This window comes from Proteiniclasticum sp. (assembly GCF_003514505.1).
Lineage (GTDB): Bacteria > Bacillota > Clostridia > Clostridiales > Clostridiaceae > Proteiniclasticum.
Genome location: NZ_DOPX01000026.1, coordinates 173015 through 229879 on the forward strand (window position 1 = coordinate 173015; position 56865 = coordinate 229879).

Here is a 56865-nt window from a genome sequence, read left to right on the forward strand (position 1 = left end):
AAGAACAATACCCTTGGAAGAGTCAAATCCATCCATCTCTGCAAGAAGCTGGTTAAGTGTCTGTTCTCTTTCGTCATTACCGCCGTATCCGCCGGTTTCACGGGACTTACCAATGGCGTCGATCTCATCGATGAATATGATACAAGGCGCTTTCACCATGGCCTCCTTAAAGAGGTCACGAACTCTTGCGGCACCCATACCAACAAACATTTCTACAAATGCGGAACCGGAAAGGGAGAAGAAAGGCACTTTAGCCTCTCCAGCCACAGCCTTGGCAAGAAGGGTCTTACCCGTTCCTGGAGGTCCAACAAGCAGAGCTCCCTTCGGAAGCTTTGCACCGATTTCCACGTATTTTTTAGGATTATGAAGAAAGTCCACGATTTCCACCAAAGACTCCTTGGCTTCTTCCTGACCGGCCACATCACGGAAGGTGACTCCCGTATCGCTCTCATAAAGCTTGGCTGTGTTCTTGCCGAAGGACATCATCCCGCCGCCCCGTTTGTCCATACTCTTCATGATATAGTTTCCAAGGAAGAGCAGAAGTCCTAAAGGCAGCACCCAGGAGAGAAGGATGCTGAGGATTGGATTTGCCACCTGCACCGTCGCTACTTCAAATGGAATGTTCTTTTCCTTGATAAGCTGAACAATCTCTTCATCGTTGGGTATGTATCCGGTATAGAGCGTAAAGCCTGCCAGCTCATCCCCCTCCACCATGGTATACTCAAATTTTCTCTGGGACTCATCCAGCTTGATGCTCTTGACACGGTCTTCTGTAATGGCATTCTGAAATTCATTGTAATTCTGCTTCTGATTCCTGATGTCATTGGCAAAGTAATTGAATACCGTCACCATGACGAGGACGCTGAGAAAATACACGATATAGAATTTGATATTCTTATTGCCTTTCCCAGGCTTATTGTTGTTACTGTTCATGTTCTGCCCCCTATTTTGCCAACTCCACCATGGCATTGGCATAAATTCTGGCACAAGTCATCAAATCTTCGATGAGAATATATTCATCCAGCTGATGGAGGGTGTCTTCTCTTCCTGGAAGAAGCGGTCCAAACGCCACGATGTTCTTCATCATTTTCGCGTAAGTTCCACCACCAATGGCAAGAGCTTCTCTCTCATCTCCAGTCTCTTTCGTATACACGCCCATGAGTTTTTCAATGAGTGGTGTATCCTTCGGGAAATACAGGGGGCCGTCATGTGCCATGACGTCAAAGGTGAATCCTTCTTTTTCAAAAAGTTCCCTGATTCTCTCTGTGACTTCCTTTTCCTTCACGGTAACTGGATACCGGATGTTGATGTATGTGTCCAATGTGTCTTCTGTCAGTTTGATTTTACCAAGATTCAGAACTAGCTTTCCTGAAGGTTCATCTTTAAAGTCCACCCCCATAGCTTTTCCGTCCAAATCCTTTGCAAGATTATACTCGAGCACACTTAAAGTGTCCTTAAGGGATTGAAAATCCTCATTTTGCACCATATGGGAAAGCAGCATGGAAATAGCATTCTTCCCTTTGTGAGGTGTGCTGCCGTGGGCAGATACGCCTTCGAAAGCAATGGTCTTCTCTTCATCACCTTTTCTATAAGTCACTTTAGCAGCATCCGGCACCATATTCACAGCCTGTCCGCCTTCCAGTGAAAGAATAGAATGGTTCTCCAGCTTTTTGGAAAGCTTGATCACTAGAATCCCCATCTCCGCATGAATGGCTGGAAAATCAGCATCCGGTGTGAATCCTGCCACGGGCTGTTTTTCTTTTTTCAGATATTCTTCAATGTCCGGTCCACCGGTTTCCTCACTGGTGCCGAATATAAGACGGATCTTATGCTTCAGAGGGATACCAGCTTCTTTGATGGCGATGAGTCCATGAAGCGCTGAGACCATAGGTCCCTTGTCATCCATGGTGCCTCTTCCGTAAATACGATCTCCGTGGACTTCTCCCAGGGGATTCTTGGTCCAACCGTCTCCCACTGGAACCACATCCAGATGTCCAAGAACAGCCACATAGTCTTCTCCGTCTCCATACTCCACAACCCCTGCATGTCCATCCACATGGAAGGTCTTGAAGCCATAGCCTTCCGCCATCTCCAAAGCTGCTTTGAGCGCTTCATGCACCGCTTCTCCTTGAGGCATCCCTTCCTTCACTTCGCCTTTTACGGACTCAAAAGACACAAGTTTCAGCACATCTTCAATGAGTCTGTCCTTGTTTGACTCGATTATTTTCCTAAGTTCCATTGCAATCCTCCATTAATCTGCATTCCTATTTTTTCACTGCACTCTATTTTAAAAAACCAAAATCCTCTAGAGGCAGAATCCGAAGTCCACCTTTTCCAATGACCTGATCCTCATGAATATAAGGCTGCTGCCAGTATCTGGCGTCATTGGAGGTTTTTCTGTTGTCCCCAAAGAAGAGCAGATGATCTTCAGGTACTGTGAAGGTTCCGGTAAAGCTGCTTTGATTCACCACATAAGGCTCTTCCACCAGATATCCATTGACATATAGAATCCCTTCTTTCAGCTCCACCACATCTCCAGGAAGCCCGATGAGTCTCTTGATGAGAAGCATCTCCTTCCCGTCTTCTGTAAACAGTTCTTTCGATCGGAAAACCAGTATATCTCCGCGTTCGAACTGATCCTTATTGTATACTTTTCTTACAAAAATCTTATCATCCACATTGATGGTCGGAATCATGGAGCCTGTGGGCACTTCTATGCGGAACACCACAAAGGTATTGATAAGAAAAGCCAGCAGCAATGCCGTCACAATGGGAATCACCCATTCTTTCACCACGTAACTGATTCTGTTCTCTGTTTTTTCTGCCATCTAAAAGACCTACTTTCAAAAATTACTACAAACTCATTGTAAACAACATTTCTCAAAAATCTATTAAAAACATCTGGGAAGAAGAATTCTTCTCTATAGTACAGTATAGCACAGGGCACTCTCTTTTTTGGCATTTTCCGGTGGGTACCACAGTTTTTTTCGGAATTCTATCGATATAGCTTCCACTTCTTAAAAATGCATGGATGCTAGAGAAGTCAGCCCCAAAAATGATTCCTCTCCTATGTAAAAACTATGATATGATAAATTCAGGAGGTGAAAAAATGAAAAATTTTCTAAAAGAATTTAAAGCATTTGCTGTGAAAGGCAATGTGGTGGACTTAGCTGTCGCTGTAATCATTGGAGGAGCTTTTGGGGCCATTGTCACATCCTTTGTCAATGACCTGGTCATGCCCCTCATTGGCGCAATCTTCTCAGTCCCTGATTTTTCCACATTATCATTCACAGTCAACGGCACAGCCATCATGATCGGACTCTTCATCCAGGCAGTGGTGAACTTTCTTATTGTTGCTTTATCCATTTTTATAATGGTCCGGGCATTGAACCGATTCAAAAAGAAAGAGGAAGCAGCACCTCAAACTCCACCTGCACCGAGCAAAGAAGAGCTTCTACTGACAGAGATCAGAGACCTTCTGAAAGAAAGAAGATAGCACTTATGACATCCATTTAGAGCATACGGTAACTGTATGCTCTTTTTCCTGCAGTAAAATGTCTTTATTCTCTATAGAGAATATCTGATTCTTTTCTGATATATGCCCTGGTTACCTTTACTATAGCACTTCATTTTGTTATATTTTAAACATGAGCAGTGTATCACTTGATCCACTGCGTTGATCTAATTTTCACGGGGAGGAAAGCAAAAGCAGTGCTTTTGTATGAAACAGCATGATTGAAATCAAAAACGTCACAAAGGTCTATGGCGGTAAAGTGAAGGCCGTGGATAATCTCAGCCTGACACTGAAGCCTGGTGAAATCTTCGGATTTTTAGGGCCAAATGGCGCAGGAAAAACCACCACCATCAAGATGCTTACAGGCATCACCGATCCTGATGGCGGAGAGATTCTCGTAAATGGCATCGACTTGTCTAAAGATCCCATCCGTTATAAGAATCAGTTCGGATTTGTGCCGGACAGTCCGGATATTTTTCTCCGTCTGAAAGGTATTGAGTATCTCAATTTCATGGGCGATATCTATCAGGTGGACAGCACTCTACGAAAAGAACGAATCGAAAGCCTCGCAAAACGGTTTGATATGGAGAATGCTCTTAATGACTCCATCTCCAGCTATTCCCATGGTATGAGACAGAAGATCATTCTCATGGGCGCTCTCATCCATGATCCAAGTCTTTGGATTCTCGATGAGCCCATGACAGGACTTGATCCAAAATCCTCTTTCTATCTGAAAGAAATGATGAGAGAGCATGCCGACAAAGGAAATGTGGTTTTCTTCTCCACCCACGTGCTGGAAGTGGCAGAAAAGGTCTGTGACCGTGTGGGCATCATCAATAAAGGAAAGCTTATGTTCTGCGGAACCATGAATGAACTTCGGGCAATGGTCAGTGAAAATGAAGGTCTGGAGCAAATCTTCCTGGAGATGACGAATGATGAAGAATAATCTCATAACTCTCACGAAAACCATGTTCAAGAACGATGAGACCTTAAACAACCTGACCAGTAAGGGCTCCAAAAGTTCTTTCCTGAAATCCAAATGGATGATGATTCTTTTTGTTCTGGGCATTGCAGTTCTCATGGGGCTGTCCTTCGGTTTTATGCTGGCGGACCTATATGATGCTCTGGCCGCTGCAGAACTGTCGCATCTCATTCCAAGACTTCTTGTTCCTGCAGCAGGCATCATGGTCTTCATGTTTGGTATTTTTTATGTGATGAATGTGTTCTATTTTTCCAAGGATGTGGAAAATTACCTTTATCTTCCTGTACAGGCAGGTGAGATTCTAGGTGCAAAATTCCTGGTTTCCCTCATCTATGAGTATTTCATCATCCTCGTTTTCTTCCTTCCTCTGCTTACTGTGTATGGCATTAAGGATGGAAGCGGGATCCTCTACTATGTCTATATGCTGGTTTCTCTCATTCTGATTCCTGTTTTCCCCTTGGTTGTCGCCTCTATCATCTCTATGCTGATCATGAGGTACAGCAGCAAGTTTAAGAACAGAGACCGGTTCAACATGATCGCAGGAATCCTCAGTCTTGTGGTAGCTTTGGGCTTCAACTTCGGACTGCAGTTTTTCACCCAAAGATTCACCGGAGACCCTAATTTGGCCATTGGAGACATATCAGAGCTTCCGGTGTTTCAGATCACTTCCTGGGTGTTCCCCACGAGCCATTTTGCCACAGAAGGAATCCTTGCGTACAACTCTATAAGCGGACTGTTCAGCATTCTCATCCTTCTTTTGATCACTGTTTTATCCTTCTTCTTGTTCTATGTCTTGGGGAACCTTCTTTATTTTAAAGGGGTCATCGGCATCTCCGAATCCAAGGCCACACGAAAAGCGCTGTCCAAAGAAGAGATGGAAAAGGGTTCAAGAAGAAAGCCCATTCTCTTCTCCTATGCCCTGAAAGAGCTGAAGCTGATTTTAAGAACTCCAGTCTACTTTTTAAACTGTGTGCTGATCAGCCTCATCTATCCCCTGTTCATTCTCTTCCCGTTTCTCATGGGATCTGGAGAGGATAAGGCAGAGCTTGAAAGTGTCTTTACCATGCTTCAGGGATTTGACAGAGGTTCCCTTCTTCTTGGAATAGTGGGTGTGGGATTCTTAATGGGTTCCATCAACATCATTGCTTCTTCTGCCATTTCAAGGGAAGGCAAAAACCTGTACTTTCTGAAGTACATTCCCGTTCCATACATGACGCAGATCTATGCAAAGATTGTCAGCGCCTTTTATGTGGAAGCTGCCGCGCTTGTGATCTTCTACGGAATTGTTTTTTATCTGTTCCGTATCGATCTTGTATTCTTTGTGCTTTCTCTACTCATCGTCTTTTTGGCTTCTCTAGTGATCAATCAGATTGGGATTTTTCTCGATATCACCTGGCCGAAGCTGAACTGGGATACAGAGCAGAAAGCGGTGAAGCAGAACTTCAACTCCGTGATCCATATGTTCCTGGGGTTTGGTCTGGTGGCCCTTATGATATTCCTTGCAATGAAAGTGCAGGTATCTTTATATGTGGCCTTCATGGCAAGCCTTTTAGGTCTTCTTATTCTTGCACTGGTTCTCCATTTCCTTCTGACCAGGCATGTGGAAAAACGCTTCAAGGCTCTTTCCTGACATGGAGAAAAAGCTGCGTAGAGATCTGATGGTAAAAGGGCAATTCAGAAAAGGGAACAAAGACGTATTTGACATCGGCAGCCGCTCCTTCACCATCTCAAAAGAACTGAGAAGAAGCTTAAGAATACGCGATGTGCTTCTTGGTTTCTTTACGGTGATTTTTACCTTTCTATATTTCAAAGCGGGAGAAAAATATCAGGATATCCTTCTGAAAGAAGCTGGTGGAAAAGTAATCCTGGAAGGAATCAGCTTAAGCTTTATGTTTCTTTTCGCACTTCTTCTGATGTTCTTCACTGTTTCTGCATTTCTGATTCCAAAGAATCTTCAGGAGCATCTTACGGAGTACGAAGAGACCTTCTACTGAGCACATCAAAACCCAGGCCAAAAGAGACTGAAAATGTCCTTTTCGCCCGGGTTTTCCTGTTTTTCACCTTATTTTAAAGATTCCTCTTGACTGTGAAGCCCCTCGACACCCTACAATAGTGACAAAGAACACCACTGGAGGTATACATGAAGATCAAAGAAATCGAACTGCGCTCTGGGATGGACCGGGCAAACATCAGATATTACGAAAAAGAAGGACTGCTTCAGCCTGAAAGAACGGAGAACGGATATCGGGAGTACAGTGAAAAAGATCTCCAGCAGCTGCTAAAAATACGGCTCCTTCGAAGTCTTCATTTCAGCCTGGAAGACATCAAATCTCTGATGCAAAAAAAGACAACGCTCTCCTTCCTTCTGAAAAACCAGATCCGTTATCTGGAGTCTGAAACTGAGGATGTGCTCTATGCAAAATCCCTCTGCGAATCCATTGTTTCAGAAGGTGCCACCTTCGAGACCTTGGATGCTGAGAAGCACCTGGTAAGCATAGAAGACGTAACCTCAAAATCTTCTTCAGAGTACTTCAATGTTGATTTTGAGATTCCACATGTCTTTGAACCCATAAGACGTTTTGCAGCAAGAACTCTGGACATGGCACTGTACGGTACCCTTATTATTTTTCTGAACTATTTCATTCGAGGTGAATATTCTCCAACTGACAGCTTAAGCTACACCTTTCAAAATATCCTCACCATCCTTGTGATGATTATGATATTGGAGCCTATACAGCTGAAGCTGTTTAAACGAACCTTCGGAAAATGGATCATGGGTCTTTATATAGAAAACCTTAATGGTAGCGCGCTTTCTTATGAGGATTCTTTCAGAAGAACCCTTCATGTCCTTGTTAGAGGTATGGGACTGTTCATTCCTCTGGCCGATCTCATTTCTCTTGGAAGCAGCTTTGACAAGCTGAGAAAAGGTGAAATCCTAAGCTGGGACAGAGGACTTGCTTACAGAATGAAAGACAGAAAAATTTATCGGTATATCATCGCATTTGTGCTCTTTTTCTTCATCAGCATTTCAGTCATCATCATACCATTTTTGCAGAATATCCCCCCTAACACAGGTGCACTGACTGTAGAAGAATTTTCTGAGAACTTCAGATACTACCAGAAGCTTCATGACATGGATTTCGATAATTATGTGATGAACAATTTTGGAAAGTGGGAAGAGAAAGAGGCGGATGATCGTTTGGAATATCTTCCAGATGCAGTAAAATACCCTCATTTCCGTTTTCGTATGAATGATCATATCGTGAAAGAAGTGAACTTTAGTGTGACTTATGAGGACAACCCGTTCTGGGTTGAAAACTATAGAGATATGATGATTCTAGCAAGTCTCTCCTTTACGAATGCTGATGAGTCCATGAACATTGTTGAAAGAGCTCTATTATCTGGTGAGATCATCATGAGATTTTACGCTGAAAACTTCAAGTCACACACCTTCGCTACAAAAAACGTAGAGATCTCCAGCATGGTAGAGTACGATGGATATGAGAAATCCATTGAGATTCTAGAACCAATAAACCGGGAGAGAGAAAATTATTACCATCATGAATTCTTTGTCAGGAGAACAGCACCATAAACCTAATCGTCTTAACAGTGAACTTGAATAAGGATTTCTAATGAGAATCTATTTCGTATGGATGCTTTTATAATTCAACTTCAAATCGTAGTGACTCAACTGCTTAATCATTAGGGGGAACACAATTATTGATATTATTGTATATTTGCTTCTAGAAGGCCTTATTGAAGCAATCTCCTACGCTTCAAAGCCTAAAGAAACCTCTAGAATTGTAACTATTTCAATACTTGCTCTGATTATCACGACCATGATGGTATTCCTGATTCTCTCTTACTTGGCAAGAGCTGATCAGGAGAAAATGATTGTATTGCTGCTATTAAGTGGTTTAACCGCTTTCACCGCTTATGATTTTCAAAAGGAAAAGAAAAAACAGAATGCATTTTGATACCAACTGAGTACAACAAAACCCAGGCTGAAAGAGACTGAAAATGTCCATTTTAACTCCGGTTCTTACAGATCATTCACTCTTACCTTTCTTGCAAATGAGGAGATGTAGCGATGAGGCAAAAGAATAAACAAACGAAAAAGGATCTGGCTCTTGATATTCTATACATCTTTATAGTTTTTTTCTGGATATATGGAGTTTGGACAAATAAGTTTGTTCAAGATGGAACAAATATCTTTCTTGTATTGATTGGAGGCGCTTTTTTCCTTCAAGGTGTTTTCGGAATCAGAAAATACTATTTGCAGAATAAACCATAAAAATAGAGTCGTTTCAAAACTAGGTATCTAGTTTTGAAACGACTCCTTCCTTTTATCTGACAATAAAAATCTAAATTTTTATGTATTACAGAATAAATGAGTAAATTTCTATTTTGCTCTTAGTATAAGACTTAATATAGATGTTCCCGAAATCTCTTCAAAGTTAATCAAATTATCGGGTTGTCATTTCAATCATTTTCAAAAATTCATCCGTTCTAATTGGAGCATAATCTCTTAATTTGACCCCGGTTGATGCTTGCTGAAATAAATGCCCTTCTCTTTCGACAAATCTTCCTTGGTATGCACCAACAATATAATATTTCTGGTTATATTGAGTTAGAAACAACACATAGGATAGCTCATCGTTTAAATAAGGGATCCCTCCCAAAACTTCTTCATCGCCACCAACTTCTTCAATAATTTCTATCCTATCACCAGATTTAAGGTTTCCTTTGACTGCGGATTGAACTTCAACCAAGGTATGTACTTGAGGATATCCATCAAGCATTTCTATACTGTTCCCTAATACATTCACTTTTATTATATCATCAGAGTCAGATGTAATATCCTTTATGCTCCTATATATTGTTTGAAGTTCTCCAGGAGTGTCAGGATAAGTTTCTTCAAAATTTATTTTACGAATTGTTTCGTCTGATACATCATATCCTTGCTGTTTTGAACATGCCCCTAAGAAAACCATAAATAACAGTATCATCGTAATTACGAACATTTTAGATTTCATAAATGATAACCTCCATTATGTTTTGAAACATCCTTGAAAGTACATGATTGTGAAAATTAAATACTATTAATATATAGACCTAATCCAGGAAACATCATCGCTTTGCGGGGTTTTTAGAGACGTATACCGAGCTGAGTATTCATACATTAAAGGTTCACTTACAAAAACATGCTTTAGCCCGAGAATATGCCCCTTAACATTTGACCTTCAATCTAAATAATAGTGAGAAGTTTATTTTTTTGCTTTCAGTTCTAAGAGCATTGGAGCGATATTTAGTACTATAGATATGAGCGTCAATACGGATAGCAAAGTCACCATGGTAGGCACCACATCTAATAACGCAGACCAGTCTTCCTTCTCTACCCACTTGAACACTAGTCTGTACTCAGCCCAAAGTGTCGCTGCTGTAAAGGACAGTCCCATAGCCATCGCAAATTTATACTCCTTACCTTTCTTGTACAGATAAAGATTTATAAAGGTTGCTGCTGCAGCCATAAGTCCAAATATCATCCACATAATTTTCCTCCTTATCTATTTATTTCGTTCTACTTCTTATCCAAATGTGACACAACGAACCATCCTCTATCCATGTACTACTATTTTTCATTACAGGATTCGTGTTGATCCTTATTTTTTTACTTCAAACTCATTGGAAACACTATACACTGCACTCTCATTAAATGACTTTCCTGGTTCTGATAATATTTTGTACATTCTGAATGTCCCTTCTTCTGTCTTTGGCCAGTTATTTAAGTCCACAATATTAGTAAATACTTCTCCAGGTAGAATCGTAAATGATTCATCCGCATATGCGGCAATCTCAAGAATATCGTACCAAGAGCCATTGATTTTTTTCTCCAGATAGATGGAATACCCATATTCCATCTCTTTTTCACTTTCATTGGATAATACTGCTTCCACTTTTCGATCCTCTTTAAGGGTAACCGTTAATGTCATAGCTTCACTGATGACAATATTTTCTTCTTCAAGAATGCTGGGATTTAAACCTTCTGTACTTTCTGAGCATCCGGCAAATGACAGGAAAAAGAATAAGGCTATGAGAAAACCAGTTTTTTTCATAACTACCTCCCGATATTTTGATATATGAATAGATTTATTTCTTCTAGATACTATGTTATCAGAACATAAGAACAAATAGTTTACAAAAAAAACATATATGCACTGATTTATAGAAGTGACGTTCTTTTCAACAATGAAAAGACAGGCTTATCCTATACTTCCTGGGGGCAGCTGATTCAATTTTTCAACTTAAGCGCTCTTCTGTACCAGACTCCAAAAAAGTAATGGACTTCCTATCACAATCCAGTTCCACTTGAATACCATACGGCAGGATTCCGATGGGCCGTGCGTGGCCAAAATTCACATTATAGAACACTGGCAGATCATGAAGCTTCTCCTCTATCTTTACAACTTGAAGAATCGCCTCTTTGTACTCCTCGTAGTATGTTTCATCTTTAGGTTTACCCACAATGATTCCTTTCAAAGCACCGAGAATTCCCTGGGCAGCCAAATTTCTTAATGTCAACCTGACAAAATCAGGTGAAGGCTTCTCTTCACTGGTTTCCATAAAAAGAATGGCATCTTTCCATTCTTCAGGACCAGGCCAGATGGAGGTGCCGATGATCATCATGAACACATCAAGGCAGCCACCCAAAAGATGTCCCTGAACTTTACCCCTGCCACTGATCACTTCATACCCTTTCGGATCGTGTTTATACATGATCGGAATTTCCATATTTTCTTCCTTCCAGAGGGTATGATCGTCAGACCAGACCGAGCTTGGCAGCATCTGATAGGGTTCATCCCCACCGAAGAGAAGATCCTCCACAGCGTTTTTTGTGTACTCTGCCATCTTCACATACTCCCCAAACTCTACCATCACAGATGGGCCATAATAGGATATGACTCCTGCCTTATACATCATGAAATGATTCACTGTAGTATCGGAATATCCCATGAATATTTTCGGATGATTTCTCAGAACATCAAAATCAACATAAGGCAGGATCCGGATGGTATCGTCTCCTCCAATGGCCGAGAATACTGCTGAAATCTGAGGATCCTTGAAGGCATCCATGAAATCCTCTGCACGTTTTTCAGGATGCTTCGCCACATAATCTGAACCTTTCAGCGCATGAGGCATGGCAATGACCCGAAGCCCAAACTCTTCTTCCAGTCTTTTCTTTGCTATATGAAACAGATGGAGATAACCTTCATCCCCTAAACCACCCCAAGATAGACTCACCACCGCCACAGTATCCCCTCTTTGTAAGCGTTTTGGCTTAATCATTATATCCCCTCCAAAATTAATAACAGCATCTCAGTATGGAAGAACTCCTAATGAAACAGAGATGGACTTTCTTGAAACCTAGTATTCCTTCAGATCATCATAGAGCTCACGAACCAACTCTTCATCGGAAAAATCATCCATGAGCTTGTACAACCTCAGCCCCATTCCCTCTTGCCTAAAAAAAGACTGAAACTTCTCCGGCTCTTTTTTCATCATCTGATGTATCTTATTGATGAGGTGGGCAAGAGACGGATCTGGATTCTCACGAAAAAACAGGTTCTGGTTCTGAAGCACAATATAGGCATCCCGGGCAGCCAAAAGACTGGCATACTGCATCATGAGGCTTTCCGGTTCAAGACTCCCAGCCTTTCCTATAAATTGGTCGAGATTCCGCTCTACAGTTTCTGTTAACACCTTTTTCGTATGGGTTATTTGGTACTGCAAAAGTCCAAAGACGCCAAAAAGTACCATTCCTGCCAGAACCAACCCCAGAACTTTTCTTTTCTTGTTCATACTTCTCCCTTTCTCACTGCATCACTACACTTCTTCAACAGATGAAAAATCCACATCTTCACTGCTCTATTCTCGAAAAACCAAGGGTTTCCAAAATACTTTCCAGTGAATAAATGAAATCCTCCTCTGCACCCCAGGACATCTTAAAGAAAACTCCTTGTCCTCCTGCCGAACCAATGATATCCACAAGGATTTCTCCCTCCTGATCCATGAGCACTGCAGTAAGACTGGCCCGGTTGGAAGAACGCATGAAGTATTTCTCAAAAACTAAGGTGTAGACTGTCACGCCATGAAACGTCCTCTCAAAACTCTCCAGAAGCTCCACCGACATCCCTGTCTTCAGCATTTCATCTCCCAGATACTGCACAATCTCTCTGCTGTTGCCTTTTCCTTGCATGGTAATTCTAGCCATTATTTTTTCCTCCTGTCTGCTATAAGTTCTGCCACTTTACTGGACTCTGACCGGTCTTCAAAAGAAATTCATTGGCCTCACTGAAGGGTTTGGACCCAAGAAAGCCTCTTCTTGCCGATAATGGACTTGGGTGAACCGATTCTATTATTCTATGCTGAGACCCAATGAGTTTTTTCTTGCTGATTGCGGCATTCCCCCACAAAAAGAACACCACAGGCCTTTCCTGTGTTCCCACTTTCTTTATCACATGGTCTGTAAAAAGCTCCCATCCTTTTTTCTGATGACTGTTGGCTTTTCCCTTCTCCACCGTCAGCACTGCATTAAGAAGAAGGACCCCTTCTTCAGCCCAGGACAGAAGAGAGCCATGATCAGGGCTCTTTATCGCCAGATCGCTTTCAAGCTCCTTATAGATATTTCTGAGAGATGGTGGAATCTTCTCTCCTTTTCTGACGGAAAACGCAAGGCCTTCTGCCTGGTTCTCCCCATGATAAGGATCCTGTCCAAGGATAACCACCTTCACCTTCTCCACAGGCGTCGTCTGAAATGCACGAAAAATCTCCTCCTTCTTTGGGAAGACGGTCTTCTCGGCATATTCTTTCTCCAGAAACTGAAGAAGCTTCTGAAAATAAGGTTTCTGAACTTCCTCCTGTAAAAGCTCATCCCAACTGTTTCCAATTCTAATCTCCACGATGTACCCCTTTCATGTCCGAATTCTTCACCGACTTTTCTCCATTGTATCAAACTTTAACAGAATGTTTGTAGGATTTTATCTGAAAAAACTGTATATTCTATAGTATACCCATCTCATCCGAAGGGAGAATCCTATGAAAAACAGACACTTTATCATTGTATCCTTTGATGCCCTGTCCAGCAGGGACCTTATAGACCTTAAGCATCTTCCAGGCTTTCAAAGACTGAAAGAAAGCTCTTCTTACTGCCTGAACGTATCCTCTGTTTACCCGAGCCTTACCTATCCCTGCCATACCAGCATCTCCACAGGGATGTACCCAAAAAATCATGGTGTGGAGTCCAATACGCTGCTTCAGCTGAACAGAACCTCTCCGGACTGGAACTGGACCCGGGATTCCATCAAAGCTGACACCTTCTATGATGCAGCATTACGAAAAGGACTTTCTGTATGTTCTCTCTTGTGGCCAGTGGCTGCCAAATCAAACATTACCTGGAACCTTCCAGAAATCTTTGCCAACAGACCCTGGCAGCATCAGATCCCCGTCACCCTGGCCCACGGGACGCCTTCTTTTCTTCTGGACATCAACAGACGCTTTGGCCACTTAAGAAACGGCATCAGGCAGCCTCAGCTGGACCTCTTTGTGGAAGCCTCTGCCCACTATGCGCTGAAGACCAAAAGACCACAGGTCATGATGATGCACTTTGTGGAGCTGGATGCCATGCGCCACATCTATGGCTATGACTCAGAAGAAGCAAAAACTGCGCTGAAGAGCTATGATATGAAACTCCAGAACCTTTATACACTGCTTGAAGAAGAGAATCTACTTGAAAACACAACGCTCTTTGTCCTGGGAGACCATGATCAGATTCCAGTACATACAGCCATCCATATGAACAGCATTTTTAAAGACAAAGGATTTCTCAGCGTGAAAAAAGGAAAGATCACAGATTATGAGATGTACTGCCAGAGCCTTGATGGTTCTGCCTACCTTCATTTCGGAAAAAATGTTTCTGAAGAGAGAAAAGAAGAGATCCGCCTCCTTCTTTACAGACTGCGGGACAGAGATGATTTTGGCATAGAAGCCGTCTATGATAAAGAAGAGATGCTCTCTCTGGGCGCCGGCAGAAAAGCGGACCTGATGCTGGAAGCAAAGAACGGATTTTATTTCCAGGATGCCCATGACCGGCCTGCTCTTTTAAAGCGTGATGAGAAAGCTTTGGGAACAGACCATCATGGAAGATCCACCCATGGTTTCGACCCACGGAAAGAAAACTACCAGACTGTCTTTTTTGCTGCAGGAAAAGGCATCCGGAGCGGGATCATCCTTGAAAAGATGAGCCTCGTAGATGAGGGACCCACCTTCGCCCATGCCATGGGAACGGTGCTCCATGATACCGACGGGAGAGTTCTCACTGAGCTCTTTTTATAGAAGTGAGGAAAGAAGGATGATTTCATGTTCACTATAAAAAAGGCCTCAGTTTCCGATGCAAAAGACTTGGGGCTGATTCATGCCCTTTCGTGGAAAAAAGCCTATGAAGGTATCGTACCAAAAGAAATCCTCCATAAGATCACACCAGAGAAACGAGCCCAGTTCTTTGAGAAAGCGCTGACGCTTCAGTGGGAAGAAGACTATCTGCTTACAGTAGATAATCTCCCAGCAGGTCTTCTGTGCCTTGGAAAAGCAAGAGATGAAGACTGTATGGATGCTACTGGTGAAATCTGGGGAATTTATCTTCATCCTGACTTCTATGGTCAAGGCTACGGGAGGATTCTCCTGGAATACGGTCTTTCGGAGCTTCGACATAGAAGCTTCGAAAGAGCAGTATTGTGGGTGCTGAAAGAAAATATCCACGCCATCCGGTTTTATGAGCATTTGGGATTTCGAGAGGAAGGAGCCGAGAAAGAGCTCTTCATTGGAAAACCACTTAGTGAAGTCCGCTTCATCATTGAGTTATAACCGCAAAGGGAAACGGACCTCCACTTCACAAAGAAGCAGGAAGGTCCGTTTAGGGAAACAGTATATTTAACAAAGGGTAGGGGTATGACTACCCTTGTATGGGAGCTAATTGCTTAGCTTGATAACATTGTAGCATAGAAACTAATATTTGTTAATTAACAAACTTAAGAAGTCGATATTGTACCAAAACTGTACACTTTCCCCCATGAACTTCCATTTCTTCATCCTATTCTCTCCTTAGTTGATGCCCATTTTCTTCAGTTTCTGATAGAGAGTATTTCTCCCTATTTCCAGTTCTTTCGCCATATTGCTGATGTTCCAGTTGCACCGTTTTCCTGTCTCCAGAATGGCATACTTCTCATAATCTTCCAGCGTCTTCAGCCGGCAGGACATGGCGGCCATGGTCTGTTTGTCTCTCATTTCCTGATAACGGGTCATGAAAATCTCCAGCACATCTTTGAAAAGCAGATCTGCGGTGCACTCCTCGTGGAGGCATCCGTCTGATGCATATACGATGCCCACAACACCAATTGGTTTCTTATGTCCCATGACAGGCAGCGCTAAGAGACTCTCATCCTTGCTTAAATGTATTTTTTTATGTTTGCCGGATTTCAGCACATCCTTCATCGCAATGCTCAGTTCTGGATGCATCCGGATAAACTCCTCCACCTTGCTTCTTCCAGTTCTGTCATTTTTCAGGTCTTCTTTGGACTCACAAAAGATGGCATTCAGTTTCCGGTCAAACACCGCAAGACTCTCAAGACAGGTAATCTCTTTCAGATCCATGGAAATATAGCACATGAGATTCACCATTTCCTGAAGCTTCTGAAGATCATCTGATCCTTCCAAGTATTCTCTTGCATTCACCATGTTACACCACCCCTTCTCTTTGATAATATATTAACATGTTCTGTTTATCAAGGAAGATTCCTTATCCTTTTAGGGATTTCAGGATTTCGTGATAATGTCCTCTCTTTCCTGAAGAAGTGGTGAAAATTCTCTACTTTTCTTTTGAATTAAGCTATAATGAAAAGAAGTCAAAAAAGATATAAAGGAGTAGATGGATAATGAAAAAAGGCGAAGTCATCAAAAGTGGCATCACCATGGGCACAGGCCTTGCCATGGTCATCAGCTGGAGCCTCAATCAGTCGGTTCTTTGGGCCATCATACATGGGCTACTCAGCTGGGTGTATGTCGTTTATTATCTGCTGTTTCTAAACTGAAGAAGAGGTGTATGAATTGTTCGGAACTGTTGTTAATGCTTTTACCATTCTCCTTGGCAGTATAGTGGGGATTGTATTCCATAAAATAATCAATCAGGACATTGCCCACAGTCTGTTTAAAGTACTGGGACTCACAGTGATTTACCTTGGGATCGCTGGCCTTGTGAAGGTGGAGAACCCCATGGTCATCATCCTGTCCATGGCTCTTGGCACCCTCCTTGGAGAAGTCATCAATATTGAGAAGAAACTGGAGCTTCTCACAGAAAAGATTGAGACCATGGTGAACCGCTACTACAGTGGAAAAATCAAAGATGGACTCCTCACGGCATCTCTTCTTTTCTGCATCGGCTCCATGGCCATCATCGGCACCATAGAGAGCACCCTTTCCGGAAATCATGATACTCTCTATGCAAAATCCATCCTGGATGGCATCACCTCGGTGATTTTTGCCTCCTCCATGGGTATCGGTGTTCTATTTTCTGCTTTCTCCGTACTTTTTTACCAGGGAAGCATCTCTCTTCTGGCCACCTTCATCCGGCCTTTGGTCATCGCAGTGCCCGAAACCATTCCCATGATATCGGGAGTCGGCAGCCTCATGATTATGGGTCTTGGAATCAATATGGTGTTCAATCTGAAACTGAAGATCTCCAATATGCTTCCAGCCATTCTGGTTCCCATTCTTTATGCAGCAGGACTCCTCGTTTGGAAGACTGTCATCACCTTTTAAAAGCAGAATAGCTCTCATACAAAAAGTGCCAGGAATGCTTACGCTTCCTGGCACTTTTTGTTCTTTCCTTCTTATGGATTCACACTCTCCGTTGTCCCGACAAAGAGCGGCAGATTGCTTTGACGGTCCACAATCATATAGGCAAAAGGTCTGTCCAGATGGACAATCTTAGGCTCCATGGGTCCTGCAGACTCTGCTACGACTTCCACGGCTGTGACTGCTCCCGCCTTGGTTCCTCTTTCATTGACATCGATAAAGGTTTTATGGAGCACTCTGCTGATATAAAGATTTCCAATGGGTGATGTGCCTAAGGCTCTCAGATTGGCTAGATCTGCATCGAAGGCATCTTTGATCCCCATGGACTTGAACACCTCTGAAAGCTCCACTTTATATTCTGTCTTGAACTTCGGCATCATGGTTAACACAGAAGTGGACTCCACAGTGCTCAGCAGCTCATAGAGGTCTTCCCCCGTAAGGCTATTCACATACTCTCCGATGGTCTGGTTCTCATCCTTTGGGAGAAGCGCAACAAAGACATACTCTCCCTCTGCATAGGGCTTCATGAACCCTACCGTATTTTCATTCTCCAGATAGAGGGATTCTTCATTCCGCATCATTTCCACCGTTTCTTCTTCTCCAGAGCCGTTTTTGAAAACACCATCCTGAATCTGGTCTTCTGAATAGATGTCCTGCCATTCCCCTTCAAAGGCCAGAGCATTGATGAGATACATCACGGCGTCCTCTGGTATCTCATCGAGGATTTCAGGGATCATCTCCTTCGTCTTCTCCTTGACCCAGAGATTGATATCCTTCAATGTAGCTTCATCAAAAGGAGCGCGGTATATGGAGGCATCATAGTAGTTGGCATTGGTCTGAAGAAATTCTTCTTCCACATCAATGGCTCCCCCTTCTTTGAACCAGATGGAGTTTGCCACATGAATCTTCAGCTTCTCTTTGTCCGGCAGGCTCTTTCTATAGAGATACAGCAGATTGTTGAGATCCTCCATCTTCATGCCGAAAACTTCTTCCATCTGGGTCCTGGTGTTTTCCAGAGCGCCATTTCCCGTCATGCCCATGGCTGAAAGGATGGACACAGGAGACATCAGTGTGTTCTTTTCTTCCAGACTCTTCTGGAAAAGATGTAAAGAAAAAGAAAGGGCCGCCTGAAGATCTTCTTCACTATAGCCCTCAGGCACCTGGACCTCCTGGGAATCAATACCTTTCATCAGATCTTCTCCAGACACCTTCTTTGCACAAGAGGTGCTTGTCATAAGAAGCGCAAAAAGCAGCGCCACAGAAAGCAGTGTGATCCATCTGTTGGTTTTCATCTTCCTATCCCCCCAGTTCATCATTGTTCTGATGTAGACTTTCATTTCTACTTTTATCCTATCGCCGCACCCACTGTTTTTGGTAACAATTGAGCAACAGGTTGGAAACAAAAAAAATGTCAAACTCCTTATGGAGCCTGACATTTTTAACACTATCCTTGATTTTTCACTTTATTCTGATCTTCCCTGTTCACAAGAACAATCCCGATGACAATGGAAATCAATGAGATCAGCACTTGAATCGTGATCTTCTCTTTCAGGAAAATCGCCGACAGGATGGATCCTGATACAGGAATCAGAAAGCGGAACATGGTGATTTCTCCTGGTTTGTTGTACTTCAGAAGGGTATACCATAACGTAAAGGCAACAGCTGATAACAGTGCAGAGTAGACAAGAAGTCCACCTGCCAGAGGAGTCATGGTCAGTGTATCATAGGTTCCATTCAGTGATATGAGGAGCATCGCGGCTCCACCAAAAAGAAGCTGATAGGCGGACAGCAGCATGGGATGAATGGTTCTTGCATAACTCTTCACCATGAAGCTTGAAAGAATGGCTGTGATGACGGAAAAGAACATAAACCCTTCTCCCATGAGCTTGAACCCTCCAGTGAGGCCTCCATCCAGATTTACCACCACTACGCCAATAAGGCCAAAGACGATACCCCAGATTTTATTTCTGTTCAGCCGATCATTCTTGTAGATAAAATGTGCCAGAATGATGATGAGAAAATTCGACAGGGAACTGATGATGGCTCCTTTTGAGGCTGTGGTATTGGCTAGACCAATATAGAAGAAAAAGTAGTTCAGTGAGGTCTGAATAAGGCCCAGAAGTAATACACGGCCGAAGTCGCGAAGGCTACGAAGCTTCACTTTCTCCCGCATGGTTACAAATGCATAACCAAGAAGAAGGACGCCTGCCAGAAAGAACCGGATTCCCGCAATGAGAATCTTTGAATAAAGATCGTCTCCAGCCATACTCATCTCACTGTATGTGATCTTAAGCACGGGAAAAGCGCTTCCCCATAAAATCGATGCAATCACCGCAAAGGCTATGACAAAGGGCTTCCTCTCAAATATATTCTTTGTTTTTTCAACTGTATTCATTAATTAACCTCCAAATAAATCCATAAAGACTATTATACCCTGAAATCTCAGAATCTCCATATGAATCCGAAAAAATTAATGGCATCAAATTTAATTTTTGTGAAAATTAAACCCCCCAGAGGTATTTTCCTCCATTCTATGTTACAATAAAAAACAAGAATTTCTAAGTTCCTGAGGGACTTACAGGAGGTTATGATGAAAAAATACAGCTTTATCCTATGGATTCTGCTCTTAGCCCTGGTACTGGGCGGTGGATATTATTTTTTGGAGAATTACGGAAAAAATGCGACGCCACAGGAAGTGGTGGATGGTGGCAGTGGCGGTGAAAGTGCGGCCCCTTCCGAGCCATCCGAGACACCTGCTGCTGAGGAAACCCCTTCCGACACAGAAGAAACTCCGGTGGCACTGGATGCCATCGATAAGCTCAAAGTGAAGAAGCCGTTTTCACCAGAATTCACCATTTATAATGGAGAGAATGAGGAAGTGACGCTGGCGGACTACAAAGGCAAGAAAGTGATCCTCAATTTCTGGGCCTCCTGGTGTCCTCCTTGTGTATTCGAGATGCCGGAGTTCCAAGCGCTTCATGAAGTTCTGGACCCGGAAGAAACAGTCCTTCTGGCAGTAAATCTCACCGATGGACAACGAGAAACGAAAGCCCTGGCGGATAAATTCATTGAGGAGAATGATCTGACCCTGAATGTGCTCTATGACACCACTGGAAGCGCCTTCTATGAGTTTAAAGTCTCCAGTATACCTCAGACTTTCATCATTGATGAGGAAGGTACTGTCCAATATGCCATCATGGGCATGACCGATAAAAAAACCTTGGATTCAATTCTGGAAAGGATGGAGTAAATGGATTTTGTAGTACTTGGTCTTCTCTTTTTTGAAGGCGTCCTGACTTTTATTTCCCCTTGCATTCTGCCGATGTTCCCAGTTTTTCTCATGTATCTCAGCAATGAGAGCCAGAAGAAGGGAAAAGAGCTCCTTGTGAATATCCTGGGCTTTATTCTAGGATTCACCATCGTCTTTGTCACTCTAGGGGCCACCGCTACAGCCTTAGGAAGTCTCCTCAGCCAGAACCGAGTGCTTCTTCAAAGAATCGGCGGCATTGTGATTATCCTCTTTGGTCTCAACATGGGTGGATTTGTGAAGATTCCTTTCCTAAACTATCAAAGAGGTCTTCAGATGAAGAAAGAAGGCAGCGGGTTCTTCAGTGCCATGATCTTTGGTATTGTCTTCTCCTTTGGGTGGTCTCCCTGCCTTGGCACCTTCCTGGGAGCGGCACTGATCCTTGCAGCGGATGCAGGAACCCTGGGTCTTGGCATGTTCTACCTCTTTGTCTTCTCCATGGGACTTGGTCTGCCTTTTCTCATCACAGGCATACTCTTCTCCAAACTGGAACAGGCTTTCCATTTCATCAAAAAGCATTATACCCTCATCACAAAAATATCAGGCATCTTCCTGATTCTTGTGGGTGTGCTGATGGCTTTTGATCTTTTTGGTTATTACCAGAGATTCTTCAACTTCTAGACCTATTGAACAGCATAGAAAAACCCGTCTGAGCAAAAACTCAGGCGGGTTTTTCAACTGCTTTTAATTCATGTCCACAATGCTGTCATAATTGACTTCCAGCGCTTCAAACTTCTCCAGCACAATATGTCCGGATTCATAGGTCTTGCCATCGATGGTCAGCATCATTTTGCTGACACCATAATAGTCTCCAATGGTATTGGCCAAAGACTGAAGAATCAGCCCTTCATAGCCAGCGCCCGCATTCATTTCCTGCAGGAACTCCTTGGTGAGATCCAGATACACCCTTCCGTCCTGGTTGAGATACAGGTAATTCACCTTAGTGTTCTTTGTAAGCACTGGTACAGCTTCCTTTGGAAGCTCTTTATAGGCATTGATGATGAGGATCTTTGGGATGTCGTTGGTCGTAAAGGAAATCTCTTTTCTGTAAAGGAAAATCCTCTCGTCCTGGGCATTGGGGTAATAGAAATTGACAAATCTTTTACGGACGGAGTTTCCTTCCATCTTGGTTAAGGTTGCACTGACCTCATAATCTTTCCCCGTATCTATGACTTTCACAAGTCCCATTCCTCTGACATAATACTCCACTCTTTTTTCTGATTCCTTGCCCTTTGTGACTCTAGTCACTTCCAGCGCTGTAAAAGTGCCAATCCCAGTTTTCACTTCCACATCCACACCAGTAACCGTTGCAGTCTGGCCTTCACTGTCCCAGCTGGCATCTAAAGTAAGGGGTTCTTTTAATAAAATCTTGTTTTCCTCCGGGTCCTTATCCAGAAAGTTTTCTTTATAATAGGTTTCAGCCTTGCTGATGATTTCAACAAGCATACCGTCTTTCTTTTCCAGGACACTGACGATCTCCGTTCCGCCATTGTTTCTTCTTAACTGAATGCGGCTGTCACTTAGAAAATCCACATATTCATCGTAACCAGCAAACTCATTGCCCATCCCTTCATAAACACGGTAGACATTCTCTTCAAAAGGATACAGTTCGTCCACGGTATAGGTGACTCCATCTCCTTCCTCAGAAGGTGTCTCTACTTCTTCTGCCGGTGACTCCGGTTCCATCTCAGACTCCCCAGGAGACTCTGCTGGCGCTTCCGGTGCCCCGGACTCCGGTGTTTCTATGTTACTTTTATTACACGCTGTTACCATCATGAGGACCACCATAGCAAGCGAAACCCACGTAAGCTTTTTCATTTGAAAAGCACTTCCTTCTCACACAATCTATTTGTTTTGTACTTAAATTCTACCTTTTAAAGCGTTCCACCGGGTTACATGAAGATGACAAGCCGGTGAAAAGAACATGACGAAAAAGGCTAGTCTTCATCCCCAAAATACCGATGCACCTCAGGAATGTAGTAAAGAGAACCCAGAGCGCAGATGATGTCGTCTGGTTCTGCCTCATGAAGTGCACTGTCCACTGCTTCCTCTACAGTAGAGAAGCACTCTTTTTTCACATAGGAAACTTCTTCAAAATCAAACTCTTTTTTTCTTTTTTTCTTTTGAGATGCTTCCTTCGCTGCGCTCTCTTCATGGATTTCCTCTTCCACTTTGCGTATTTCTTCTGAAATCATCTCAGCAGAAAGTGCTCTCTCACTATTCACCGTAATGAGCTTGAAATTTTTGGCAAGAGGAAGCAGTTCACGGATCATCTCCCTGTACATCTTATCTTTTAACACACCGAGGATCATGGTGATTTTCTTCCCCCTGTAGTACTTCATAAGATTGCTCTTCAGCACCTGGACTCCTTGAAGGTTATGAGCTCCATCAATGATCACAGTAGGTTCATTTTGTAAAATTTCAAAACGTCCTGGCCACTTCGCCACAGACAATCCCCTTACAAGGGTCTCATGAGGCACTCTAAAGCCATGTTTCTCCAAAGCATACAGCGCTTCTATGGCAACCACCGCATTCTTTATCTGATGCTCCCCAAGTATAGACAAGCGGTACTCTTCTCCTTCATAGGAAAACTTCTGATAAAGTCCATCAAACTTCAATACCCGGCTGTCTCTGAAGCTGACTTTATGCACCGGAATCTGAAGCTCTTCCGCTTTTTTCAGGATCACCTTTTCTGCTTCTTTTTTTTGGGGGTATAAAACAAGCTCACTGCCAGCCTTGAGAATCCCTGCTTTTTCCCCTGCAATCTCCTCCAGAGTGCTGCCTAGAATGTCCATATGATCATAGTCAATGGGCGTGATCACTGACACCAGCGGTGCGTCAATGACATTGGTGGAGTCCAGTCTGCCTCCAAGACCCACTTCCAGAATCACAAGGTCACAGTTTTCCTCATAAAAGTACACCAGCCCCAATGCTGTGATGATCTCAAACTCTGTAGGACTTTGAAGGCCTGAAAGAACCATCTCATCAATATTGTACTTGATGCGGGTCATGATTTCCGCCATTCGGTCCTCATCCATTTCCTCTTTGCCGATTCGGATCCGATCTGTAAACCTGAGGAAGGATGGAGATGTATACATCCCCACTTTATAGCCTGCCTGAGTCAGTACACTCTGCATGAAGGCGCAAGTGGAGCCTTTTCCATTGGTGCCTGCCACGTGGATGAACTTCAGTTTTTTCTGGGGATTGCCCATCATTTCCAGGAGCTTTGCAATCCTCTCCAATCCAAGAATGCTGCCAAATTTTTGAGTGTTCTCTATATAACTTAGTGCTTCTTCATAATTCATAACACTTCTCACCTCACATATCTTCCTCTCTATTATAGACAGAGAACTCTCCAAGAACAATGAAATCATGCATCTACGGCATCTTTCCGGGTATATTTTGGGCAACTTCACAAAATCGTAACATAAGGGACCGAATTAAAAGAAGAAGTTATTGTATACTAATCCTATAAGCAAAAGAACCCTATGAAAATCCGGAAAGGTGGCCATCATGGAAAAACAGAAGTGGAGTCTCTTTGTCTATATCGTTAACCATAAAAATGGAGCCCGAGTGGCGAAGCTCGCCAGCCGTTACGGAATATCTGATGCTGCCGTATTCATGGGGCATGGCACCATCGACAGCAGCATGCTGCAGTTCATTGGTGTATCGGATATACGTAAGGAACTGGTCCTTTGTGTTTCAAAAGATCAGGAGGGCCAGACTGTGATGGAGAAAATCATAAAAGACCAGAGGCTGGATAAACCTAAAAACGGCATCGCGTTCACCTTGCCCATCAGGACCATCCGAAGCGCATACCGTATAGAGCCTTTACTAGAGGAGGATCGAGACCCTATGATAAATTATGAAGCCATCTTTACCATAGTCGACCAGGGAAAAGGACAGAAGGTCATTGATACTGCGAAAGCGGCAGGTGCCTTCGGAGCTACACTCATCAATGGAAAAGGCTCAGGCATCAAAGAAGAGAAGCTTCCCTTTACCATGACTGTAGAGCCTCTGAAAGAGATCATCCTGATTCTTTCTCAGCACTGTCATACCGATGATATTGTCCTCGCTGTATCGAAAGAGCTGGATCTTGAGAAGCCCGGTCACGGAATTCTTTTTACGGTGGATGTCACCCGTACCGTGGGGCTTTATGAAGGGGAGTGCGAGAAAAAGTAGCACTCATCCATTCTGTTTTTTATCCTGCTAAGCAGTCTCATTCCTATCCACCATCTCTTCAAAAGGGGGGAGATTTTGATGAAAAAACTTACTCAGCTGATGCTCCTTTGTCTTTCACTATTTCTGTTTTCTGCCTGTTCCGGTGAGAACCCGGATGATTTCTATGGCACCTACCGTTTTAAAAAAGCGGTGTATCTGTCTCCACTTTCCTCCAGCATGCTGGAAGTATTTGACAGCACCATGGATGGAGCAGAAGTGACCATTGAGAAGAATCTTTTCAAGATTCTCAGTAAAGAGTTCCTCGTAGAGCTTCCAGATCCTCAGTACATCACTGTGGAAAAAGTTGACGATGAGCTGTTCGAACTCTCAGAAAGCACTTTCCCGCTGGATCAGCTGGAAGGAATCTATGCCGTCCATGAAGCTTCTGGTGAAAAAACAAGCTGGTGGATCTATCATACAGACACCCAGCTCTGGATTGGTGAAACCATTCCTACACCTGTGGGTAACAAAGATCATATCATGACGATTTTCGAGTTTGAAAAATAGCATGATGATCAGTATGTGAAAAAGGACTGCAAAGTCCTTTTTTTTGAAGCAGCCCCTGAAGAGATTCTGAAAAAGATCTAAAATATACAGCTCTGTACAGAAAAAGAGCAATTAAACTGCTATAATACTACTATCAGTAAAGTTTTAGGAGGAAAGTATGGGGAATTTTAAGCACCGCATTGTCTATCAGATATGGCCACGCTCTTTCAAAGACAGCAATGGAGACGGGATTGGAGATCTTCAAGGCATCATCGGAAAGCTTGACTACATAAAAAGCCTTGGTGCAGATACCCTCTGGCTTTCTCCCATTTATGCCACCGGAAACAAAGATTATGGCTATGACATTGATGATTACTATAAAATCAATCCGGAGTTCGGATCCATGGAGGACTTTGATGAACTGCTTCATAAAAGCAAAAACATGGGCATTGATATCGTCATGGACCTTGTGGCAAATCACACTTCCGACCAGCATCCCTGGTTTCAGGAAGCTGTAAAAAGCAAAGACTCCCCTTATCGGAACTATTATATTTTCAAGCAAGGGAAGCGAAACAAAAAAGGAGAGCTTCTGCCACCAAACAACTGGCTCAGTGCCTTCGGTGGCAGCGCCTGGCAGAAAGACCCGAACTCTGATGAGTTCTACCTGACTCTGTTCACCCCGAACCAATGTGATCTTAATTGGGATAATGAGAAAGTCCGGGAAGGAATCTATGAGATCATGAGATTCTGGCTGGATAAAGGAATCCTTGGCTTCCGAATGGATGTCATCAATACCATCGCCAAGAAAGAAGGGCTTCCTCCAGCGGGTAAAGGAAAAAAACTGGACTTTCCCTTTGAACATATTGTCTCCTTGCCTAAATCCCATGAGTACGTGAAAGAGATGCACGAGAAAGTACTCTCTCACTATGAGGATGTGTTCACGGTAGGAGAAGGGATGGTCACAAGCCTAGAGGATCTCAACGCCTATACGAGACCCGAAGAGAAGAAGCTTCAGATGATGTTCCAGTTTGATGTGCATCTCATTGGATGCGGACCCCTGGGCAAGTTTGATTTCAGAAAAGGATACCGCTGGACACCAAAGGAACTGAAGGATCTCATCATCCGCTGGCAGATTGGTGTAGAAAAAGGCGGCGGATGGCTCGGAAACTTTTTAAGCAACCATGATCAGCCTCGGCAGGTCTCACGATTCGGCCATGATGGAGCCTTCAGACGAAAATCAGCCAAATCTCTGGCACTTCTGAACTTCACCTTAAGAGGCACACCGTTCCTCTATCAGGGAGAAGAAATTGGTATGACCAACTGTCATCTGGACGAAGAAGACTGGAGGGATTTTGAAGCCATCAATGACTTCCGAGTGCTGCAGGAGATGATGCATCTGCCAAAGCCTCTGGCAAGAAAGGTGATCCAAAAAATGACAAGAGACCATGCACGTACGCCAATGCAATGGTCTGAAGAAAAAAATGCAGGATTCACCACAGGCACACCGTGGATGAAAGTAAACCCCAACTGCAGCTATATTAATGTGGAAAAAGAGCTGAAAAGAGAAAACTCCATTCTCTCCTTCTATAAAAAACTCATAGAAATCCGAAAGAGTTCAGAAGCGCTAAGCACTGGGAGCTTTGTTCCTGTGGATATAGATAATAAGAAAGTGCTGTCTTACCTGAGACAACAAGGTGAAGAAACCTATCTCATCGTCATCAATCTGTCCGGTTCCCTGGCAGAAGCAAACCTCATGGATGTTTCTGCTTATAATTTCAAACCTGTGCTTTGCACCTATGATACTCTTCCCTTCATGCCTTCAATAAAGCTTCAGCCCTACGAGGGGAGACTTTATAAAGTATAAGACAAAAACCCTGCAGTTCCATGGTGTTGCCTGGAAACTGCAGGGTTTTCTGCCGTCATTCACAGTAGACGTTCTAATGGATCTTTGAGAAAACAATAGGAGCTGAACATCTTGTCAGCTCCCTTGAAAACCTATGTTTTATGCAGCTTTTTTGAAAATGGAAGGTTTCTTGAATCCACCTGAGTGCATCAGCTGAGGAAGGAATCCTACGATAATTCTTAATCCCATGATGATACCCAAAACCATGAGCTCATCTTTTGTATGGATAATAATGGTTTTCAGCACCTCTGCTGATAGTAGAAATTCCAAAGACATACCCAAGCCTTTTGAAAAATCTGTTTTGATCTGGTCGTCTTCTATATGCCGTGACAAAACACCTTTCAGATAAATTCCGAACGCTTTTGTTGCAGTAATCACAATTACAACAACACCCATGAACTCCAAAAGATAGATGACGACAGGTAAATAATGGTCGAAAAATGAAGCTAACATAATACACTCCCCTGTTATATGATACTAGCCTCATGATAATTGAGAGCCCTGCAAAAATCAACTTGTTTGTGAATTAATTATTACTTCTTCAAGCTTTCGTCAGTTTCTCAAAACAAAGGATAATAAACCCGTGTTTTATTCCCAAAGTCATTCTCACTTCTGACTCTATTTATCCGGAAAATACACATCTATGAAAAGTTTAAACTTGGGTCTGAAATGAATAATGGCGGAGCCGGTACTGTTTTTGATCCGAAGTTTGGAAGAATCTTTCTGACTGGAAAGGATCTCCACGGAAAAGTCCCCCGTAAAATCCAGATAGGCCATACGTTCTTCTCCTGTGAAGACTTCAATCTTCAGATCCTGACTAGAGGGCTGAAGCCTAACAGAAAACCGTTCCTCCACTTCATTTATAAAGTCATAGACAGCATCATTATAGAAAAAGGGCACATCCTCATCAAGAAGAATCGGATCGCATTGAAATAGCTGTAAAAAGTCTAACGCATCCTGCTCAATCATCGAGACTCAGTCCTCCTTTCATCTATGGTTATTGCGTCACCTCAGTTGGTTCCTTCCCGCTCCACAAGATCCTCTAAAATCTTTCCGTAAGTTTTTTCATCAATGATGTATTTTTTCTTGTACAGCACAAAGCTGATGACAATGAGAAGAAGCGGAAGGAGCATCATGGCAGACTTCATAATTAGAAGACCTTGAGCGCTCAGCATTTCTCCCTCAGTAAGGCCATTGATCCCTGAAACCACAAGGGTATACCCCACGATCCCCTGAGCCACGGCTGCGCCCATTTTATTGATGAATGGCTGGATGGCAAAGGACACGGATTCATTTCTTTTTCCAAGCTTCCAGTGGCCATACTCGATGGTGTCTGCAAGAAATACCAGCATCAGAAGCTGTATGAACGCCTGGCCCACAAACAGCATGATTCCCGATATTCCAATAAAAATCATATTGGCAGGGGAAAAGAAGAACAGCACATACCCCAGAAGAATGAGAAGAATTGCTCCACCATACAAGGTTTTCCGGTCATATCTTCTGCTGAATCTAGGAAACAGAAGAAGTGCCGTGATCTGGGATACACCAAGGACAAGAGCAAAAATACTGTACATGGTTTCATCTAGATACACATATTTGAAATAGTACACACCAAAACTTGTGGTGGTCATATAGCCAATCATGAAGAGAGCCATGGCAATGGCAGTCACCATCAGCTGATCATTCTGTGTCAGCGCCCGGATCATCCCCTTCAGAGTGGTTTTTTTGAAATCATGGCCGCCCAGAACGGGAGGCTCCTTCACAAAGAATACCGTAATCATCTGAAAAAGAACCATAACGGCCACAAGGAGCACCGCAAAGACAAAGTATCCGCGCTTCAGACTTCCAGCAGCCTCCCCTAGCGCATTGGTCAGTGGAATCACAGAGGCCACCACAAAGAACAGACCGAGGTTTGCAAAAATACGGGCGAGGGCCCCAATCTCCTCTCTCTTCTTCTGGTCATAACTGAGGCTTGGCATCATGGACCAGTAGGAGATGTCATTCATGGTCCAGGCCATGCCCCATAAAAGATAGATAAAAGTGATATAGAACACAAAAGAATTTCCTGAAAAGGACGTGTCCAGAAACAGGAGGACTGTCAGGACTCCTGCAAGGAGCACCCCCAAAAAGATCCAAGGCTTGTACTTTCCATATCTAGAACGGGTATTGTCTACAATCACCCCCATGATGGGATCGTTGAACGCATCGAAAACACGGATAAAAATAATAATGGTGTTGATGGTGAGAAGTTCTCTGTTGGATACCCCCACCACTTCCGTGATGAATACGATGAGGTACATGCTGACCAGAGAATAGACCATATCTCTGCCAAAAGTGCCCATGGCAAAGGCATATTTGTTCTTTCTGAATGATGGTGATGATTCCATTACCTTTCCTCCTTCAATTCGCCCACCATGAGCTGGGAACCAAAGTCCCCAAGCATTCTGGTGTCTTTTTGATAGCCTGTTCCCATGAACTGCTGATGGATCCGGAGCCCTTCTAAAAGAAGGTCTCCCTTTACGGTATACTCCTCCACATTATGAGGGAGACGGTAGAGCTTTCTGGCATTTCTTAAAATCAGACCTCCGGGAGACAGCTTTATCGGCATCACGTGTTTCAGGAGAGAACCGAAGGCTTCAATGTCCATGGATGCTTCTCTGGTTCTCACCACATAGGTGTTTTCATGATGGAGACCTTTGAACGGCATCACATCAAAAGGAGGACTGGGTTCCTGCATTTTTTGGAAAAACCCTTGAACCGTCTTCTTTTTATCCTCAGATACCACCTGAAAATTTATCCGGTTCTCCCGGACGCTGTCAAACCGGTAGAACCTGCCAAACTGCATGAGGCTTCTGTGCTTTTTATACCAGGCAATCTGCTTTTTCACTTCTTCTTTCTCTTTCAGATTGAGATGGGTGAGTTCAAGCTCATAGCCCAGGACTCCAAAGGAGGCCACATGGAATCTCGTCTCCAAAGGGGTTTTTCTTAAGGTCTGCTGATGGGGACTTTCTGAAACATGGGCCCCTATGGTGGATAATGGATAAAAATAGCTCAGTCCTTCTTGAATGGTGAGCCTTGAAATGGGGTCTGTATTATCCGATGCCCACACCTGGGGCATGTAGGAAAGCATTCCAAGATCAAAGCGGTTTCCTCCACTGGAGCAGGATTCAAAAAGCACCTTGGGAAAACGCTCCGTGAGGATTTTCAGCACCCGGTATAGCCCAAGAATATGGCCATGAAATGCCATCCCCTGATGATTCACCGCTTCACTGTAGACATCGCTCATATGGCGGTTCATGTCCCACTTCACATAGGAAATGTCACAGCTTTCAAGAAGACGGGACACTTCTTTGATGATATAGTCCTGAACCTCTTTGCGGTTGAGGTCCAGGACCAGCTGATGCCTTCCTTTGGACGGCGTGCGTCCTGGTACGCGAAGGGCATACTCTGGGTGATTACGATACAGATCACTGTCTTCATTGACCATTTCAGGCTCAAACCAGAGGCCAAAATCAAGCCCCATGGCTTTTATCTTTTCAGCCAAGCCTTTGATGCCGCTGGGCAGTTTTTTCCGGTTTTCCCAGTAGTCGCCAAGCCCTGCTCTGTCACTGTTTCTTTCTCCAAACCATCCATCATCCAGGACAAACAGCTCCACACCCAGTTTCTTCGCTTCCCTGGCCAGGGACAGAATCTTCCGTTCGTTGAAATCAAAAAAGGTGGCTTCCCAGTTGTTCATAAGAACGGGTCTTTCCTTATACTGGAATTCTCTGGAAATGATGTGTCTGTTGATAAAATCATGAAAATGATGGCTCACGCCATTCATCCCCTCCATACTTACTGTCATCACAGCCTCCGGAGTTCTGAAAGTCTCTCCAGATTCCAGCATCCAGCAGAAATTATGGGGACTTACGCCCTGATGGACGCGGACCAGCCCATGGCTTGTCTTCTCCACAACGCTCCTGTGGTTCCCGCTGTATAGAAGATTAAACCCGTACACTTTTCCAAAATCTTCAGTGGCATTCTTTTCCATGAGCAGAAGCCCCGGGTTATGCCGGTTGCTGCTGCCTCCCGTTCTGGATTCCTGAAGGAAACTTCCCACAGGAAGTCTGTGCCTTTCTTTTTGCGCCTCCCGGATCCAGCCCCCGGAAAGGGTCAGCACTTCTGGATGATCCATGAGAAGATCCAGCTGCATGCTCATGAACTTCAAAATCTCCACCGGCTGATCTGTTCTGTTTTCGATGACTGCTCTACGCGTGATCACATCACAGTCTGGAAAAACAGTATAAATCAGCATCATTTTCAGTGGAAATAATGTGTCAGAAAGATGGACGACAAGAGTCTCCGCTTCCTCTCCTTTTGCTGTAGGCATCTCTTCCATGGGGAGTGTACCCGCAAGGATCTCATGGGACTCGTACTGAAAATCACACACATAGGATCCGTCCGGCATCTTTATCTCCAAGGGCATTTCCCGGAAATCGCCTTTTCCATTGAAAGAATACTCGAGCGGAAGAAGATCCAAGGTGTATCCTCCCTCCTCATAAAGAACACTGCTTCCCACTCCGGCATTCTGCTTCATATAAAGCCCTTGAAAATCCTGCCAGGCAAGAAGTCGCCCATAATGGAGATTTTCAAGATGCCCCGTTGGCAGTATCCGAAAATGGTAGCTGGTGCTTTTGGTACTGAGTCTGAAGACTTTCTGACGAACTTCAATCATAGTGGTTTCTCCTCTTCTTGAAATCGATTGTATTGATTCTATTCTATCATGAAAATGATAATCCATATATCTCAATACTATTTTCTTTCTCCAAAGAAAAAGGATCCAGGAAAGCAATGCCTTCTGGACCCTGTTCTTTGAAATCAGGATAGATGTATATCCTGCTGATGTATTTTCTTCTGTTTCAGTACTGCCACCTGCTGCTTGGTATGTTCCCTGTCATATACCATCGTATCTTCCCGGTAAAAGATCACCTGGTCCAAAAGACTGGTGAAGTTCTCTAAAGGCTCAATATCCGGAAGTCCAAACTCCGAGGTGCGGTAGTGCATGGGGATGGCGATATGAGGATTCAGTTCATGGATCATATCCTTTGCTTCTTCTGGAGAAATGGTATAAAAACCGCCCACAGGAAGGAGAACCAGATCCAAGTCTTTTAGAAGGTCTTTCTTCTCAGCTGTCAGGCTTTCTCCAATATCTCCAAAATGGGCAAATCGGAGATTTTCGCCCTCAAAAAGAAGAATGTCTGTCATTCCTCTTTTTCTCCCACCCTCTTTATCATGGGCACAGGTGATTCGGGTGAGCTTAAAAGGAGAAGGGACTGCTTTGTCTTTCATTTTGACAGCGCTTCTAGCATTATGGTCAAAATGCTCATGGGTGACAAAAACATCATCTGCTGTCAGATGCAGTGGGGGAAGTCCTGGAATGCTGTTTTCCCTGTAAGGATCGATGATCATCGTATAATCGCCATAGGTCACAGAGAAACAGGAATGTCCATAATTTGTGATGGTCAGTAATGGCTTCATGTCGTTGCCTCCATTTTCAATATACTTTGTTTTACTCAGTATATCTAAGAGGTTTGGCAAAACTCTAAACAAATAGAGAACTATCTGAGAATCTAAGGTGTTCTTTCATATCCTTCCGGATACTTCACTTTACCAAATCTCGGCATTTCAAAATGAGGCATGTCCCTTTTCCCCTCTTCCCAGTAATATCCAGGTGAGAGCCCGATCTCTCTTCCGATTTCTGCGCATCTTCTGAAGAACTCCAGATCGCTGTACTCTTCTCCCGGCACATTCTTTGCAATATCAAAGGCATTCCGCTTGGTGTGGTTGGAGTTTTTGGTCCAAGTGACCACCTGTCCTGGTCTTGATCTTCCCTGCTCATATAGATACTCCTGTCTTTCCTGGGTGCGGTAGGTTTCTGTGATGAGTACGGATAAACCCTCCTCTTCTGCAATCCTTAAGAAAAGCTCTGCTGCCTCTCTCGTCTTATCATTGAGTTCTTCCAGACTGCTGATTCTCTCCAGTGGATTTCCAGAAGATACATTCTGCTCTGCTCTGCCAATGTTTTGTAAAAACAGAAGCAGGAGCATCAGCACAAAGAGGACCATCATCCCCAAAAATGCTCTTCTTTTTCTGTTCCGGCTGCGGATTTCTCTATTCCTGCGCTCCATTTTTACTGACTGCATCTCTCTCACCACCCTTTATACCAGTATCCCTTGAAAGCTTTTACAGAATCCGCATTTCCTCTGTCTTTATTCTTAAGACTTCCGATGAAAAAATTAAGATGAAAGCAAAAAGCGCCAGGACTTATTGCCCTTGGCGCTCTGTTTCGATTTTCTGGAGAAGCTCTTTAAGCAGCTCCTCCTCATATAGGGCTTGCCCTTTGAAAGGATAGTGCTCTCTCATCGCCAGTCCCTTTTGGGCCAGCGTCTTGGCTTTCTCAGCATCTTTTTCCATGATGAAGGCATAGTAAGCTTTCACACGCAGTCCATTGATGTCCTGATCCTTCATGAGGATCTTCCCTGCTTTTTCATGGTACACCTTTGCCTTTTCCAGATCTCCCTTCAAAAGAGAGCAAAACAGGATCTCATAATAATACGCTGGAAGACTGTATGGGGGGACTTTATGGAGATTTCTCTCCACATCCTGAAGATATTCTTCTGCAGCATCTCTATTTCCCTTGTCCATCTCCTGAAAATAGAGATAGAACGCCTTGGTCAGATCATGCATGTCCCCGATGGTGTCAAAATCCTTCAAAAGACCCAGATCTCTTGGGCGGATACCAGAAGACAGTTTCTTGGTCAGGAGAGAGGATTCATAAAACCTTTCTGCCATGGGACTGTTTCTCAAGATACTGAAAAACATCATCCCGTCTGTAGGCTGATTCATGGAGAAAAATGGAAATCCATTGACGATCCCTAGAAGAATAGAGGCTCCACCAGTAAGAATCGCCGCCATTTTCCAAATACTGCCTGGCTCCATGAAGGCAGAAAGATAAAGAAACAATCCTCCAGTAAGAAGATTCATGACAATCCCGCCCAGAGAGTACACAGCATATTCCTTCATGGTGGCATCTTCATCGGGAATCATTGCACAGAGTCCTCCGTAGCCCACATTCTTGATGATGGAAAACCGAAGTTTTCCATTTTCTTTCTGTATGGAGAATATTCCCGCACGAAACATAAGAAACTGGTATCCCAAAAGCTTCCCAAAGAGAAGATGTCCCAGTTCATGCAGATTGATGGTCAAAAATAAACCAACATAAAAAAGAATAAAAATCGCCACAAAGTCTGACCATGAATAAACATCCAAAAAGCCCATATCCACATCAAGCACTGCCAGAATTACTCCTATGGGAACCCCTATGAGGAAGATCCAAAGATAGGAAAGTCCTTTTTTCTTTTTCTTCTTTTCAATTTTCACTGGATTCTCAGCCAAATAGTCCTACCTCCCTAGTGCCACATAAATCAAGAAATCCCCAGGAAAACTCCTGCAAGGAAGAAATAAAAAATCAAAGACAGCGCATCCACGATGGTTGTGATAAGCGGCGCCGCCATGATGGCCGGATCCGCTTTCAACAGCTTCGCAAAGAGGGGAAGAATTCCACCCACCATTTTTGCGATGACCACGGTGCCGAAAATGGCAAAGGAAACCACGAACATGATTCTCTCCTGCCCTGGATAGGTGATGATGAGACGGATGAAATTGATCACCGCCAGAAAGAGACCTGCGATGAGACTGACCCGGAACTCTTTCCAGAGCACCACAAATCCGTCTTTTAAGGAAATCTCATTGAGCACCATACCACGGATGACCAGTGTGCTGGCCTGAGAGCCTGCATTACCGCCTGTGTTCATGAGCATGGGAATAAAGCTTACAAGAACTGGAATCTGCGTAAAGGCCTCCTCATATCTGCTTAATATGCCTCCGGAGATCATGCCAGAGAACATGAGCACGGTGAGCCAGACGATTCTGTTTCTTGCCAGTTCCCAGGAAGGGGTTTTCAGATAGGGTTTTCCCGATGGAATGGTAGCTGCCATGAGCTCAAAGTCTTCTGTGGCCTCCTCTTCCATAACGTCAATGATGTCATCCACGGTGATGATACCCACAAGACGCTCCTCTGAATCCACAACAGGTAAGGATAAATAGTCGTATCTCTGGAACAGATAGGCTACTTCTTCCTTGTCATCTGATGTATGTACTTTTACCACATCCGTCTCCATGAGATCTTCCACCAGCACATCGTCTTTGGAAAGCAATAGGGTTCTTAAGGAGACCACGCCATCCAGTACTCTGTTTTTATCAATGACATAGCAGTTGTAGAGCGTTTCGCTGTCCGCACCATTCTTCCGAAGGTACATGATCGCTTCCTTCACCGTCATTTTAGGCCTGAGATTTGTATACTCAGCCGTCATGATGGTTCCTGCAGAGTCTTTTGGATACTTCAGGAAGGCATTGATGACCCCACGGGTCCCTTCATCTGTATTTCTCAGCACTCTTTTCACAATGCCGGCAGGAAGCTCTTCCAACATATCCACCAGATCATCTACGAACATCTCTTCCAGAACACTTTCCAGTTCCTTATCCGTAAACTCATGGATCAGCCGTTCCTGCACATCCAGCTCCAGATTGGAGAACACCTCCGCGGCGAGATCTTTGGGCAGCAGCCGGAACACAATAGCAGCTTTATCTTTGGGCAGGATTCCAATGAATTCTGCAATATCCACTTCATTCTCTTCTATCATCGCTTCCCGAAGAGCTTTATAGCTGTTCTCCGTAAGAAGCTTCTGAAGATAGAGGACAGTCTCTTCGTTTTTCATAGGACTCCTCCTTTCTCTTTCGTCAAAAATATTAAAGATAGCACTTATCTATTATAACGTAGGATGGGCAGAAGGACTAGAAAAGCCTGAAAAAAATCAGAGAATTTCCACGGTCAGAAGCACCTTCATCTTAGCTTCCGTATCTTCTGGCGTCATGGAAAGATCCATGGCTTTTAGAAGTCTTGGACTGCCTTCCACCTGAGAATAACTTCCGTAGGATTCGGACACTTCCTCCACAGAGATTACATGGCCTATACTGAGTCCTAAGGTTTCTGCGATGGTCGCTGCTTTTTCCTTGGCATTCAACACCGCTTCCTTCATGGCCTCCTCCAGCACTTCTTTCTCCTCTTCCAGACTGAAGGTCAGTCCCACTTGTGGTGTTTCTCCAGACTCGGAGAGAAAGCTGAAAATTTCAGACAATTTGGGAAAGGATAATGGAAGCCGAAGGTTCAGGACTGTGGATATCTCAAAGCCTTGAAACACCTCACGGTACACTTTTCCATCGTATTCCTGGTCATATCTTGGATGCACTGAAAAGTGAGCTGTTTTGATCTTCTCTGTGGGCACTCCTGCTTTTTCCATAGCTTCCAAAAATCTGCTGTAGCTTGTTTCAAAAAGCTTGAGCACTTCTTCATACTTCTCCTTCTGGAAATGGTAGGTGAAGGCCAGGTCCATTCGGTCCGGTTTCCTTTGGACAGCCGCATTTCCTTCTACTTTTATGGTTTTGTTCATCTCTTCACACCTCTATCTCTTTTTTGGATGGTTTATTTCTTCCGTAGATCTCATAAATCAAGGAGGATCCCAGAATAAGACTTCCTCCGACCAGCATCGTCCAACTCAAGGGTTCCTTCAGAAACATCACAGAAAACAAAATGGCAAAAAGCGGGTCCAGATAGCTGGCCAGAGCCACTTCCTGGGCTTCCAGACGGCTGATGCTGGAAAAATAGAGCGCATAAGCGATGCCTGTATGGAGAAATCCGATGAGAAGAATCTCCGGAAGACTGGCCATGGGAATCCTCATCTCTTGGAAAGCTCCAGTGAAACCCATGTAGAGGCTGAGAACCGCCAGAGATATGAAGAGATTCAAAAAGGTTCTATGAAGTCCATCCACTTTATGGATGGATCTTCCTAAAAGCATCACAAGCGCATAGAAAAGCGCCGCTGAAAGCCCAAAAAAGACACCACTCCGGTCTGCATTTCCAAGAGTGAACACACTGCCCTGCAGTACATAAAGACCAAGAAACGCCAGTCCGATGGTCACAATCCGAATTCTTGTAAATCTCACCCGATAAAAAACAGAGCTCAGAAGAAGAAACAGCACTGGTGCCATATAGTAGGCCAGGGTAGCGCTGGTGATGGTGGTTTTTTGGAAAGCTTCAAAAAGAAAAATCCAGTTTATGCCCAGAAACGCCCCTGAAAAGAGGAGCTTCCCTCCTTCTTCTCTCAGAAATTTCTTAGGAAAGGGTTTTCTTGTCAGTAAAAGAAGAGCCCCTAAAAACACGCTGCCAAGAAGGCTTCTGAGAAATGCGATCTCCAGAGAAGCCATGGGAATCCTCCGGACAAAAAGACCAATACTGCCAAAAAGCACCATGGAAAAATAATACTGCATCCGCGCACTAAAAGTTTTCAAAACCATCCACCTCCGCTCACTCTTTTGGGATTAGAACCTCTCATTCTTTTTTAAGTGGACCCTTAGACATTTCTCGTGCTGAGGACCTTCTCTTCCATGGCATAGAGCTTCTTCAGCTCCTCCGGGGTCAGATTGGATAAGGTTTCTTTTCTGTAGGCCATGGACAGTCCTTCTCTTGTGGCTTTTTTATCTTTGGTCATATCCCGCCAGGATACTTTCTTTTTCCCCATATACAGATCGTAATCCACAATCCTTGTACCGTCATCCACATATTCCATGCTCATGAGAATCTTTTTGATATATTTCGGCTCATAGAACGTGAAGAAACGCACACTATACACATCTACGGCCAGAAGCATTTTCGGATAGTCTTTGGACCAGGTGCTTCCAAGAACAATTCCCATCTCAAACTCCGTGAGCACATTCATGAGGCGCTCATAATGCAGCTGAAAGTGCGCATACATGTCATAGATCCGGATGTCCATCTCATACCAGACTTTATTGCCAAGTCCAATGTTCAGATACTTCAGTGCATTGCTTCTCAGCTCTTTGAAGATGGTGAAGTAGTTCTCATTGACATGAAGACATTTCTCCATATAGATGTCTCCCAGAGTGACCTGACGGTTCAGCGACTTGTCTGTGAGAGCCACAATAACCCCACTTTCCAGGTTGCTGTTGATGAACTCCATAATGCTGCCTTCTTTGCCGCCGTAGTCTTCCTTCAGTTCCTCAAAGACCTTTTCCATGTCTCCCATGGTCCGCATGATGATGGTCCTGGAGACGATGCGGCTGTGATACACAAGTGAGCTCATTTTATCATTGAGAAACTCCGACAGGATCACCGATGGGCTTTCTTTGAGAATCAGGGCATTCTTCTCCTCACTCTTCCGGTATACATCTGTTTGTGCTGGGGTCAAAAGCACAATGGTTTCCCCTTCCGTTCCACTGCTGAACGCATCCATAAGACTCAGAGGCTCCTGAGGTTCTTTTGATAAAAAATAATCCTGTAGTTTCTTCTCTTCCTCTGTCTCCAGAAGAAGAATGCCTGGCCCGGTTCTTAACAGCTCCACCATATGCCAACTGCTCCTTTTCTCTTTATTTTAAAGCCTGTACACAGTCTATTTCATATGCTTTCCCAAGATTATAGCAAAAGTGCCTGCCTCTATAATCCCCGTTTTCTTCTGCGGTATCTGTAATCGTTGGTTCCCCAAGGATATCTAAGAATATGCACCTTCCCTGTATCTTTTTCTATGACATGAATACCCTCCACGCCATTAAGATACCATCGGGTCCTTCGCTTTTCTGTCTTGTCCTCCAGATTGTGTCCTTAGAGATTAAAGTCCTTAGGATCTGCCTCCACATCCTCATAATAGTGGGACAGGTGATAAGTGTACTCTCCAAAATCCAGCACCGCATCCATTTCATGCAAGGTGCTTTTCTTCACAAGAGGCTGAAGTGCTCTGTATTTGTCATGGTTTCCCATGGTGATGTGAATTTCTTCTGCGGAGGAAAATTCCATGATCCGTATGAGTTTCACCACATCATGCAGAAACTCCCCCATGAGATTCTCGTTGTTCTCCAGTTTGATATGGTCGCAAAGATCTCCCGTATGAAGGATCACCTGGGGCTTCAATTTCCGTAAGAGGCCTCTTAGGGCTGGATATATGGCGGAAGGGGTATCTGAAATATGAAGAATCAGGTTCTTCTTCCCCAGGAGCTCATCTGGAATGTAGATGCGTCCGAAAACGCTGTAGACTTCCTGCTTGAATTTTTTCATGATACACTCCTTTTTATATTATTCCTCTTTCATCATAGCATAGGAGAAAGCACTTACAAGAAAAAAAAGAACGCCCTTCCTTATGAACATTTCTTGATTCTGTAACCATGCCCCAAAAAATGAAAAGACAGCTTCTGCTGCCTCTTCTTCGCTATTTAAACCAGTTCCAGGCCATCTCTCAGCCACACACTGATGGAAGCTTTTTCTGCCGGAAAGTCTCCGTAACCTTCCCCATCAATTTCCACCTTGTCTTCACAGTTTCCCGTATAGTCCGCAAAGATCACGCCCTTAAACTCTTCTCCCATATGCATGCGGATGGTCTTTTTCTCAAAAAGGGAAATCACCACTGCCATCTTCTCCGGATGTTCTTCGTCTCCATGTCTGACCCAGCCAATGAGATCCCTGTCGGTAAAATAGTTTTCTTCATCCCCATAGACAAAGGATTTTCTCAGTATGCAGAGCTTGTCTATTTTTTCTTTCATCGGTTCGATCATATACGGACCGCCAATGCCATAGTAGTCTCCGTAAAATACAGTCGGATAACCATCCCGTCTTAATAAAATGAGACCATAGGCCATTTCCTTGAACCAGGGCTCCACATAAGACTCCAGCGCCTGGCCAGGTTCTGAATCATGATTGTCCACAAAGGTGACACTCATGGGCGGGTTCACCTTGGTCACAGTGCCGTCGAAGACTTTGCGAAGATCAAAGTCTTCCGGATTTTTGGATATGGAGAACAGATTGAAGTGGAGGGCCACATCAAAAAGGTCCATCTGAAATCGGGTGTTCTTCATGAATTTTTCTTTGTTCTCAATACTGTAATCCCAGTATTCTCCCAAAAGATAGAAGTCTTTTCCTTTTCTCTCATGGATTTTTTCAGCGAACATCTCCAGAAATTCATCGTCGATGTGCTTTACGGCGTCAAAACGGATTCCGTCAATGTTCAGTTCGTCGATGAACCAGTAGATCCAGTTCAGAAGTTCCTCCTTCACCTCAGGATGGGCATGATCGATGTCTGCAAACATCAGGTAGTCATAATTTCCATTGTCGTGGGATACACCCCAGTTCCACCCTTTGTTCTCTCCTAAAATCCTGAAGATGCCTTTTTCTCCCGTGAGGGTGTCCAGGTCCACTCCACTGAAATGATGGTGGTGCCAGGTGAAATCAGAATACTTTCCTTTTCTTCCAGGAAAGTCAAACCCTGTCCATGCCTTGATGGTCCTGGGCTCCTCGATGTCCTTCATGCGGTCGTTCTGATCCACTTTTACTGCTTCAAATTCCTCTTCGAAATCTGCCGCGGCTTTATGATTCAGCACCACGTCCGCATAGACCTGCATGCCCTCTGCATGAATGGCTTCGATGAGATCCAACAGTTCTTCTTTGGTCCCATATTTGGTTCGAATAGACCCCTTCTGGTCAAACTCACCCAAATCATAGAGATCATAAATCCCATAGCCCGTATCTTCGGGGCTTGTGGCTTTGCATACTGGCGGAAGCCAGATGGCTGTCACTCCAATTCTCTTCAGGTCCACCAATTTCTTTTTTAGATCCTTGTAATAATTTTCCTCTGCAGGCAGATACCATTCAAACCCTTGAAAAAGAAGTCCGTTCACCAAAATTAAACACCTCTATTCATCTTCTTTTGATTCCATATTTCTTCATTATACAGTCTAATTGTTATTTAACTCTGAACGTAGTTGGGGCTTTTTTGTAAACAAACAGCACCGCTGCCGCCACATAGAAAATGGATACTAAGATGATCACTGGAAGCATCCACTGGGCTGGAGCATCAATTTGAATGGCCAAATAGGACAAGAGATAGACCAGTCCATTGATGATATTGAATATAGGACTCTTCACTTCCATGGAAGAGGTGTAGGGCTGAAAAACATAGTACATGAAAAGGTAGTGCACCGAGAAGAATATGGACAGTGTCAGCACCATGGCCATCAGCGGAAGAATTTCACCATAATCTTTCCGGTCGGAGAGTGCAGTGAAAAGAAAGAGTCCAAACAGGAGAATTCCTGTGGGAATCAGATTCCCTAGAACAATTCTTTTCAGCCGCAGGGAGAACATGCTAAGGAGCGCTTTAGGCTCTCTGTAAAATCCATACCGGAGCATAAAGAGATCACAGTTGTAGAACATGGCTTTGGTCTCCCGGTTGGAATTGGTCAGCATATACATGACAAAGATCATCATGGTGTAGTTTTTCGAAAGCTCTGGTCCCATACCATTCATAAGATCTGGATCCACAAACAGATACAGAAGGAAGAGACCCACGAAGACAGCGGCAACTAAAATAGACTTCACAAGAATGGGCTTTCTGAAAAAGCGCCGGTGTCTTTTGAAAAAAAGTGCATTGAGGTAAGCAAAGCCTTCCTTTTCTACACCTTCCACGGGAAGAAGATCCTCTTCCCTGAAATCCTTGTCCCGCATCTTCACATCCGCCACCATGGCTTCTTTCATTGCATTCTGAAGCTTATTCATCTTCTCATAGCTCGTCACATGATTCATAGCCTCTATGTAATAGTCATATCGCACAATATAGCGCAGGGAAAATATTGCCATCATAATAAGCGCTGCCCCAAACAGTGGATGCTTAAGGAGCAGTCCTCCGTCCAATTCAGGAAGGAAGAAATATAGAAGGTATCCACCCGCCATCACCGCAAGGAGAAGACCTATAAGCACAGCATTATGTTCTTCTAAGAGAAACCGTCTTTTTTTGAAGAGATAAAGGTGCAGTGCCTCAGCCGCGAACCCCATGAGGGTGGCTGCCCCTGATAGAACCAGCGCTTCCAGGGGACTCTTAAAAACGCTTCCTGTGAGAAGAAGAAGCCCTATGCTTCGCCCCACCAGTTTGAAACTTTCTTTCTTCACGAGATATGCCAAGGCGTACTCTCTGGAATCCATCTTCAGCTCTTTCAGAAGAATGAACTTCGTCTGGGTCAGTTCCAGAAGGTAGGGAAGCAAAAGCCTCATGAGAAAATAGAGAAAAAGAACCAGCGTCAAGGGCTTCGCATCCAGCTCGTCCAAAAACAGTCCGGGAACCAGAAGCGCCCCCAGCGCAAGAAGCACTCCTTTCAGGCTGCTCCATATAAGCTGATAAAGAAAGGCAAGCACACCCAACCCTTCCTTCAGGGTGAAAAATCCGTAATGACCTCTATTGGCCATTTTTCTCACGAGGGGCAGCTTCCGGATAAAATAAACAAGTCCGTTGATGAAGATAGAGGTCTCCAGCTTCATCATGAGAAGAATCTTATGCCCCATGGCTCTCCTCCTTCAGCAGACGGATGATCTCTTCCTCGAAGGTCTCATCTCCCAGTCTATCATGATCCAGCATGGACATCTTTCCATCATGAAGAATGGCAATCTCATCACAAAGATCCGTGGCCAGCTGAAGAATGTGGGTGGAAAAAATGATGATATGGTCTTCTCTGATGCTTTTGAGAAGCTTCTTCATCTCCAGTGCCACCACCACATCCAAAGAAGTCAGGGGTTCATCCAGAAGAATCACCATGGGTTTTGCAATGAGAAAAAGAAGCATCTGAATCTTGTTCTTCATGCCATGGGAGTACCCCTTCATAAGCCTGTGCCGGTCTTCTTTCTCAAACTGGATAAGATCAAAATATGTGTCAATAGGATGGAGATGGTCCAGATCATTTTTATGAAGATCCACAAAAAACTTGATGAACTCGTATCCTGTGAGAAAATCCGGGAGCACAGGAGTGGAGTAGACATAGGAGAGATCCTTGGGTCTGATGGGTCTTTCCTCCTCCTGTACGGTCAAATATGCTTTTCCCTCTTCCGCTTTGATTTCATCTGCCAAAATATTGAAGAGCGTTGTTTTTCCCGCTCCGTTCCTGCCTAAAAGTCCATAGATTTTCCCTTTTTCAAAGGTGAAATCCAGCCCTTTCAGTACCTCTTTCCCATCAAAGGATTTTTTAATACCAGCAAGTCTCAGTTCCATTCTGTCTACATCCTTTCATCATAAATCATAGTCGTTATGCGGTATATTATACCATATAAAATGATAATTTAAACATCTTTATTGTTTTTTTTGCATTCTTTGTCTGATATTTTCCCATCAATCCATACTTATCATACTTTGTTGCACCGGATGTTTCAATATCATTCCGATAAGCCTCCTAAATCTCTCAACGCACCAGATATAAAAAGTGGAAGAATCCACATAGAGACCCTTCCACTTTTTTCTTTTTCTTATATCATCATGCATTATCTCCTGAACTTCAGCGGAGGAAGAGATCTTCCCGGGACAGAATATTTTCCAGGGGACCATACTTTACTGTCAGTTCTTCTCTTGTGAACTTCAGACTCCCATCATAGGAACTCTTTTCGAGCTTTCCCTCCGATGGGGCATTCTTCACCTTGAATGTAATTTCATCAGCATTCTCCACCAGGGAGAGCAGCACCAGGGCGTTTTTCTCCATGACCCTATAGATCTCATTCATAGGCTCGGCTTCAGGATACTGAAGAAGATTCGTCAGTTCTACTTTTGGTTCATAGTATACTGTAATGCCATAAGGTTCTTTTTCTGTCTCCAAGGAGATATATCTTTGTACGTAGCCACTGCCTGGAAGTGGAAGAGCTGAAACAATTTCTGAAACCTTACTTGCATTCCCCACATAGGGAGTTTTCAGTGTGCGCAGTTTCTCCACATCATATTCCACCACGTCCACCTGCACTTCCAGGCCATACACTACATCTCCTTTCTCCAGATAGTCCACCTGGAGACTGTACACAAAAGTGCCACTGTTTTCTGGTATAGTAATCACCGCTGCATCACCATGAATGGTGAAATCCAGCTTTACTTCAGTTTCCGGCTTTCCCTTCTCACTGACTGCAGCGGAGATGATTTCATAGGGTACTTTCTCACTTTCCACAAGAGGCGTCAGATAGAGTCTTTGACCGCTGCTTGCTGTGATTCTGCTTTCTTCTGTATAGGTAAAATTCGCCGGATGATCGCTGTCTGCGATGACACTGCGTCCTAATGATCTCCATTCATAGGTGCCCATCTGTGCTTCTTTCTGCATCTCATCACTGAGAAATGCCCTCAGCTCCGGTGGCTTTGTCGCCATCTGGCTTTGCAGTTCTGTATAGAGATAAATCCCTCCCAGTACCGCTAAAATGAGGACCATATATACAATACCTCTTCTGTTTCCTCTCATTTAGCTATCCTCCTATTTTCTGTCCTTGTTTTAGTATATCTGTAAAGAATGAAGTGGACCAAAGAATTCCCTTAAGATTTTCTAAACCTATGGCGCATCGAGTTCATACCGTTTTCAGATATTCCTCTACTTAGGACAAAATTAACGTCTTGTTTACGGTTTCCCTTGCTTCCTGTGATAAAATAGATGTAACTTTCAAAAAGGAGATCAAGTGTCTATGACTGAACAGGAACTACTGGAAACGGGATACCGGAAATACCACGGCGATAAACTCGATATCTATTTCAAGCGCTCCCTATGCACACACTCCAGGGTTTGCCTGAAGGGCAGTCCAAAGGTTTTTAATGTGAGAAACCGCCCTTGGATTGACCAAAGAGAAGAACCGGATCTCAAAAAACTCATTGCGGTGCTGGACGCATGTCCAACCAAAGCACTGCGGTATATCGCACACAAGGAGGAAGAAAAATGGAACTCAAACAAGGAGAAGGCAGGCTTTATCTTCATACTGAAGAAGATATGGAGGCAGGTGAGATCATTTATGAGGAGTTAGGAAATGAGCTTCTCATCATCAAGCATACCTACACCCACGATGGATTCCAGGGACAGGGAGTGGGAAAGAAGCTTCTGAACGGTATGGTAGAAAAAGCCAGAACAGAAGGAAAAAAGATCCGTCCCATCTGCGAATTCGCCAAGGCTGTCATGGAGAAAAATGAAATCTACCATGATGTGCTGGAAAAATAGGAACAGACAAGAAGACAGCAAAGGAGAAGACTATGTGGATTAGAACACAGGACAAGAAAGAACTTGTAAAAGTCATAAGAGTGTATACATCGCGGATTTTCGGTGAGAAAAAGGGAAAACACATTCTATGGGGGCAATTTGACGGCACCAATCTATTTGGTGAAAATAAAGCAACCCTCGGGATCTATCCCACGGAAGAGCTTCTTATGGAAGAGCTCGCTCTCATTGAGTCTGTTCTGAAAGAGAATCCAGACGGATTCTATGAAATGAGATAAAAAACCAGGTAACCTTTTGCACATCACTTTGCATGGTTACCTGGTTTTAATTTTATTTGTTTTTCTGAAGAAGCGTTTATGACACCCATTCCCTTGATCTTTGTCTCATCGCCCTTTATCTATTTCTAATTCAATGTCTATTTTTTCTTCATCTTTAAATAACGGAGATACGTTTTGTGGCCACCGGACAAGTTGTAGACGTGCTCCACCCCACTGTTGAGAAAGATATTCTGCACCGCATTACCCGTGGTGCCTTTATTGCAGTAGGTCACAGTGATGGTATCCTTCTCCAGGTCTTTCGCAAAGGCTCTTGCAGCACTATGCGGCACGTTTATGGCATTCTCCACATGACTGGCTTCATACTGCTTTACCACTCTGGCATCTACAATCCTCACCTTTTTTCCTGAAGATGCAAGTTCATCCAGCTCTTTGATTGTCATAACAGGTCGATTGCCATAAATGGCATTTTCCTGGATCATCCCGGTATACATCACAGGATCTTTTGTTGTTGAAAAAGGTGGTGCATAGGCAAGATCCAAATGAACAAGATCCTGAACCTTCGCACCAAAGGTGATCAGTGCTGCGAACACATCCACCCTCTTGTCTACCCCTTCGGGTCCAATGATCTGTACCCCAAGGAGCCGTCCATCTTTTTTATCTGCAACGGACTTGATGACCATTTCTTTACCGCCCATATATTCCGGACGGTTTGGCTTGATGTTGTGACTGACTGAAATTTCATACCCTTCTTTCAGCGCTTCTCTTTCTGTAAGCCCTGTTTGTGCCACGGCAAGATCAAAAATCTTATAGATTCCTGTCCCCAGAACGCCTCTAAATTCAAGGTTCCCTCCTGTGGCATTGTTTCCAGCCATTCTTCCGGTCTTGTTGGCTGTAGAACCCAGAGGTCTGTACACGGGCTTTCCTGTAATACTGTGATACTGTTCTATACAGTCTCCCGCAGCATAGATATCTGCTACTGACGTTTCCATGAACGGATTCACCTTTATAGCGCCTGTTACGCCAAGTTCAATGCCAGCTTCTTTCGCAAGCTCCACATTAGGGCGTACACCAGTGGCTACAATGACAAGATCACCCGGGAGCTTGCTTTCGTCAGAAAGGATCACTTCATTCTCAGTGATTTCCTTTGCTGATTTTCCAGTAATGACCTGCACACCCTTTGCGGCTAAATGTTCTTCTACCAGAATGGCCATATCTGCATCCAGTCCCGGGGATACCTGTGGAAGAAGCTCCACCATGGTGACATCCATGCTAAGATGCTTCAGGTTCTCAGCCATCTCCAGTCCGATGAAACCTGTACCGATGATCACTGCTTGTTTGGGACTGTTGTTGTCGATATACTCCTTGATTCTATACATGTCATTTATGTTTCGCAAACTGAAAACGTGCTTGTTCTTCACACCTGCAATAGGCGGTACAACAGAACGTGCTCCTGTGGCTAAAATCAGCTTATCATAGGTGTCTTCAAAAACCTCCGATGTTTCCAGATTCTGAACCTTCAGTATTTTTCTTTCTGCATCGACATGTAAAACCTCATAGCCAGTCTTAATATCCACATTATATTTTGATTTAAAGAACTTGGGGTCTCTTGGTGTCAGGTCTTCTCCATTTTCCACTTCTCCGCCGATGTAATAGGGCATCCCGCATCCAGAATAGGAAATATAGGTATCTTTCTCATAAATGATGATTTCTGCTTCTTCGCTGTTTCTTCTTGCTTTTGCAGCCGCTGAAGTTCCTGCAGCCACGGCACCAATGATCCGTATTTTCATAAAACTCTCCTCTTCTATTTATTAAATTTATACACTTTCATTGTACTAAACTCTTGTTAACTGGATGTTAATTATGCGGAGAAAATCTGATGAATATTTGATGATCGATGACCTGAACCTCGGAAAAGTTATTTTCTGTCAATCATTGACACGAAGAAAATCCAAGAGTAATATAATCATATTCCCATATGAGAATATGTGCATTTATGAAAGGACGTGACTCCATGAATGAGCTGACGAATATTTTTAAAACCCTCTCAGATGAGACCAGACTGAGAATTATGATGCTTCTATACCAAGATGAGCTCTGCGTTTGTGAAATCAGCGGAATTCTCAATGTGCCCCAACCGACGGTCTCAAAAGGGCTTTCCAAACTTAGAGACCTGAATCTTGTGGTAGATACCAGAAAAGAGAAATTTGTTTATTATAAACTGAGAGCTGACCATGATCTTCTGAACAGTATTCTTTCAGACATCCTGAACAGCATCGGTCAGTATCCACAGCTTCAGGATGATCAGAGAAATATCGCCACCAAATGGCAGTACAGTGAGTCTGCTGGTCTTATCAGCAAGAGTTTTACTTTATAGGATAAAAGGAGATTATTATGGTTATTTTTCAATGGATCAACAATCAGCTGCTGAAGATGAACTGGCTGTTTGAGCTGGTCGAAAGCCTTGTGGTGAAAGTATTTGGCCTAAGTATGGACACAAGGCTTGGAGCCAGTATTCACTTTTTCATCTACGATGTTATTAAAATTTTTATACTGCTTTCCGCACTTATTTTTGTGATTTCATATGTGCAGAGCTTCTTCCCACCAGAAAGGACAAAGCGGATCCTCGGAAACTTCAATGGAATCACAGCCAATATCCTTGCCGCTCTTTTGGGGACTATCACTCCCTTCTGTTCCTGCTCTTCTATCCCACTTTTCATTGGGTTTACCAGTGCAGGGCTGCCCATCGGCACAACCTTTTCCTTCCTGATTTCCTCCCCTTTGGTGGATCTTGCCTCAGTGATTCTTTTGGCCGGTATTTTCAACTGGAAAATCGCCATTGCCTATGTCATCGTTGGCTTGGTTCTTGCCGTCATTGGCGGAACAGTCATCGGCCATCTGAAGCTTGAAGCACATGTGGAGTCCTTTGTATTCCAGAACAATTTGGAGATGGGGGATGAAGATCCTCTATCCATACAAGAAAGGATAGAGTTTGCGAAGGATCAAGTTCTAGATATCATCAGGAAAGTTTGGATTTATGTGCTCATTGGTGTCGGTATTGGTGCTGCAATCCATAACTACATCCCAGAAGCCTTCATCACCTCTATCTTAGGTGCAGATAAATGGTGGTCTGTCCTTGTCGCAACCATCGTTGGCATTCCCATGTATGCAGACATCTTCGGAACCCTTCCCATCGCCGAAGCTCTCATCGCCAAAGGGGTAGGCTTAGGCACCGCACTGGCCTTTATGATGGGTGTGACTGCTTTGTCTCTCCCTTCCCTGGTCATGTTGTCCAAGGTAGTGAAACCAAAGCTTTTAGCAATTTTCTTTGGTATTGTTGCCGTGGGTATTGTCCTCATCGGCTATAGCTTTAATGCATTCAGCTATTTATTCATTTAGTTACCCAAAATTATATATAATTCATCAAAAAGAGGAGAGATATTCATGAAAATCAAAGTATTAGGATCCGGCTGCAAGAACTGTGTGACACTTACAAAAAATACAGAAGAAGCCCTAAAAGAAATGGGCATCGAGGCGGAGATCATCAAAGTCACAGACTTCAAAGACATTGCTTCCTACGGCATCATGTCCACCCCTGGGCTGGTCATCGACGAAGAAGTGGTTTCTTATGGAAAAGTGCTGAAACCAAGCGCCATCAAAGAGATTCTGGAAAAAAGATAATCTTTCAGTGGTCTGGGAATATGATGATTGCCAGACCACTATGTTTTTGATAAAAAAACTAAACGCAAATGAGGGGTTTAAAATGAATACAGTCTTATATGGTATCACTGCACTTCTCCTTATCCTCTCCTATCTGAAAGACAAAGGAAATACAAAAACAGCACTGAAAAAAGCCTGGAAAGCATTTGAAAACATCTTGCCTGAATTTATGACGGTCCTGGTTTTTGCAGGCATACTGCTGGCCATACTTTCTCCCGAAACCATTTCCAGATACATTGGAGAGTCTTCCGGCTTCTTTGGGACACTTCTGACTGCGCTGATCGGGGCAATCACGCTGATTCCTGGATTCATCGCCTTTCCCATGGCAGCACTTCTATTGAAAGAAGGGGCAGGCTATATGCAGATTGGTGCTTTCATTTCCACTCTCATGATGGTGGGCGTGATCACCCTTCCAGTAGAAATCAGATACTTCGGTAAAAAGAGTACGTTCTTACGAAATGGACTGGCATTTTTTCTGTCTTTCCTCATCGCCTTTATACTAGGAGGTGTCATGAATCAATGATGAAACTGCTGAAAAGATACAGATACGCGCTCATTGCTCTCACAGCTCTTCTGCTTCTTTGGATATTCTCCAAAGAAACAGGAACAAAGGCCCTCAGTATCACAAAGAACTCGACCCTGGAGATGATTCAGGTGATCCCACCCATCTTCATACTCATGGGACTTCTTGATGTATGGATCAAAAAAGACACCATGGTGAAGTATATGGGCGAAGGTTCAGGATTAAAAGGCATGTTTCTGGCCATACTCATTGGCTCTGCTGCTGCGGGTCCACTCTATGGGGCCTTTCCAGTTGCGGCAGTATTCATGAAAAAGGGAGTCAAATTCTCGAATATCCTTCTTTTCATCGGTGCCTGGTCTACCACAAAAATCCCCATGTTTCTATTTGAAATGGCTTCCATGGGTAAGGCCTTTGCCGTCACAAGACTTCTCATCAATCTGCCGGTGATCTTTTTCATTGCACTGGTGATTGAGAAAACGCTCGCCAAAGAGGACATCGATGCGCTCTATAAAAACGCGGAAAATCTATAGGTTCTGGAGCTAGAAACATCACCAAGCGATCTTTATAGAAAACAAAGAATCCGGACTTCCAATGGAAAGCTGGATTCTTTGTTTTTCGATGATTTGATTCAACTCTTTCTCAGTCCTTTAGATCTTCAGGATCCACCTGGCAAGGAAAAAATAAATCAGCAGAGAGGATGCATCCACGATGGTTGTAATCATGGGTGCTGCCATGATGGCCGGATCCGCTTTGATCTTCTTTGCAAAAAAAGGAAGAAGTGCTCCCATGAGCTTTGCCATAATTACTGTGGCAAGGATTGCTAAAGAAACCACGAGAACAATAAGCGGTTTATCCGGATACAATAACCGGAGCCTGATATAGGTGAGGAGTGCCAAGACCGTACCAGTCATGAGAGATACCTCAAACTCCTTGATGAAGACCTTCACAATGTCCTTCATTTCAATTTCTCCAAGGACCAATCCACGGATGATGAGCGTACTGGACTGGGAACCGGAATTTCCTCCGGTGTCAGTAAGCATCGGTATAAACGTCACAAGAACGGGAATCACAAGAAACGCATCTTCAAAGGACGTCAGGATGGCGCCCGTCAATATACCCGAAAGCATGAGAAAGGTAAGCCAGCCCATTCTATTTTTCGCCAGTTCCCATACGGAAGTCTTGAGATAAGGCTTGTCTGATGGCACAGTACCTGCCATCTTCTCAAAATCTTCTGTATCCTCTTCCAGGATGACATCCATGATATCATCCACCGTGATGATGCCCACAAGGCGGTTTTCTTTGTCCACTACAGGAAGTGTCATGAAATCATACCGGCTGAAAATCTCCGCCACTTCCTCCACATCATCTTCCGTCTGCACACCGACCACTTTCTCTTCCATGAGGTCTTCCACAGAAAGATGATCCTGCGCAAGAAGAAGGGTTCTCAACGTGACTACACCCAAAAGCACTCTTGTATCACTGACCACAAAACAGCTGTACAGCGTCTCGCTGTCCTGGCCGTTCTGCCGCAGATAGTCAATGGCTTCCGGCACCTTCAGGCTCTTTTTGAGACTTGTGTATTCAGAAGTCATGATGCTTCCTGCCGTATCTACTTTATACTGCAGAAACCGGTTCAGCGTAGCCCGGTCCTCTGGATGTACACGGTCGAGAATTTCTGCCACCAAAGAAGCAGGGAGCTCCTCTAACAGATCCACCAGGTCATCCACAAACATTTCTTTCACCAGATGATCGATCTCTTCTGTTGTGATTTCAGAAAGAAGCGTCTCTTGAAGATCAGGATCCATTTCAGAAAAAACATCCACCGCAAGATCTTTGGGCAGCAGCCTCATGGTGAGGATTCTCTCATCCTTCGTCATTTCTTCGATGAGTTCCGCCAGATCCACCGGATTTTCTTCTTCCAGCTCCTTTCTCAGCTGCATAAACAATCTGTTCTGCAGCAGCATTTGGAGGTGTTCCAGTTTTTCAGTCATAGCCACCTCTCCTTTCTGTATTTTCTTCTTTCAGTATAAATCATCTTTTTTTTATTTCCACCCCAAAGCAGCAAATAATTCAGATTCTTCTCTCCAAGGTTCTTTATCAGGACAAGACAGATTTCAAAAAGCTGTAGAATCTTTGAAACTCCATATTCTGGAGATTTTCAGGCTGAGTCACAAAGCTGAACTCCCGGACCATTCTTAGGTTTTTCACTGAAATTTCTTTCAGTCTGCCAGATGAAAGCTCCGAAAGCACTGCGTCCTTGTACATGAAGCTGATCCCAGCACCTTGCTCTGTAAGTTTCTTTAAAAGGCCGATGTTGCCAATGTCTATGACCCTCTCAAAGCCTCTGATAGAAAAATTGATGGTGGACAGTCCTGTTTCCAGAACCTTTCGGGAACCGGACCCTTCTTCTCTCACCAGAAGGGTTTCAGAAAGAAGTTCTTCCATGGACACTTCTTTTCTTCCACTCAATCGGTGCTCTTCTCCCACCACCAAAATAAAGGGTACTTCTTTTAGAAGTGTCACCTGGTAAAGCGCCTTATCAACAATGCCCTCAATGAGTGCAAAGTCAAGGTGGCCCGTTTGAAGTTTTGAGAGGAGCACCTTGGTGTTGTCCACCATCAGAGAAAACTCCACATCCGAAAAGGTATCATAAAAGCACTTCAGATGAGGAGCCAAGGTATATTCTCCTAAGGTCAGCGTTGCACCGAAATAGTACTTCTTCCTCTTCTTTTTCAGATTCTCCAGTTCCTTCTTCATCATTTTTTCCTGATACAGCAATGACTCAGCATACTTTCTGAAAACCATGCCTTCTTCCGTGAGACTGATTCTTCTGTTCTCATAATGGAAGAGCTTCACATCATAAATCTCTTCCAGCTGCTTCATTTGGTGGCTCAGCCCTGGCTGTGTCATGGAAAGTCTCACTGCGGCCTTGGTATAGCTCTCTTCTTCTACTATGGCAAGAAAAGTGAGTAATCTTGGATCCAGCATGATTTCGCTCCTCATTTATAAATTTTATGAATAGATAAATAAATATATATAATTATATTTTATAGTTTAAACATGTTAAAATCAAGACATCATATGAAACAGTGAGGACATACAATGAAAAACATGCAAAAACTGGTTCCCGGAATTCTATTGTCATTACTTCTCGCCCTAACGGCAAATCAGCTCCAGAAGATCATCCCTGGTCATCTCATCAGCGCAGGTGTCTTTGCGCTCCTATCGGGTATGGTTATCAATCTGTTCATCTCAGGAAACAGGAACTTTTCTTCTGGCATTCAGTTTACATCCAAAAAGATCCTGAAGTTCTCCATCATCCTTATGGGACTGGGGTTGAGCTTTTCTCAGATTTTCTCTGTTGGTAAGTTTTCTCTGGTGGTCATGACCTTCACTTTGGCATCTGCCTTTCTTGGTGGATACCTTCTTGGTAAAGTCATGGGCCTTCCCTGGAAGCTCTCCAGCCTCATCTCAGCGGGCACAGGCATCTGCGGTGGCTCTGCCATTGCCGCCATCGCCCCTGTCATTGAAGCAGAGGATGCCCACATCGCTTATGGCATTTCTGCAACCTTTCTCTTTGATATCCTCATGGTGATTCTATTCCCCATCATGGGCAGATTTTTTCAGATGAGTGATCATGGATTTGGACTCTGGTCCGGTACCGCTGTCAATGACACCTCCTCGGTGGTGGCTGCTGCCTATGCATTCTCGGATGCCGCAGGACAGTACGCTGTCATTGTGAAGCTCACCAGAACCCTTTCCATTGTTCCCGTGGTACTGATTTTCTCCTATATCCACGCAAGGGTGGAAAGCAGAAAAACTGCAGATGCACGCACGGTGCATGCACGAAATAAAGTGGATCTGAAAAGCATCTTCCCCTTCTTCATCCTGTTCTTCCTGCTCATGGTGGGAATTAAAAGCACAGGACTTGTACCTGATGCCTTCAGCGCACAGATCACCTCATTGAGCAAGCTTCTCATGGTCATGTCCTTAGGTGCCATCGGCCTTAAAACCAACTTCAGTGAAGTCACCAAATCAGGCTTTAAACCCATGGTTCATGGGTTCCTCATTTCGCTTCTGGTGGTGGTGGTTTCCTTCCTGGTTCAGCTGATGATGGGCCAGATTTAGAATATACGTTAAGAGTAGTTGAACCCCTCGCAGCGAAGTGCTACATCCTTGGCTCACGACTAAAGAAGATAAAGTTCATACCTCACTAAAAACTCCTATATGTATGTAAAAAAGGGATTCACCTCGAATCCCTTTTTTCTTCGCGTATTTTCATGAATCTCTGAAGTGCTGTATCCAATCCCGATACTCTTGCTCCATTCAAACTCTCACAGACGAGGAAAGAAGCAAACCATCTTCAAAGGAATCCTTCCTGTCATTATTGATATATACCATAGGTTTCGGCAACATCCTGTACAAATATGATGCCATTTCCAGGCTCATCTATGGAAAGCTTCTTCCGGATATTATCAACAATTCCTCTCATAGCTTCCTTCTCTGTTAAGATGATCACCATTTCTTTTTCTGGTTCAATATCCATATTGAACAGCTTCATGGTTTCATGAATACCGGATCCTCTTGCATTGACGATGGTACCGCCTTTAGAGCCTTTTTCTTTGGCTGCATCTATGACATCCTCTGCCAGTCCACGGTTTACCACAGTAATTATTATCTGATACATAAACTTTTCAACCTCTCTTTCAATCCCATCATGGCGCACATTGCAGTTGGAGCCATAGACATCATATGCAGGTATGGAGAACATGATCCCATGATTCGGTTTTTCAAAATGAAATTTTTTATCCAGCTTACTCATGACTTCCTTTGCAAGAGTCTCCTCTGCGCCCAATAAAATGATCTCTTTTCTTTCTTCATAAAGAGACAGAAACTTGAGCAGGCTACTGTTTGCAGTTCCCTTTCCATGGAAAACTGTTCCACCAGATACGCCCATCTTTTTTGCACTTTGGAGCACCTTGCTCCCTAAACCATAATCGACGATGACATAAATCAGGTGAAAACCAAGAATATCTTTGATGGACTTCATATTACTTCACCGCTCCTTTCTTCTTTGCTTTACTCTGGAATACCAGTCCCAGAAGCTGTAGTGTAATAATGGGTGCCATGGCCACCATGGCGATCATTCCAAATCCATCCACCAGCATATCTGCTCCTTCATGAGCATGTGCTGCTCCCTGAACAAATGCTAAAATGAATGTTGCGGTCATTGGTCCGGTGGCAACGCCGCCTGCATCAAATGCAATACCCACAAATAGTTTCGGCACTACGAACATGAGTCCCAGTGAAATGATGTACCCTGGTACGAGATAATGCATCAGCTGAATGTCAGGAACAAGGATCCTGATGACAGAAAGCGCCACAGCAAACCCAACACCAAGAGAAAGAGGCACAAGAACCGCAATTCTTTTCACATACCCGCTGGTGACCTCTTCAATCTGATGGGTTAAAACATGAACTGCAGGCTCTGCAATAATAGTTACCAGCCCGATGATGAATCCAATGATTACGATGGGCACCTTATTATCCAGTAAAGCCAATGCTGTTCCTATGGAAGTCCCCACATCCATGAACCCGCCATTGACACCAATAAGAAAAATCACGAGTCCAATGAATCCGTAAATAAATCCATTGACCATCTTCCGGAACTCTCTCTTTTGCAGTTTAAACACCGCTGCCTGAAGCACAAGAAGAATCACCACCAGAGGCGACATGGCAATGGTGCTTTCAAACAGCATATCCGGTATCAGTGCAATGAAAGGCTTTAGGATAGAGTCTGAAACTGTAACTACGGATTCAATATCTGCATTGAAGGAAGTATTCTTTGTAAACAAATCAAGCAGCATCACACCGAGAATTGCTCCGGTGGAAGCGATGGCCACAAGTCCGAAACTATCCTTTTCAGATGCCTTGCTGTCTTTTTTCATCTTAGAAATACCCAATGAAAGAGAGAGAATAAATGGTACCGCCAGTATTCCTGTAGTTGCGCCAGAAGCGTCAAATGAGATGGCAAGAAACTCTCTGGAGGTAAAAATAGAAAGACCAAAAATAAGAACATATAAAACCATCAGCATCTTATAGAGCGGATAATTGTAAAAAATACGAAGAAAACCAAGAGCCAGCATCAGAGCAAGTCCAATGGACACAATCATGAGAATGCTCATGGAGCTGATCTGTCCTGAAGTGACAAAGTCCACCTGATTGGCCAGAACCAGAAGCCCTGGCTCAGCAATGGAGATAAAAAACCCCAAAACTGCCCCTGCGATGAGTACAATCCAGAGTTTATTGGATTTAGCCAGTGCTGTTCCAGTATAATCTCCAAGGGGTGTTACCCCAATATCCACACCAATGAGAAACAGCGTGAGGCCAATCATAATGAGACCTGCACCAAGAAGAAAACGCCAGATCATGGGTCCTTCCATGGGTGTCAGTGTAAAGTGAAGAATCAGCACCATCACCGTGATGGGCAGTACCGAGGTCAGCACCTCCATGAATTTAGATTTAATTACATACAAAACCGTCATCCTTTCTCTAGTCAGATTTGCCTAACAGGCAGCTGGCTGGGTTACATTCAGCCGGGTAGTTTCTGATATCTCTGCTGATGGGAAGAAGTCTTTTCCACCGCCTTGACCGGAATCTTTTCTTTATGAACTTCATGCAGAAAAAGTGTTCCAAGAAGAAGTCTGTCCTTCACTGGAATCCTGTTCCACTCATATCCTTTGAAGAGATCTTTCACTAGGAAAATCTCCTCTTCCTTCAATAACTTGATTTCAGAAAGTGCTCTTTCCAAAAGAACATCCACATTCATTATACGCACCTTACCTTAAATATTCTTAACAATGTTGTTATCCCTATTGTAT

General features: G+C 43.8%; 62 protein-coding genes (1 of these 62 running past the window's edge). 24 read left to right on the plus strand and 38 right to left on the minus strand.

Annotated features, from left to right (window positions below; translation table 11 throughout):
- The 3 genes in view from ftsH to lepB are tightly spaced (at most 43 nt apart) and all read right to left on the minus strand, a layout consistent with a single transcriptional unit that may run on beyond the window.
- Window positions 1-933 carry the 5' portion of an ATP-dependent zinc metalloprotease FtsH gene (ftsH, locus tag DEF30_RS08965; RefSeq protein ID WP_294098391.1) on the minus strand. Its footprint begins 1053 nt before the window's first position, so the window shows 933 of its 1986 coding nt (coding positions 1-933); its start codon is at window positions 931-933; its stop codon lies off the left edge, out of view.
- Window positions 934-943: 10 nt separating this feature from the next.
- Window positions 944-2239: a Sapep family Mn(2+)-dependent dipeptidase gene (locus tag DEF30_RS08970; protein ID WP_294098393.1), complete on the minus strand. Its 1296-nt coding sequence runs from the start codon at window positions 2237-2239 to the stop codon at window positions 944-946.
- A gap of 43 nt (window positions 2240-2282) precedes the next feature.
- Window positions 2283-2828 carry a signal peptidase I gene (gene lepB, locus DEF30_RS08975; protein ID WP_031573794.1) on the minus strand — a complete coding sequence of 182 codons (546 nt, stop codon included), beginning with the start codon at window positions 2826-2828 and terminating at the stop codon, window positions 2283-2285.
- Between the two features lie 281 nt (window positions 2829-3109).
- Between lepB and mscL the strand changes: the two genes are divergently transcribed.
- From mscL to DEF30_RS09005, 6 genes are all read left to right on the plus strand, one after another.
- Entirely contained in the window at window positions 3110-3496 is a 387-nt protein-coding gene (gene mscL, locus DEF30_RS08980; RefSeq protein ID WP_294098399.1) for a large-conductance mechanosensitive channel protein MscL, read from the plus strand.
- Between the two features lie 235 nt (window positions 3497-3731).
- Window positions 3732-4460 (plus strand): ABC transporter ATP-binding protein, encoded by a 729-nt coding sequence (locus tag DEF30_RS08985; protein WP_074912652.1) that lies wholly within the window; start codon window positions 3732-3734, stop codon window positions 4458-4460.
- On the plus strand, window positions 4447-6126 hold the full coding sequence (locus DEF30_RS08990) for a hypothetical protein (protein WP_294098402.1): 1680 nt from the start codon (window positions 4447-4449) through the stop codon (window positions 6124-6126). Before DEF30_RS08985 ends, DEF30_RS08990 begins: the two co-directional genes overlap by 14 nt.
- Window positions 6127-6154: 28 nt before the next feature.
- Window positions 6155-6490 carry a hypothetical protein gene (locus DEF30_RS08995; RefSeq protein WP_294098404.1) on the plus strand — a complete coding sequence of 112 codons (336 nt, stop codon included), beginning with the start codon at window positions 6155-6157 and terminating at the stop codon, window positions 6488-6490.
- Window positions 6491-6636: 146 nt separating this feature from the next.
- Complete coding sequence (locus DEF30_RS09000) at window positions 6637-8088, plus strand: MerR family transcriptional regulator (protein ID WP_294098406.1); 1452 nt, start codon at window positions 6637-6639, stop codon at window positions 8086-8088.
- A gap of 145 nt (window positions 8089-8233) precedes the next feature.
- Window positions 8234-8473, plus strand: coding sequence for a hypothetical protein (locus DEF30_RS09005; RefSeq protein WP_294098408.1), 240 nt, complete (start codon window positions 8234-8236; stop codon window positions 8471-8473).
- 489 nt (window positions 8474-8962) lie between these two features.
- Here the strand turns inward: DEF30_RS09005 and DEF30_RS09010 are convergent, their stop codons facing one another.
- The 7 genes from DEF30_RS09010 to DEF30_RS09040 form a co-directional block, all read right to left on the minus strand.
- On the minus strand, window positions 8963-9532 hold the full coding sequence (locus DEF30_RS09010) for a hypothetical protein (protein ID WP_294098412.1): 570 nt from the start codon (window positions 9530-9532) through the stop codon (window positions 8963-8965).
- Window positions 9533-9763: 231 nt separating this feature from the next.
- Window positions 9764-10048 carry a hypothetical protein gene (locus tag DEF30_RS09015; protein WP_294098414.1) on the minus strand — a complete coding sequence of 95 codons (285 nt, stop codon included), beginning with the start codon at window positions 10046-10048 and terminating at the stop codon, window positions 9764-9766.
- 111 nt (window positions 10049-10159) lie between these two features.
- On the minus strand, window positions 10160-10612 hold the full coding sequence (locus DEF30_RS09020; protein WP_294098416.1) for an immunoglobulin-like domain-containing protein: 453 nt from the start codon (window positions 10610-10612) through the stop codon (window positions 10160-10162).
- A 184-nt stretch (window positions 10613-10796) separates the two neighbouring features.
- The gene (locus DEF30_RS09025; RefSeq protein ID WP_294098418.1) at window positions 10797-11843 is read right to left on the minus strand and encodes a S66 peptidase family protein; all 1047 of its coding nucleotides are present in this window, start codon (window positions 11841-11843) and stop codon (window positions 10797-10799) included.
- Between the two features lie 78 nt (window positions 11844-11921).
- Window positions 11922-12356, minus strand: coding sequence for a hypothetical protein (locus DEF30_RS09030; protein WP_294098420.1), 435 nt, complete (start codon window positions 12354-12356; stop codon window positions 11922-11924).
- 58 nt (window positions 12357-12414) lie between these two features.
- A complete protein-coding gene (locus tag DEF30_RS09035) occupies window positions 12415-12768 on the minus strand; it encodes a DUF6054 family protein (protein ID WP_294098422.1) in 354 nt (117 codons plus the stop codon).
- Between the two features lie 19 nt (window positions 12769-12787).
- On the minus strand, window positions 12788-13456 hold the full coding sequence (locus DEF30_RS09040; protein WP_294098424.1) for a uracil-DNA glycosylase: 669 nt from the start codon (window positions 13454-13456) through the stop codon (window positions 12788-12790).
- Between the two features lie 136 nt (window positions 13457-13592).
- On the opposite strand from DEF30_RS09040, the gene DEF30_RS09045 reads away from it, so the two are divergent.
- Together DEF30_RS09045 and DEF30_RS09050 are read left to right on the plus strand one after the other, a co-directional pair.
- Window positions 13593-14888 (plus strand): ectonucleotide pyrophosphatase/phosphodiesterase, encoded by a 1296-nt coding sequence (locus tag DEF30_RS09045; protein ID WP_294098427.1) that lies wholly within the window; start codon window positions 13593-13595, stop codon window positions 14886-14888.
- A gap of 24 nt (window positions 14889-14912) precedes the next feature.
- Window positions 14913-15416, plus strand: coding sequence for a GNAT family N-acetyltransferase (locus DEF30_RS09050; protein ID WP_294098429.1), 504 nt, complete (start codon window positions 14913-14915; stop codon window positions 15414-15416).
- Window positions 15417-15653: 237 nt separating this feature from the next.
- Here DEF30_RS09050 and DEF30_RS09055 read toward each other — a convergent pair whose 3' ends face one another.
- Complete coding sequence (locus DEF30_RS09055) at window positions 15654-16286, minus strand: helix-turn-helix domain-containing protein (RefSeq protein WP_294098431.1); 633 nt, start codon at window positions 16284-16286, stop codon at window positions 15654-15656.
- A 197-nt stretch (window positions 16287-16483) separates the two neighbouring features.
- Here DEF30_RS09055 and DEF30_RS09060 point away from each other — a divergent pair, with 197 nt between their 5' ends.
- Window positions 16484-16639 carry a hypothetical protein gene (locus tag DEF30_RS09060; RefSeq protein WP_177213520.1) on the plus strand — a complete coding sequence of 52 codons (156 nt, stop codon included), beginning with the start codon at window positions 16484-16486 and terminating at the stop codon, window positions 16637-16639.
- Between the two features lie 16 nt (window positions 16640-16655).
- On the plus strand, window positions 16656-17366 hold the full coding sequence (locus tag DEF30_RS09065) for a DUF554 domain-containing protein (protein ID WP_294098439.1): 711 nt from the start codon (window positions 16656-16658) through the stop codon (window positions 17364-17366).
- 71 nt (window positions 17367-17437) lie between these two features.
- On the opposite strand, the gene DEF30_RS09070 is transcribed toward DEF30_RS09065, so the two are convergent.
- Both DEF30_RS09070 and DEF30_RS09075 read right to left on the minus strand, forming a co-directional pair.
- Window positions 17438-18694, minus strand: coding sequence for a serpin family protein (locus tag DEF30_RS09070; protein WP_294098442.1), 1257 nt, complete (start codon window positions 18692-18694; stop codon window positions 17438-17440).
- Between the two features lie 152 nt (window positions 18695-18846).
- Window positions 18847-19797: a DMT family transporter gene (locus tag DEF30_RS09075; protein WP_294098445.1), complete on the minus strand. Its 951-nt coding sequence runs from the start codon at window positions 19795-19797 to the stop codon at window positions 18847-18849.
- A 192-nt stretch (window positions 19798-19989) separates the two neighbouring features.
- Between DEF30_RS09075 and DEF30_RS09080 the strand changes: the two genes are divergently transcribed.
- Window positions 19990-20652, plus strand: coding sequence for a TlpA disulfide reductase family protein (locus DEF30_RS09080; RefSeq protein ID WP_294098447.1), 663 nt, complete (start codon window positions 19990-19992; stop codon window positions 20650-20652).
- On the plus strand, window positions 20653-21330 hold the full coding sequence (locus tag DEF30_RS09085; RefSeq protein ID WP_074912635.1) for a cytochrome c biogenesis CcdA family protein: 678 nt from the start codon (window positions 20653-20655) through the stop codon (window positions 21328-21330).
- 63 nt (window positions 21331-21393) lie between these two features.
- Here the strand turns inward: DEF30_RS09085 and DEF30_RS09090 are convergent, their stop codons facing one another.
- Together DEF30_RS09090 and DEF30_RS09095 are read right to left on the minus strand one after the other, a co-directional pair.
- Window positions 21394-22527 carry a GerMN domain-containing protein gene (locus DEF30_RS09090; protein WP_294098456.1) on the minus strand — a complete coding sequence of 378 codons (1134 nt, stop codon included), beginning with the start codon at window positions 22525-22527 and terminating at the stop codon, window positions 21394-21396.
- Window positions 22528-22646: 119 nt separating this feature from the next.
- Complete coding sequence (locus DEF30_RS09095) at window positions 22647-24014, minus strand: folylpolyglutamate synthase/dihydrofolate synthase family protein (RefSeq protein ID WP_294098458.1); 1368 nt, start codon at window positions 24012-24014, stop codon at window positions 22647-22649.
- Between the two features lie 208 nt (window positions 24015-24222).
- Between DEF30_RS09095 and DEF30_RS09100 the strand changes: the two genes are divergently transcribed.
- The 3 genes from DEF30_RS09100 (at window position 24223) to DEF30_RS09110 (ending at window position 27280) form a co-directional block, all read left to right on the plus strand.
- The gene (locus tag DEF30_RS09100; protein ID WP_294098459.1) at window positions 24223-24891 is read left to right on the plus strand and encodes a P-II family nitrogen regulator; all 669 of its coding nucleotides are present in this window, start codon (window positions 24223-24225) and stop codon (window positions 24889-24891) included.
- A gap of 78 nt (window positions 24892-24969) precedes the next feature.
- Complete coding sequence (locus DEF30_RS09105) at window positions 24970-25437, plus strand: hypothetical protein (protein WP_294098461.1); 468 nt, start codon at window positions 24970-24972, stop codon at window positions 25435-25437.
- 157 nt (window positions 25438-25594) lie between these two features.
- Window positions 25595-27280 (plus strand): alpha-glucosidase, encoded by a 1686-nt coding sequence (locus DEF30_RS09110; RefSeq protein WP_294098462.1) that lies wholly within the window; start codon window positions 25595-25597, stop codon window positions 27278-27280.
- Window positions 27281-27418: 138 nt separating this feature from the next.
- On the opposite strand, the gene DEF30_RS09115 is transcribed toward DEF30_RS09110, so the two are convergent.
- The 17 genes from DEF30_RS09115 to DEF30_RS09195 form a co-directional block, all read right to left on the minus strand.
- Window positions 27419-27772, minus strand: coding sequence for a DUF1622 domain-containing protein (locus DEF30_RS09115; protein WP_051651453.1), 354 nt, complete (start codon window positions 27770-27772; stop codon window positions 27419-27421).
- Window positions 27773-27937: 165 nt separating this feature from the next.
- Complete coding sequence (locus DEF30_RS09120; protein WP_294098473.1) at window positions 27938-28288, minus strand: hypothetical protein; 351 nt, start codon at window positions 28286-28288, stop codon at window positions 27938-27940.
- Window positions 28289-28329: 41 nt separating this feature from the next.
- Complete coding sequence (locus DEF30_RS09125) at window positions 28330-29706, minus strand: glycoside-pentoside-hexuronide (GPH):cation symporter (protein ID WP_294098476.1); 1377 nt, start codon at window positions 29704-29706, stop codon at window positions 28330-28332.
- A complete protein-coding gene (locus DEF30_RS09130; protein WP_294098478.1) occupies window positions 29706-32033 on the minus strand; it encodes an alpha-galactosidase in 2328 nt (775 codons plus the stop codon). The genes DEF30_RS09125 and DEF30_RS09130 overlap by 1 nt, the downstream gene beginning before the upstream one ends.
- Window positions 32034-32176: 143 nt before the next feature.
- Entirely contained in the window at window positions 32177-32836 is a 660-nt protein-coding gene (locus DEF30_RS09135) for an MBL fold metallo-hydrolase (RefSeq protein WP_294098480.1), read from the minus strand.
- 92 nt (window positions 32837-32928) lie between these two features.
- Window positions 32929-33501 carry a M15 family metallopeptidase gene (locus DEF30_RS09140; RefSeq protein WP_294098481.1) on the minus strand — a complete coding sequence of 191 codons (573 nt, stop codon included), beginning with the start codon at window positions 33499-33501 and terminating at the stop codon, window positions 32929-32931.
- A 121-nt stretch (window positions 33502-33622) separates the two neighbouring features.
- Window positions 33623-34753, minus strand: a complete 1131-nt coding sequence (locus tag DEF30_RS09145) for a M50 family metallopeptidase (RefSeq protein ID WP_294098484.1) — start codon at window positions 34751-34753, stop codon at window positions 33623-33625.
- A gap of 29 nt (window positions 34754-34782) precedes the next feature.
- Window positions 34783-36135 (minus strand): magnesium transporter, encoded by a 1353-nt coding sequence (gene mgtE / locus DEF30_RS09150; RefSeq protein ID WP_294098487.1) that lies wholly within the window; start codon window positions 36133-36135, stop codon window positions 34783-34785.
- Window positions 36136-36231: 96 nt separating this feature from the next.
- Window positions 36232-36867: an SIMPL domain-containing protein gene (locus DEF30_RS09155; RefSeq protein WP_294098489.1), complete on the minus strand. Its 636-nt coding sequence runs from the start codon at window positions 36865-36867 to the stop codon at window positions 36232-36234.
- Window positions 36868-36871: 4 nt separating this feature from the next.
- Complete coding sequence (locus tag DEF30_RS09160; RefSeq protein ID WP_294098492.1) at window positions 36872-37765, minus strand: DMT family transporter; 894 nt, start codon at window positions 37763-37765, stop codon at window positions 36872-36874.
- Between the two features lie 62 nt (window positions 37766-37827).
- Entirely contained in the window at window positions 37828-38838 is a 1011-nt protein-coding gene (locus tag DEF30_RS09165) for a hypothetical protein (RefSeq protein ID WP_294098494.1), read from the minus strand.
- A 254-nt stretch (window positions 38839-39092) separates the two neighbouring features.
- Window positions 39093-39542, minus strand: a complete 450-nt coding sequence (locus tag DEF30_RS09170; RefSeq protein ID WP_294098496.1) for a metallophosphoesterase — start codon at window positions 39540-39542, stop codon at window positions 39093-39095.
- An 18-nt stretch (window positions 39543-39560) separates the two neighbouring features.
- Entirely contained in the window at window positions 39561-39728 is a 168-nt protein-coding gene (locus DEF30_RS09175; RefSeq protein ID WP_294098497.1) for a hypothetical protein, read from the minus strand.
- Window positions 39698-41155, minus strand: coding sequence for an alpha-amylase (locus DEF30_RS09180; protein ID WP_294098618.1), 1458 nt, complete (start codon window positions 41153-41155; stop codon window positions 39698-39700). The genes DEF30_RS09175 and DEF30_RS09180 overlap by 31 nt, the downstream gene beginning before the upstream one ends.
- Window positions 41156-41219: 64 nt before the next feature.
- Entirely contained in the window at window positions 41220-42809 is a 1590-nt protein-coding gene (locus tag DEF30_RS09185) for a hypothetical protein (protein ID WP_294098499.1), read from the minus strand.
- Window positions 42799-43509, minus strand: coding sequence for an ABC transporter ATP-binding protein (locus DEF30_RS09190; RefSeq protein ID WP_294098501.1), 711 nt, complete (start codon window positions 43507-43509; stop codon window positions 42799-42801). The genes DEF30_RS09185 and DEF30_RS09190 overlap by 11 nt, the downstream gene beginning before the upstream one ends.
- Before the next feature lie 280 nt (window positions 43510-43789).
- Entirely contained in the window at window positions 43790-44728 is a 939-nt protein-coding gene (locus tag DEF30_RS09195; RefSeq protein WP_294098503.1) for a DUF4825 domain-containing protein, read from the minus strand.
- 217 nt (window positions 44729-44945) lie between these two features.
- Here DEF30_RS09195 and DEF30_RS12135 point away from each other — a divergent pair, with 217 nt between their 5' ends.
- The 3 genes from DEF30_RS12135 to DEF30_RS09205 are packed head-to-tail and all read left to right on the plus strand — an operon-like array spanning window position 44946 to window position 45744.
- Entirely contained in the window at window positions 44946-45278 is a 333-nt protein-coding gene (locus DEF30_RS12135; protein WP_366409642.1) for a (4Fe-4S)-binding protein, read from the plus strand.
- On the plus strand, window positions 45194-45469 hold the full coding sequence (locus DEF30_RS09200; protein ID WP_294098506.1) for a GNAT family N-acetyltransferase: 276 nt from the start codon (window positions 45194-45196) through the stop codon (window positions 45467-45469). Before DEF30_RS12135 ends, DEF30_RS09200 begins: the two co-directional genes overlap by 85 nt.
- Window positions 45470-45501: 32 nt before the next feature.
- Window positions 45502-45744, plus strand: coding sequence for a hypothetical protein (locus tag DEF30_RS09205; protein WP_294098509.1), 243 nt, complete (start codon window positions 45502-45504; stop codon window positions 45742-45744).
- A gap of 137 nt (window positions 45745-45881) precedes the next feature.
- Here DEF30_RS09205 and DEF30_RS09210 read toward each other — a convergent pair whose 3' ends face one another.
- Window positions 45882-47531 carry an FAD-dependent oxidoreductase gene (locus DEF30_RS09210; RefSeq protein WP_294098511.1) on the minus strand — a complete coding sequence of 550 codons (1650 nt, stop codon included), beginning with the start codon at window positions 47529-47531 and terminating at the stop codon, window positions 45882-45884.
- A 188-nt stretch (window positions 47532-47719) separates the two neighbouring features.
- On the opposite strand from DEF30_RS09210, the gene DEF30_RS09215 reads away from it, so the two are divergent.
- From DEF30_RS09215 to DEF30_RS09235, 5 genes are all read left to right on the plus strand, one after another.
- Complete coding sequence (locus DEF30_RS09215; RefSeq protein WP_294098514.1) at window positions 47720-48118, plus strand: metalloregulator ArsR/SmtB family transcription factor; 399 nt, start codon at window positions 47720-47722, stop codon at window positions 48116-48118.
- 17 nt (window positions 48119-48135) lie between these two features.
- Window positions 48136-49140, plus strand: a complete 1005-nt coding sequence (locus DEF30_RS09220; RefSeq protein ID WP_294098516.1) for a permease — start codon at window positions 48136-48138, stop codon at window positions 49138-49140.
- Between the two features lie 45 nt (window positions 49141-49185).
- Window positions 49186-49422, plus strand: a complete 237-nt coding sequence (locus DEF30_RS09225) for a thioredoxin family protein (RefSeq protein WP_294098518.1) — start codon at window positions 49186-49188, stop codon at window positions 49420-49422.
- 82 nt (window positions 49423-49504) lie between these two features.
- Entirely contained in the window at window positions 49505-49984 is a 480-nt protein-coding gene (locus DEF30_RS09230; protein ID WP_294098520.1) for a permease, read from the plus strand.
- Entirely contained in the window at window positions 49981-50514 is a 534-nt protein-coding gene (locus DEF30_RS09235) for a permease (RefSeq protein WP_294098523.1), read from the plus strand. Before DEF30_RS09230 ends, DEF30_RS09235 begins: the two co-directional genes overlap by 4 nt.
- Before the next feature lie 117 nt (window positions 50515-50631).
- Here the strand turns inward: DEF30_RS09235 and mgtE (DEF30_RS09240) are convergent, their stop codons facing one another.
- Window positions 50632-51975, minus strand: coding sequence for a magnesium transporter (gene mgtE, locus DEF30_RS09240; protein ID WP_294098525.1), 1344 nt, complete (start codon window positions 51973-51975; stop codon window positions 50632-50634).
- A 106-nt stretch (window positions 51976-52081) separates the two neighbouring features.
- Window positions 52082-52972 carry a LysR family transcriptional regulator gene (locus tag DEF30_RS09245; protein WP_294098527.1) on the minus strand — a complete coding sequence of 297 codons (891 nt, stop codon included), beginning with the start codon at window positions 52970-52972 and terminating at the stop codon, window positions 52082-52084.
- Between the two features lie 114 nt (window positions 52973-53086).
- Here DEF30_RS09245 and DEF30_RS09250 point away from each other — a divergent pair, with 114 nt between their 5' ends.
- A complete protein-coding gene (locus DEF30_RS09250) occupies window positions 53087-54112 on the plus strand; it encodes a putative sulfate exporter family transporter (RefSeq protein WP_294098529.1) in 1026 nt (341 codons plus the stop codon).
- Window positions 54113-54368: 256 nt separating this feature from the next.
- Here DEF30_RS09250 and DEF30_RS09255 read toward each other — a convergent pair whose 3' ends face one another.
- The 3 genes from DEF30_RS09255 to DEF30_RS09265 all read right to left on the minus strand — a co-directional run bounded on the left by DEF30_RS09255 (window position 54369) and on the right by DEF30_RS09265 (window position 56816).
- Window positions 54369-55034 carry a P-II family nitrogen regulator gene (locus DEF30_RS09255; RefSeq protein ID WP_294098533.1) on the minus strand — a complete coding sequence of 222 codons (666 nt, stop codon included), beginning with the start codon at window positions 55032-55034 and terminating at the stop codon, window positions 54369-54371.
- 1 nt (window position 55035) lies between these two features.
- Entirely contained in the window at window positions 55036-56496 is a 1461-nt protein-coding gene (locus DEF30_RS09260; RefSeq protein ID WP_294098620.1) for a DUF1538 domain-containing protein, read from the minus strand.
- An 80-nt stretch (window positions 56497-56576) separates the two neighbouring features.
- Entirely contained in the window at window positions 56577-56816 is a 240-nt protein-coding gene (locus DEF30_RS09265) for a single-stranded DNA-binding protein (RefSeq protein ID WP_294098622.1), read from the minus strand.
- Window positions 56817-56865 lie beyond the last annotated feature (49 nt).

Bases quoted from the DNA above. Each gene is read 5' to 3' on its own strand.
- DEF30_RS08970 (WP_294098393.1), bottom strand. From the start codon at position 2,239: ATGGAACTTAGGAAAATAATCGAGTCAAACAAGGACAGACTCATTGAA.
- lepB (WP_031573794.1), bottom strand. From the start codon at position 2,828: ATGGCAGAAAAAACAGAGAACAGAATCAGTTACGTGGTGAAAGAATGG.
- mscL (WP_294098399.1), top strand. From the start codon at position 3,110: ATGAAAAATTTTCTAAAAGAATTTAAAGCATTTGCTGTGAAAGGCAAT.
- DEF30_RS08985 (WP_074912652.1), top strand. From the start codon at position 3,732: ATGATTGAAATCAAAAACGTCACAAAGGTCTATGGCGGTAAAGTGAAG.
- DEF30_RS08990 (WP_294098402.1), top strand. From the start codon at position 4,447: ATGATGAAGAATAATCTCATAACTCTCACGAAAACCATGTTCAAGAAC.
- DEF30_RS08995 (WP_294098404.1), top strand. From the start codon at position 6,155: ATGGTAAAAGGGCAATTCAGAAAAGGGAACAAAGACGTATTTGACATC.
- DEF30_RS09000 (WP_294098406.1), top strand. From the start codon at position 6,637: ATGAAGATCAAAGAAATCGAACTGCGCTCTGGGATGGACCGGGCAAAC.
- DEF30_RS09010 (WP_294098412.1), bottom strand. From the start codon at position 9,532: ATGAAATCTAAAATGTTCGTAATTACGATGATACTGTTATTTATGGTT.
- DEF30_RS09015 (WP_294098414.1), bottom strand. From the start codon at position 10,048: ATGTGGATGATATTTGGACTTATGGCTGCAGCAGCAACCTTTATAAAT.
- DEF30_RS09020 (WP_294098416.1), bottom strand. From the start codon at position 10,612: ATGAAAAAAACTGGTTTTCTCATAGCCTTATTCTTTTTCCTGTCATTT.
- DEF30_RS09025 (WP_294098418.1), bottom strand. From the start codon at position 11,843: ATGATTAAGCCAAAACGCTTACAAAGAGGGGATACTGTGGCGGTGGTG.
- DEF30_RS09030 (WP_294098420.1), bottom strand. From the start codon at position 12,356: ATGAACAAGAAAAGAAAAGTTCTGGGGTTGGTTCTGGCAGGAATGGTA.
- DEF30_RS09035 (WP_294098422.1), bottom strand. From the start codon at position 12,768: ATGGCTAGAATTACCATGCAAGGAAAAGGCAACAGCAGAGAGATTGTG.
- DEF30_RS09045 (WP_294098427.1), top strand. From the start codon at position 13,593: ATGAAAAACAGACACTTTATCATTGTATCCTTTGATGCCCTGTCCAGC.
- DEF30_RS09050 (WP_294098429.1), top strand. From the start codon at position 14,913: ATGTTCACTATAAAAAAGGCCTCAGTTTCCGATGCAAAAGACTTGGGG.
- DEF30_RS09055 (WP_294098431.1), bottom strand. From the start codon at position 16,286: ATGGTGAATGCAAGAGAATACTTGGAAGGATCAGATGATCTTCAGAAG.
- DEF30_RS09060 (WP_177213520.1), top strand. From the start codon at position 16,484: ATGAAAAAAGGCGAAGTCATCAAAAGTGGCATCACCATGGGCACAGGC.
- DEF30_RS09070 (WP_294098442.1), bottom strand. From the start codon at position 18,694: ATGAAAACCAACAGATGGATCACACTGCTTTCTGTGGCGCTGCTTTTT.
- DEF30_RS09075 (WP_294098445.1), bottom strand. From the start codon at position 19,797: ATGAATACAGTTGAAAAAACAAAGAATATATTTGAGAGGAAGCCCTTT.
- DEF30_RS09080 (WP_294098447.1), top strand. From the start codon at position 19,990: ATGATGAAAAAATACAGCTTTATCCTATGGATTCTGCTCTTAGCCCTG.
- DEF30_RS09085 (WP_074912635.1), top strand. From the start codon at position 20,653: ATGGATTTTGTAGTACTTGGTCTTCTCTTTTTTGAAGGCGTCCTGACT.
- DEF30_RS09090 (WP_294098456.1), bottom strand. From the start codon at position 22,527: ATGAAAAAGCTTACGTGGGTTTCGCTTGCTATGGTGGTCCTCATGATG.
- DEF30_RS09095 (WP_294098458.1), bottom strand. From the start codon at position 24,014: ATGAATTATGAAGAAGCACTAAGTTATATAGAGAACACTCAAAAATTT.
- DEF30_RS09100 (WP_294098459.1), top strand. From the start codon at position 24,223: ATGGAAAAACAGAAGTGGAGTCTCTTTGTCTATATCGTTAACCATAAA.
- DEF30_RS09105 (WP_294098461.1), top strand. From the start codon at position 24,970: ATGAAAAAACTTACTCAGCTGATGCTCCTTTGTCTTTCACTATTTCTG.
- DEF30_RS09110 (WP_294098462.1), top strand. From the start codon at position 25,595: ATGGGGAATTTTAAGCACCGCATTGTCTATCAGATATGGCCACGCTCT.
- DEF30_RS09115 (WP_051651453.1), bottom strand. From the start codon at position 27,772: ATGTTAGCTTCATTTTTCGACCATTATTTACCTGTCGTCATCTATCTT.
- DEF30_RS09120 (WP_294098473.1), bottom strand. From the start codon at position 28,288: ATGATTGAGCAGGATGCGTTAGACTTTTTACAGCTATTTCAATGCGAT.
- DEF30_RS09125 (WP_294098476.1), bottom strand. From the start codon at position 29,706: ATGGAATCATCACCATCATTCAGAAAGAACAAATATGCCTTTGCCATG.
- DEF30_RS09130 (WP_294098478.1), bottom strand. From the start codon at position 32,033: ATGATTGAAGTTCGTCAGAAAGTCTTCAGACTCAGTACCAAAAGCACC.
- DEF30_RS09135 (WP_294098480.1), bottom strand. From the start codon at position 32,836: ATGAAGCCATTACTGACCATCACAAATTATGGACATTCCTGTTTCTCT.
- DEF30_RS09140 (WP_294098481.1), bottom strand. From the start codon at position 33,501: ATGCAGTCAGTAAAAATGGAGCGCAGGAATAGAGAAATCCGCAGCCGG.
- mgtE (WP_294098487.1), bottom strand. From the start codon at position 36,135: ATGAAAAACGAAGAGACTGTCCTCTATCTTCAGAAGCTTCTTACGGAG.
- DEF30_RS09155 (WP_294098489.1), bottom strand. From the start codon at position 36,867: ATGAACAAAACCATAAAAGTAGAAGGAAATGCGGCTGTCCAAAGGAAA.
- DEF30_RS09165 (WP_294098494.1), bottom strand. From the start codon at position 38,838: ATGGTGGAGCTGTTAAGAACCGGGCCAGGCATTCTTCTTCTGGAGACA.
- DEF30_RS09170 (WP_294098496.1), bottom strand. From the start codon at position 39,542: ATGAAAAAATTCAAGCAGGAAGTCTACAGCGTTTTCGGACGCATCTAC.
- DEF30_RS09185 (WP_294098499.1), bottom strand. From the start codon at position 42,809: ATGGGGCATAAGATTCTTCTCATGATGAAGCTGGAGACCTCTATCTTC.
- DEF30_RS09190 (WP_294098501.1), bottom strand. From the start codon at position 43,509: ATGGAACTGAGACTTGCTGGTATTAAAAAATCCTTTGATGGGAAAGAG.
- DEF30_RS09195 (WP_294098503.1), bottom strand. From the start codon at position 44,728: ATGAGAGGAAACAGAAGAGGTATTGTATATATGGTCCTCATTTTAGCG.
- DEF30_RS12135 (WP_366409642.1), top strand. From the start codon at position 44,946: ATGACTGAACAGGAACTACTGGAAACGGGATACCGGAAATACCACGGC.
- DEF30_RS09200 (WP_294098506.1), top strand. From the start codon at position 45,194: ATGGAACTCAAACAAGGAGAAGGCAGGCTTTATCTTCATACTGAAGAA.
- DEF30_RS09205 (WP_294098509.1), top strand. From the start codon at position 45,502: ATGTGGATTAGAACACAGGACAAGAAAGAACTTGTAAAAGTCATAAGA.
- DEF30_RS09210 (WP_294098511.1), bottom strand. From the start codon at position 47,531: ATGAAAATACGGATCATTGGTGCCGTGGCTGCAGGAACTTCAGCGGCT.
- DEF30_RS09215 (WP_294098514.1), top strand. From the start codon at position 47,720: ATGAGAATATGTGCATTTATGAAAGGACGTGACTCCATGAATGAGCTG.
- DEF30_RS09220 (WP_294098516.1), top strand. From the start codon at position 48,136: ATGGTTATTTTTCAATGGATCAACAATCAGCTGCTGAAGATGAACTGG.
- DEF30_RS09225 (WP_294098518.1), top strand. From the start codon at position 49,186: ATGAAAATCAAAGTATTAGGATCCGGCTGCAAGAACTGTGTGACACTT.
- DEF30_RS09230 (WP_294098520.1), top strand. From the start codon at position 49,505: ATGAATACAGTCTTATATGGTATCACTGCACTTCTCCTTATCCTCTCC.
- DEF30_RS09235 (WP_294098523.1), top strand. From the start codon at position 49,981: ATGATGAAACTGCTGAAAAGATACAGATACGCGCTCATTGCTCTCACA.
- mgtE (WP_294098525.1), bottom strand. From the start codon at position 51,975: ATGACTGAAAAACTGGAACACCTCCAAATGCTGCTGCAGAACAGATTG.
- DEF30_RS09245 (WP_294098527.1), bottom strand. From the start codon at position 52,972: ATGCTGGATCCAAGATTACTCACTTTTCTTGCCATAGTAGAAGAAGAG.
- DEF30_RS09250 (WP_294098529.1), top strand. From the start codon at position 53,087: ATGAAAAACATGCAAAAACTGGTTCCCGGAATTCTATTGTCATTACTT.
- DEF30_RS09255 (WP_294098533.1), bottom strand. From the start codon at position 55,034: ATGAAGTCCATCAAAGATATTCTTGGTTTTCACCTGATTTATGTCATC.
- DEF30_RS09260 (WP_294098620.1), bottom strand. From the start codon at position 56,496: ATGGAGGTGCTGACCTCGGTACTGCCCATCACGGTGATGGTGCTGATT.